Origin of the sequence: Nocardiopsis quinghaiensis (assembly GCF_008638365.1) — a bacterium.
In the GTDB taxonomy this organism is placed as follows: Bacteria; Actinomycetota; Actinomycetes; order Streptosporangiales; family Streptosporangiaceae; genus Nocardiopsis; species Nocardiopsis quinghaiensis.
The window spans coordinates 171,950-228,585 of the sequence record NZ_VWVU01000003.1 but is presented as its reverse complement, the minus strand read 5'-3'; the positions used below and the strand labels follow the sequence as shown (position 1 = coordinate 228,585).

51 protein-coding genes (2 of these 51 running past the window's edge) are annotated in these 56,636 nt (G+C 72.8%); 23 read left to right on the top strand and 28 right to left on the bottom strand.

Going from position 1 to position 56,636, the window contains the following annotated elements:
- Positions 1-329, bottom strand: the beginning of a protein-coding gene (locus FYX01_RS09820; RefSeq protein WP_150239764.1) for an SPFH domain-containing protein. 574 nt of this gene lie to the left of the window's left edge; only the first 329 of its 903 coding nucleotides appear in the window; the start codon lies at positions 327-329; the stop codon falls past the left edge of the window.
- Positions 330-431: 102 nt separating this feature from the next.
- Between FYX01_RS09820 and FYX01_RS09815 the strand changes: the two genes are divergently transcribed.
- Together FYX01_RS09815 and FYX01_RS09810 are read left to right on the top strand one after the other, a co-directional pair.
- On the top strand, positions 432-929 hold the full coding sequence (locus FYX01_RS09815) for a PH domain-containing protein (RefSeq protein ID WP_150239762.1): 498 nt from the start codon (positions 432-434) through the stop codon (positions 927-929).
- Positions 926-2,713: a PH domain-containing protein gene (locus FYX01_RS09810; RefSeq protein ID WP_150239759.1), complete on the top strand. Its 1,788-nt coding sequence runs from the start codon at positions 926-928 to the stop codon at positions 2,711-2,713. The genes FYX01_RS09815 and FYX01_RS09810 overlap by 4 nt, the downstream gene beginning before the upstream one ends.
- 61 nt (positions 2,714-2,774) lie before the next feature.
- On the opposite strand, the gene FYX01_RS09805 is transcribed toward FYX01_RS09810, so the two are convergent.
- Complete coding sequence (locus FYX01_RS09805) at positions 2,775-3,134, bottom strand: STAS domain-containing protein (RefSeq protein WP_150240091.1); 360 nt, start codon at positions 3,132-3,134, stop codon at positions 2,775-2,777.
- 457 nt (positions 3,135-3,591) lie between these two features.
- On the opposite strand from FYX01_RS09805, the gene FYX01_RS09800 reads away from it, so the two are divergent.
- From FYX01_RS09800 to FYX01_RS09790, 3 genes are all read left to right on the top strand, one after another.
- Positions 3,592-4,128 carry an NUDIX hydrolase family protein gene (locus FYX01_RS09800; RefSeq protein WP_150239757.1) on the top strand — a complete coding sequence of 179 codons (537 nt, stop codon included), beginning with the start codon at positions 3,592-3,594 and terminating at the stop codon, positions 4,126-4,128.
- 151 nt (positions 4,129-4,279) lie between these two features.
- Positions 4,280-4,936, top strand: a complete 657-nt coding sequence (locus tag FYX01_RS09795) for a nucleoside/nucleotide kinase family protein (RefSeq protein WP_150239755.1) — start codon at positions 4,280-4,282, stop codon at positions 4,934-4,936.
- A 61-nt stretch (positions 4,937-4,997) separates the two neighbouring features.
- Positions 4,998-5,813 carry an SDR family oxidoreductase gene (locus FYX01_RS09790; RefSeq protein WP_150239753.1) on the top strand — a complete coding sequence of 272 codons (816 nt, stop codon included), beginning with the start codon at positions 4,998-5,000 and terminating at the stop codon, positions 5,811-5,813.
- A gap of 449 nt (positions 5,814-6,262) precedes the next feature.
- On the opposite strand, the gene FYX01_RS09785 is transcribed toward FYX01_RS09790, so the two are convergent.
- The 3 genes from FYX01_RS09785 to FYX01_RS09775 all read right to left on the bottom strand — a co-directional run bounded on the left by FYX01_RS09785 (position 6,263) and on the right by FYX01_RS09775 (position 9,554).
- Entirely contained in the window at positions 6,263-7,477 is a 1,215-nt protein-coding gene (locus FYX01_RS09785) for an NAD(P)/FAD-dependent oxidoreductase (protein ID WP_150239748.1), read from the bottom strand.
- Positions 7,478-7,569: 92 nt separating this feature from the next.
- Positions 7,570-8,508 (bottom strand): 2-hydroxyacid dehydrogenase, encoded by a 939-nt coding sequence (locus tag FYX01_RS09780; protein WP_223830381.1) that lies wholly within the window; start codon positions 8,506-8,508, stop codon positions 7,570-7,572.
- A gap of 74 nt (positions 8,509-8,582) precedes the next feature.
- The gene (locus FYX01_RS09775) at positions 8,583-9,554 is read right to left on the bottom strand and encodes a beta/alpha barrel domain-containing protein (protein WP_150239746.1); all 972 of its coding nucleotides are present in this window, start codon (positions 9,552-9,554) and stop codon (positions 8,583-8,585) included.
- A gap of 412 nt (positions 9,555-9,966) precedes the next feature.
- Between FYX01_RS09775 and FYX01_RS09770 the strand changes: the two genes are divergently transcribed.
- The 3 genes from FYX01_RS09770 to ctaD all read left to right on the top strand — a co-directional run bounded on the left by FYX01_RS09770 (position 9,967) and on the right by ctaD (position 12,759).
- Entirely contained in the window at positions 9,967-10,545 is a 579-nt protein-coding gene (locus FYX01_RS09770) for a pyridoxamine 5'-phosphate oxidase family protein (protein WP_150239744.1), read from the top strand.
- Positions 10,546-10,802: 257 nt separating this feature from the next.
- A complete protein-coding gene (locus tag FYX01_RS09765; RefSeq protein WP_150239741.1) occupies positions 10,803-11,018 on the top strand; it encodes a DUF3040 domain-containing protein in 216 nt (71 codons plus the stop codon).
- 76 nt (positions 11,019-11,094) lie between these two features.
- On the top strand, positions 11,095-12,759 hold the full coding sequence (ctaD, locus tag FYX01_RS09760) for an aa3-type cytochrome oxidase subunit I (RefSeq protein WP_150239738.1): 1,665 nt from the start codon (positions 11,095-11,097) through the stop codon (positions 12,757-12,759).
- 39 nt (positions 12,760-12,798) lie between these two features.
- Here ctaD and FYX01_RS09755 read toward each other — a convergent pair whose 3' ends face one another.
- Positions 12,799-13,347 (bottom strand): ArsR/SmtB family transcription factor, encoded by a 549-nt coding sequence (locus FYX01_RS09755; protein ID WP_150239736.1) that lies wholly within the window; start codon positions 13,345-13,347, stop codon positions 12,799-12,801.
- A gap of 73 nt (positions 13,348-13,420) precedes the next feature.
- Here FYX01_RS09755 and FYX01_RS09750 point away from each other — a divergent pair, with 73 nt between their 5' ends.
- Positions 13,421-14,695, top strand: a complete 1,275-nt coding sequence (locus FYX01_RS09750; RefSeq protein WP_190394253.1) for an MFS transporter — start codon at positions 13,421-13,423, stop codon at positions 14,693-14,695.
- Positions 14,696-14,740: 45 nt separating this feature from the next.
- A complete protein-coding gene (locus FYX01_RS09745; RefSeq protein WP_150239734.1) occupies positions 14,741-15,502 on the top strand; it encodes a phosphotransferase enzyme family protein in 762 nt (253 codons plus the stop codon).
- On the opposite strand, the gene FYX01_RS09740 is transcribed toward FYX01_RS09745, so the two are convergent.
- Positions 15,499-16,200: a class I SAM-dependent DNA methyltransferase gene (locus FYX01_RS09740; protein WP_150239732.1), complete on the bottom strand. Its 702-nt coding sequence runs from the start codon at positions 16,198-16,200 to the stop codon at positions 15,499-15,501. The genes FYX01_RS09745 and FYX01_RS09740 overlap by 4 nt on opposite strands.
- 214 nt (positions 16,201-16,414) lie before the next feature.
- On the opposite strand from FYX01_RS09740, the gene FYX01_RS26080 reads away from it, so the two are divergent.
- Complete coding sequence (locus FYX01_RS26080; protein WP_190394252.1) at positions 16,415-17,035, top strand: hypothetical protein; 621 nt, start codon at positions 16,415-16,417, stop codon at positions 17,033-17,035.
- A gap of 19 nt (positions 17,036-17,054) precedes the next feature.
- Here FYX01_RS26080 and FYX01_RS09730 read toward each other — a convergent pair whose 3' ends face one another.
- The 4 genes from FYX01_RS09730 to treY all read right to left on the bottom strand — a co-directional run bounded on the left by FYX01_RS09730 (position 17,055) and on the right by treY (position 23,264).
- Entirely contained in the window at positions 17,055-17,879 is an 825-nt protein-coding gene (locus tag FYX01_RS09730) for an alpha/beta fold hydrolase (protein ID WP_150239730.1), read from the bottom strand.
- Positions 17,876-19,696, bottom strand: coding sequence for a malto-oligosyltrehalose trehalohydrolase (treZ, locus tag FYX01_RS09725; RefSeq protein WP_150239728.1), 1,821 nt, complete (start codon positions 19,694-19,696; stop codon positions 17,876-17,878). Before treZ ends, FYX01_RS09730 begins: the two co-directional genes overlap by 4 nt.
- A 216-nt stretch (positions 19,697-19,912) precedes the next feature.
- Entirely contained in the window at positions 19,913-20,800 is an 888-nt protein-coding gene (locus FYX01_RS09720) for a putative RNA methyltransferase (RefSeq protein ID WP_150239726.1), read from the bottom strand.
- A gap of 64 nt (positions 20,801-20,864) precedes the next feature.
- On the bottom strand, positions 20,865-23,264 hold the full coding sequence (treY, locus tag FYX01_RS09715; protein ID WP_150239724.1) for a malto-oligosyltrehalose synthase: 2,400 nt from the start codon (positions 23,262-23,264) through the stop codon (positions 20,865-20,867).
- A gap of 220 nt (positions 23,265-23,484) precedes the next feature.
- Here treY and pstS point away from each other — a divergent pair, with 220 nt between their 5' ends.
- A complete protein-coding gene (gene pstS, locus FYX01_RS09710; RefSeq protein WP_150239722.1) occupies positions 23,485-24,630 on the top strand; it encodes a phosphate ABC transporter substrate-binding protein PstS in 1,146 nt (381 codons plus the stop codon).
- A 125-nt stretch (positions 24,631-24,755) separates the two neighbouring features.
- Here pstS and FYX01_RS09705 read toward each other — a convergent pair whose 3' ends face one another.
- The 4 genes from FYX01_RS09705 to FYX01_RS09690 form a co-directional block, all read right to left on the bottom strand.
- Positions 24,756-26,345, bottom strand: coding sequence for a glycosyltransferase family 2 protein (locus tag FYX01_RS09705; RefSeq protein ID WP_150239720.1), 1,590 nt, complete (start codon positions 26,343-26,345; stop codon positions 24,756-24,758).
- A gap of 677 nt (positions 26,346-27,022) precedes the next feature.
- On the bottom strand, positions 27,023-28,015 hold the full coding sequence (locus tag FYX01_RS09700) for a C40 family peptidase (protein WP_150239718.1): 993 nt from the start codon (positions 28,013-28,015) through the stop codon (positions 27,023-27,025).
- A gap of 484 nt (positions 28,016-28,499) precedes the next feature.
- A complete protein-coding gene (locus FYX01_RS09695; RefSeq protein ID WP_150239716.1) occupies positions 28,500-30,398 on the bottom strand; it encodes a S9 family peptidase in 1,899 nt (632 codons plus the stop codon).
- A gap of 280 nt (positions 30,399-30,678) precedes the next feature.
- Positions 30,679-31,179, bottom strand: coding sequence for an Rv3235 family protein (locus FYX01_RS09690; protein ID WP_150239715.1), 501 nt, complete (start codon positions 31,177-31,179; stop codon positions 30,679-30,681).
- A gap of 152 nt (positions 31,180-31,331) precedes the next feature.
- On the opposite strand from FYX01_RS09690, the gene FYX01_RS09685 reads away from it, so the two are divergent.
- From FYX01_RS09685 to FYX01_RS09665, 5 genes are all read left to right on the top strand, one after another.
- A complete protein-coding gene (locus FYX01_RS09685) occupies positions 31,332-32,174 on the top strand; it encodes a glycerophosphodiester phosphodiesterase family protein (protein WP_150239713.1) in 843 nt (280 codons plus the stop codon).
- 7 nt (positions 32,175-32,181) lie between these two features.
- Positions 32,182-33,579, top strand: a complete 1,398-nt coding sequence (locus FYX01_RS09680) for an MFS transporter (protein ID WP_150239711.1) — start codon at positions 32,182-32,184, stop codon at positions 33,577-33,579.
- A 103-nt stretch (positions 33,580-33,682) separates the two neighbouring features.
- A complete protein-coding gene (locus FYX01_RS09675) occupies positions 33,683-36,685 on the top strand; it encodes a DEAD/DEAH box helicase (RefSeq protein ID WP_150240086.1) in 3,003 nt (1,000 codons plus the stop codon).
- Entirely contained in the window at positions 36,682-37,398 is a 717-nt protein-coding gene (locus FYX01_RS09670) for an SWIM zinc finger family protein (RefSeq protein WP_150239709.1), read from the top strand. Before FYX01_RS09675 ends, FYX01_RS09670 begins: the two co-directional genes overlap by 4 nt.
- Positions 37,399-37,537: 139 nt before the next feature.
- Complete coding sequence (locus FYX01_RS09665; RefSeq protein ID WP_150239707.1) at positions 37,538-38,374, top strand: SAM-dependent methyltransferase; 837 nt, start codon at positions 37,538-37,540, stop codon at positions 38,372-38,374.
- 52 nt (positions 38,375-38,426) lie between these two features.
- Here the strand turns inward: FYX01_RS09665 and pcaDC are convergent, their stop codons facing one another.
- The 7 genes from pcaDC to FYX01_RS09630 form a co-directional block, all read right to left on the bottom strand.
- Positions 38,427-39,560: a bifunctional 3-oxoadipate enol-lactonase/4-carboxymuconolactone decarboxylase PcaDC gene (gene pcaDC, locus FYX01_RS09660; protein ID WP_150239705.1), complete on the bottom strand. Its 1,134-nt coding sequence runs from the start codon at positions 39,558-39,560 to the stop codon at positions 38,427-38,429.
- Entirely contained in the window at positions 39,550-40,944 is a 1,395-nt protein-coding gene (pcaB, locus tag FYX01_RS09655; RefSeq protein ID WP_150239703.1) for a 3-carboxy-cis,cis-muconate cycloisomerase, read from the bottom strand. The genes pcaDC and pcaB overlap by 11 nt, the downstream gene beginning before the upstream one ends.
- Before the next feature lie 153 nt (positions 40,945-41,097).
- Positions 41,098-41,661, bottom strand: coding sequence for a protocatechuate 3,4-dioxygenase subunit alpha (gene pcaG, locus FYX01_RS09650; RefSeq protein ID WP_150239701.1), 564 nt, complete (start codon positions 41,659-41,661; stop codon positions 41,098-41,100).
- Entirely contained in the window at positions 41,658-42,422 is a 765-nt protein-coding gene (gene pcaH / locus FYX01_RS09645; protein WP_150239699.1) for a protocatechuate 3,4-dioxygenase subunit beta, read from the bottom strand. The genes pcaG and pcaH overlap by 4 nt, the downstream gene beginning before the upstream one ends.
- Positions 42,423-42,648: 226 nt before the next feature.
- Positions 42,649-43,824, bottom strand: a complete 1,176-nt coding sequence (locus FYX01_RS09640) for a thiolase family protein (protein WP_150239697.1) — start codon at positions 43,822-43,824, stop codon at positions 42,649-42,651.
- Positions 43,825-43,926: 102 nt separating this feature from the next.
- Positions 43,927-44,682 carry a CoA-transferase subunit beta gene (locus FYX01_RS09635; RefSeq protein WP_150239695.1) on the bottom strand — a complete coding sequence of 252 codons (756 nt, stop codon included), beginning with the start codon at positions 44,680-44,682 and terminating at the stop codon, positions 43,927-43,929.
- Positions 44,679-45,500 carry a CoA transferase subunit A gene (locus FYX01_RS09630; protein WP_150239693.1) on the bottom strand — a complete coding sequence of 274 codons (822 nt, stop codon included), beginning with the start codon at positions 45,498-45,500 and terminating at the stop codon, positions 44,679-44,681. The genes FYX01_RS09635 and FYX01_RS09630 overlap by 4 nt, the downstream gene beginning before the upstream one ends.
- A gap of 174 nt (positions 45,501-45,674) precedes the next feature.
- Here FYX01_RS09630 and FYX01_RS09625 point away from each other — a divergent pair, with 174 nt between their 5' ends.
- Both FYX01_RS09625 and FYX01_RS09620 read left to right on the top strand, forming a co-directional pair.
- Positions 45,675-46,478 carry an IclR family transcriptional regulator gene (locus FYX01_RS09625; protein WP_150239691.1) on the top strand — a complete coding sequence of 268 codons (804 nt, stop codon included), beginning with the start codon at positions 45,675-45,677 and terminating at the stop codon, positions 46,476-46,478.
- Between the two features lie 153 nt (positions 46,479-46,631).
- The gene (locus FYX01_RS09620) at positions 46,632-47,513 is read left to right on the top strand and encodes an aldo/keto reductase (protein ID WP_150239689.1); all 882 of its coding nucleotides are present in this window, start codon (positions 46,632-46,634) and stop codon (positions 47,511-47,513) included.
- Positions 47,514-47,885: 372 nt separating this feature from the next.
- Here FYX01_RS09620 and FYX01_RS09610 read toward each other — a convergent pair whose 3' ends face one another.
- The 3 genes from FYX01_RS09610 to FYX01_RS09600 all read right to left on the bottom strand — a co-directional run bounded on the left by FYX01_RS09610 (position 47,886) and on the right by FYX01_RS09600 (position 50,138).
- Entirely contained in the window at positions 47,886-48,407 is a 522-nt protein-coding gene (locus tag FYX01_RS09610; protein WP_150239687.1) for a GNAT family N-acetyltransferase, read from the bottom strand.
- A gap of 169 nt (positions 48,408-48,576) precedes the next feature.
- Entirely contained in the window at positions 48,577-49,722 is a 1,146-nt protein-coding gene (locus FYX01_RS09605; protein WP_150240084.1) for an RNA polymerase sigma factor, read from the bottom strand.
- A gap of 8 nt (positions 49,723-49,730) precedes the next feature.
- Complete coding sequence (locus FYX01_RS09600) at positions 49,731-50,138, bottom strand: YciI family protein (protein ID WP_150239685.1); 408 nt, start codon at positions 50,136-50,138, stop codon at positions 49,731-49,733.
- Positions 50,139-50,898: 760 nt separating this feature from the next.
- Here FYX01_RS09600 and FYX01_RS09595 point away from each other — a divergent pair.
- Positions 50,899-51,687: an SDR family NAD(P)-dependent oxidoreductase gene (locus tag FYX01_RS09595; RefSeq protein WP_150239683.1), complete on the top strand. Its 789-nt coding sequence runs from the start codon at positions 50,899-50,901 to the stop codon at positions 51,685-51,687.
- A gap of 315 nt (positions 51,688-52,002) precedes the next feature.
- A complete protein-coding gene (locus FYX01_RS09590) occupies positions 52,003-52,563 on the top strand; it encodes a HupE/UreJ family protein (RefSeq protein ID WP_223830380.1) in 561 nt (186 codons plus the stop codon).
- Here the strand turns inward: FYX01_RS09590 and FYX01_RS09585 are convergent.
- The gene (locus FYX01_RS09585; protein ID WP_150239681.1) at positions 52,523-53,281 is read right to left on the bottom strand and encodes a thioesterase II family protein; all 759 of its coding nucleotides are present in this window, start codon (positions 53,279-53,281) and stop codon (positions 52,523-52,525) included. The genes FYX01_RS09590 and FYX01_RS09585 overlap by 41 nt on opposite strands.
- 184 nt (positions 53,282-53,465) lie before the next feature.
- On the opposite strand from FYX01_RS09585, the gene FYX01_RS09580 reads away from it, so the two are divergent.
- Positions 53,466-54,605 carry an MFS transporter gene (locus tag FYX01_RS09580; RefSeq protein WP_150239679.1) on the top strand — a complete coding sequence of 380 codons (1,140 nt, stop codon included), beginning with the start codon at positions 53,466-53,468 and terminating at the stop codon, positions 54,603-54,605.
- A 57-nt stretch (positions 54,606-54,662) separates the two neighbouring features.
- On the opposite strand, the gene FYX01_RS09575 is transcribed toward FYX01_RS09580, so the two are convergent.
- On the bottom strand, positions 54,663-54,959 hold the full coding sequence (locus tag FYX01_RS09575; RefSeq protein ID WP_223830379.1) for a hypothetical protein: 297 nt from the start codon (positions 54,957-54,959) through the stop codon (positions 54,663-54,665).
- A 33-nt stretch (positions 54,960-54,992) separates the two neighbouring features.
- Between FYX01_RS09575 and FYX01_RS09570 the strand changes: the two genes are divergently transcribed.
- Complete coding sequence (locus tag FYX01_RS09570; RefSeq protein WP_150240082.1) at positions 54,993-55,628, top strand: C40 family peptidase; 636 nt, start codon at positions 54,993-54,995, stop codon at positions 55,626-55,628.
- 25 nt (positions 55,629-55,653) lie between these two features.
- Here the strand turns inward: FYX01_RS09570 and FYX01_RS09565 are convergent, their stop codons facing one another.
- Positions 55,654-56,636, bottom strand: partial view of a BNR repeat-containing protein gene (locus FYX01_RS09565; protein WP_150239678.1) — the 3' portion only. The gene runs 493 nt beyond the window's last position; 983 of the gene's 1,476 nt are visible here — the last part of the coding sequence; its start codon lies beyond the right edge, outside the window; the stop codon is at positions 55,654-55,656.

Genomic DNA, 56,636 nt, shown 5'->3' with positions numbered 1-56,636 from the left:
CGGGTGGAGACGCCCTTGCGCACGGTGAGGGGGTTGACCCAGCGCAGCCCGTCGGTGCGTACGCTGCCCACGTAGCGGCCGAAGAGCTGGACGACCTTGGCCTCGTTGGGCGCGATCATCTCCAGGCCGACGAAGAGCAGGAACCCGACCGCGGCGAGGAGCACCCCGACGGGCACGAGGGGCACCGGCAGTCCGATGAGGGGGGACAGGGCGACGCCGACGCCGACGAGGAAGAGCAGGATGCCGACCACGGCCATCAGCATGCCGTCGACGCTGGTCGCGGGGTGTTCTCGGTACTGGGGCGCATGGGCCGGGCCGGTAGCGGTCATCTCGTTTCCGTTCTCTTCGTGGTGATGACTGGACAATAGCATTGTGATATCACTTTTAATAGACGTGAGGCCCGCCAGGGCCCCCACCGAGAAGGAGACGCGATGAGCGCCGACACCCCCCGACTGCGCCCGCCCCGGCACCGCGTGGACAAACGCGCCGTGTGGTGGTGGACGACCCGGTCGCTGACCGTGGCCGTCGTCCTCACCGTGATCCCCGTGGTGCCCGCGGTCATCTGGGAACCGCCGCGCTTCTGGCTCCTGCTCGCCGCGGCCGTGGTCGGCGGGCTCGGGCTGCTGATCACCGTGGTCATGCCGCAGTGGCGTTACCGGGTCCACCGCTGGGAGGTCACCGACACCGCCGTCTACACCTCCAGTGGATGGCTCTGGCAGGAGTGGCGCGTGGCCCCGATGTCGCGCGTCCAGACCGTGGACACCGCGCGCGGCCCGCTCCAGCGGGCGTTCGGGCTCTCCAACGTGACCGTGACCACCGCTTCTGCGGCCGGTCCGATCGAGATCGCCGGGCTCGACCACGCGCTGGCCACGCGGGTGGCCGACCAGCTCACCGACACCACGCAGGCGACCCCGGGAGACGCGACATGAGTTCTCCGGACGAACACCGCCCCGCGGCCGAGGAGGACCTCCCGACCGTGCCCTCCGACGCGCGAGGCGAGCGGGAGGGAGCCGCCTCCGGGGAAGGGGGCGCCGCCCCCTCCACCGCTGACTGGCAGCGGCTGCACCCGCTCAGCGTGTGGGCCAGCGCGATCGTCGCGGGCGTCTTCCTCGTTCCCTCCGCGGTCGTGGGCACCGTCGTCCTCGTCTCCGCGGGACAACCCCTGTGGGCCCTGGCCCCGGTCCCGGGCGCTCTGGCGTTCCTGGCGTTCATGACCTATCTCGACATGCTGCGTCTGCGCGCGGTCCGCTACCGCGTCACCGCCGAGCGCATGGAGATGCGTTCGGGCATCATCGCCAAGGCCTACCGGTCCATCCCGCGCGAGCGCGTGCGCAGCGTGGACGTGGCGGCGCCCGTCTACGTGCGGGTCTTCGGCCTGTGCTCGGTCACGGTCGGCACCGGCGAGAAGGTGGGGGCCGGTTCCGAGCAGCTCCAACTGCTCTACGTCACCGCCGAGCAGGGCGAGTGGCTGCGCCGCGACCTGCTGTACCGGGGCACGGCCGGGACCGCCGGGGTTGCCGGGGACTCCGCCGACGGGGACCCCGACGCGGGCGAGGAGGCCGAGACCGAGTTGGCCAGGCTCGACCGCCGCTGGTTCGCCTACGCCCCCGCGACCACCGCCACCCTGGGCGTGGGCCTGGGCGCCATCACCGGCCTGTTGGGGCTCAACGCCCAGACCGGCGGGGTGGGATGGGACTGGCTCTCCGACCAGGCCGACCTGCCCAGCATCGCGGAGATGTCCTCGTTCGTGATGGGGCGGTTCCTGCTCGTGGTACCCCTGGCACTGCTGGGGCTGCTGGTCTCCGGCGTGATCGTCCTGACCGCCGTGGCGGTGGAGACCTGGTGGGACTACCGACTCACCAGGGAGGCCGACGGCACCGTGCGGCTGCGCAGGGGCCTGCTGACCAGCGTGTCGCTGTCGGTGGAGGGACGCCGCCTCAACGGCGTCACCCTGCACGAGCCGTTCGTGCTGCGCTCCGTGGGCGGGGCGGACGTGCGCGCGGTGGCGACCGGCCTGGCCGCCGCGGACGACAAGAAGACCAGCGCCAAGAGCCGCCTGTCCCCGGCCATGCCGCGGAGGCGGGCACGCGAGCTGGCCGCCGGCCTGATGCGTACCCCGGACTCGCCCCTGGACGGCCCGCTGGCCGTGCACCCCCGGGAGGCGCTGCGCCGCCGCTTCACCCGGGCCACCGTCGTCACCGTGCTGGGCGCGGTGCTCGCCGGTGCGCTGGCCTGGCTGCAGACGCTGGTCAGCGCGGCCTGGTGGGAGGTGGTGCACGAGGCGGAGCGGGAGATCATCCCCGTGCCGCTGGCCACGAGCACGGTGGAGGCCGCCCCGAGCTGGGGGTGGGCGGTGCTGGCGGTGCTGATCGCGGCGGTGGCGTTCTGGTACGCGGTGGGATCCTACCGGGGCCTGGGCCACGGGCTGCACCCGCGCCACCTCGTCGTGCGCCAGGGGATGGCGATACGCGACACCGTGACGCTGGAGCGGTCGGCGGTGATCGGCTGGCGGATCACCCGGTCACCGTTCCAGCGCAGGCTCGGCCTGGCGGACGTGGCGGCCACGACGGCCGCGGGGCAGGGTGTGTACGCGGCCAGGGACGTGGGCCTGGGCCAGGGGCTGGCCTGGGCCGGCGAGGCGGTCCCGGAACTGCTGGAACCCTTCCTCGTGCGCGGGGACGGGCGTGGGAGCGACGAACCGTCCCACGACTGAGCGTGGAACCACTCGCGGCCCTGGTGGCCCTGGCGCTCGCCCCGGGGCGGGCACGGGGCCGCTAGGGCCGTTCGGGAACCGTGTTGCGGATGGGGTCTCCGTCGACCCGCAGGCCGCTGGTGTGCGTGAGCGCCATCTCCAGGATGGGGTAGGTCTCGAACACGCGCTCCATACGGAGTGCTTCGAGCACGCGCGCGGCGATGGGCGCGGGCTCGGCGAGGACCACGTGCCGCCCCTCCCGGGTGAGGCTCCTGTAGACCGACACGAGGGCGCCGACCCCGCTGGCGTCGAAGAAGTCGAGCCCGGACATGTCCACCACCAGGCAGTCGCACCGCGAGTCGTGCGCGGCCTGGAGCAGCCGGTCACGCATACGGTCAGCGGTGGCGAGGTCGATCTCACCGTGAACGGGGACCACCGTCACACCCGTACAGGGGAAGCGCTCCTGGGCCGAGAACCGGGCATCCTTCGCCACTCGAGCCACCTCTCACCGAACGTAATCTTTTCACTACGCAACCGCGTACGAGATCGTAACCTCTCCAGAGAGGCCATGGGAGGCTTTCCGTGAGAAAAACCGGCGAAATCTCGCCGATGTGGCCGTGAGGACAGTCCCGTGTCACCTCCCCCGCGGCTGGCGGGCCGCCCCGCGCCCCGGCCCCTCACACCCTGTTCTCGGACACTCCCGGAGCCGTCCCCTCGTCGTGCTTTACGAGCACGTGTGCGGTAGGAACGAGCACGTGTGCGGTAGGAAGCGGCACAGGCGGCACTCCGTGTCCGCGCCCCGCGGGCCCGGTCCCGCGGGCCGATCTCCAGGACAGCTAGAGAAGGGAGGGAGCGGCGGCCTCGCCCGGCCGACGGCCGGGACGCCCGCCGCGTACCCGATGACCGATACCGCCGACACCCAGCCCGGTTGGTTCTCCCCCGAGGAACTGGAGAACATCCGCGGCCGCATGCCCATCCTCTACGTCCAGGCCGTACCCGTACGGGTGGACGAGGTGGGCCAGGTGACCCACGTCGGCCTGCTCATGCGGGCCACCCCCGAAGGCAGTTTCCACCGGTCGGTGGTCTCGGGCCGGGTGCTCTACCACGAGCGGGTACGCGACGCCCTGCTGCGGCACCTGGAGAAGGACCTGGGGCCGGTGGCCCTGCCGCACGTCCCCGCCTCCCCACAGCCGTTCACGATCGCCGAGTACTTCCCCACACCGGGGGTCACCTCCTTCCACGACACGCGCCAGCACGCGGTCGCGATGGCCTACGTCGTCCCGGTCTCGGGCGACTGCCAGCCGCGCCAGGACGCCCTGGACCTCGTGTGGCTCACACCGGAGGAGGCGGTGAGCCCGCAGATGCGTGAGGAGATGACGGGCGGCGAGGACACGCTGCTGCGCCAGGCGCTGGCCCACGTGGGCCACGCTCCCTAGGAACGTGTGGGCGTCCCCCGGCGGTGTGCGCGTGCCACCGCCGGGGGACGTTCGCGCGGTGCCGGTCGAACGCCGGACCCGGGTACGGCGGTGCCCGAAGGCCCCGGCAGCACCAGGCCCGGCCCCGACCCGGGCGCGTAGGCTCGGCCCCATGTCCGAACCGCTTGTCTCCGACGCCGTCGCACTGGCCCGGGAGGCCGCCACCGGTGGGGCCCACCGCGCCGTGCTGGGCCTGACCGGGGCCCCCGGGGCCGGAAAGTCCACGCTCGCCCGCCACCTGGTGGCCGGAGTCGAGCGGGAACTGGGCCCGGGCGCGGCCGGGTACCTGCCCATGGACGGCTTCCACCTGTCCAACGCCCAGCTCGACCGGCTGGGGCGGCGCGACCGCAAGGGCGCCCCGGACACCTTCGACGCGCACGGTTACGTGGCGCTGGTGCGCCGCCTGCTGGACGAGACCGACCACCCCGTCTACGTGCCCGACTACGACCGCCGACTGCACGAACCCGTCGCCGCGCGGCACGTGGTCGCCCCGCACACGCGCCTGGTGGTGACCGAGGGCAACTACCTGGCCGGCGACGAGGAGCCCTGGGTGCGGTTGCGCGGGCTGTTCGCGCAGCTGTGGTACGTGGAGGCCGACGACGAACTGCGCGAGCGCAGGCTGTACCAGCGCCAGGTGTCGGGCGGGTCGACCGACGAGGCCGCCCGCCGGTGGGTGGAGCTCAGCGACCGCCCCAACGGGGAACTGGTCAAGCGCTTCCGGGACGCCTGCACGCGCGTGGTGCGCCCGGGAAGCCTCACGGAGGGCTGAGGGCGCGGAGCCGCCGCCCGGGGTCGCCGTGAATGTCGACGCCGGATGGTTGGGTGGCACCATGAGCGAACAATCGGTTCTCGTCCTGGGAGCCACCGGGACCACAGGACGCCGGGTGGCCGCACTCCTGAACCGGAGGGGGCATCCGGTACGGGCCGCCTCGCGGCGCGGCCGTGTGCCGTTCGACTGGTCGGATCCGGCCACCTGGGAGGGCGCGCTCGACGGCGCGGGCGCGGTGTACCTGATGGCGCCCGACGGCGTGCCCGTGGACCCCGCCTTCGTCCGGCTGGCGGTGGAGCAGGGGGTGCGGCGCCTGGTGCTGCTGTCGAGCCGGGCCGTCGAGGAGATGGGCGACGAGCGCCTGCTGGCGGCGGAGCGCACGGTGCTCGAGAGCGGAGCGGACTGGACCGTGCTGCGCTGCGACTGGTTCGACCAGAACTTCGACGAGGGGTTCTTCAACGAGTCGGTGCGTGCCGGGCGGATCACCCTGCCGCTGGGCGGTGCACGGCAGGCCTTCGTGGACGCCGGCGATATCGCCGCGGTGGCGGCCGAGGCGCTGACCGGGCAGGGGCACGCGGGGCGGGTGTACGAGGTGACGGGGCCGCGCGCGCTGTCCTTCGGCGAGGCCGCCGAGCTGATCGGCCGTGCGGCCGGGTATCCGGTGGCCTACCGGGGCGAGCCCGAGGACTTCGTCCGCGAGCAGGTCGCGGCCGGGCTCTCGGAGGAGGAGGCCAGGGGCGCCGCGTCGGCGTTCGCGGCGCTGACCGAGCTGGGCGACGGCGTGCCCAGCGGGGACGTGCGGAGTGTGACCGGACGTGAGCCCAAGGACTTCGCGGACTACGTAGTGGACGCCGCACCCGCCTGGCGCGACTACTAGAGCGTTTTTCGTGGACGCCGCCTGTCGTGAGCGGCGCCCGGGACGGAACTGTGTCCGTTCGGGTCCGTTCACGGCAGGGCGCCCCGACGACCGTCGGGTATGCGGGTGGCCGCAGGCCTGACCGGCCGGGCGATTACTCCGACGTGCGCTCCGGCCCGCGAACCGTGTGGCCGTCAGCCGGATCACCGCGACGCAGCCCGTCCGGGATCGCGTCGGGCACCGGCCGGTCGTCGTGTTCGCGGGGTGCTCCGTCCTCGCGGTGGTCACGGAGGGGCCTGAGCGGTTCGGTCACCGCCCATACCGCACCGGAGACGTCGGAGGGGTGGCAGGGGCGGGCGTCCCCGCCGGATTCGCATCCGCGCGCACAGCGCGGTCCTGGCGGGGATGTCCTGCTTTCTCACCGGTGGGCCTGGGGATCACCTGACGCAGCTGGACGCCCCGACAGCCGTTCAGGCGGCGAACGCGCGGCGGGGCCGGCCGGTCCGGCGGGCGAAGCGGCGGGCCGCGCCGCGCGTCAGGGACAGGTTGGGGCCCGCCTGTCCCCCGCCTCCGCCGCGCAGCCCTCCGTAGGAGGAGGCCACGACGTACTCCTTGTACCGGGCGGCGACCCGGCCGGTCAGGACGAACCGGCGCGGGCTGTCGTCGGCGTGCACGAACTGGACGAGTCCGTCGCGGCGACCCAGGCTGACGCACTGGAACAGGTAGCCGAACGGGGCGGTGTCGGGCTCACGCCCGGCCAGGCGCGCGGTGATCGCGTCGGCGGCGCTCCACCCCATGGGCAGGCCCATGGCGCACGACATCCGCAGCTCCTGTCCCCGCACCCCGGTCGCATGGGCGGCGTCGCCGACCACGTACACGTCGGGGTGGGAGACCGAGCGCTGGGTGGCGTCCACCATGGCGCGGCCGTCGCCGTCCACGGTGAGTCCTGCGTCGGCGGCCAGGGACGGAACGGTGAAGCCGGCGTTCCACACCACGAGGTCGGCGGGGACGCGGGTGCCGTCCTCCAGCCTGGGCCCGTCGGCGTCCACGGCGGCCACGGCGGTGTCCTCGCGCAGCGCCACGCCCAGTCGGCGCAGAGCTCCGCGCACGTGCGCCCCGCCCCGGGGACCGGTACCGGGGGCGACCCGGCCGCGGGTGAGGAGTCGGACGCGCAGGCCGGGATGGCTCTCGGCGAGTTCGGTGGCCACCTCCAGGCCGGTGAGGCCGCCCCCGACCACGGCCACGCGTTCGGGGCGCTCGTCGGTGACGCGCCGGGCGAGCGCGCGGGCCTGGTCGAGTCCGGCCGCGGTCGCGGTGTACTCGTCGGCCCCCGGCACCCCGCCGGGTCCGGCGCTGCTGCCCAGGGCGAGGACGAGGGTGTCGTAGGGGAGGTGGCGGAGCGTGTCGTCCACGCGCACGGTGACGGCCCCGGCACCGGTGTCCAGGCCCTCCACCCGGCCGACGACGAGGCTGACGCCGTCGTTGAGGGAGTCGGCCAGTGGGTGCACGCCGACGTCCTGGCCTGCGGCGACCTGGTGCAGGCGGACGCGCTCGACGAAGTCGGCGGTGGCGTTGACGAGCGTGACGCGGGCGTCGAGCCGGCCCCGACGGGCGTTGCGGGCGGTGCGCCGGGCCGCGGCGAGCCCCGCGTACCCCGCTCCGAGGACGACGATGTCGTGTGCCATGGGAAGCTCCTACCGTGTCGTGGACCGTCATGGCACATGACGGAGGAGGGGCCCGGGAACGTGACATGCCCGCCCGGTGCCCGGCTCCGGAGTCACACGACGCGGTGGTGCGGCTCCCGGCCCGCCACGAAGGCCGCGACGACGGCCGCCCACTCCTCCCTGCGGCGCTCCTGGCACTCGCGGGTCCTGGCCGCGAAACGGGAGCTGAGCACCAGGTTGTCCAGGCGGGGGTAGGGGTTGCGCTCGCCGACCAGGTCCAGGCCCGCGCCCCGGATGCGTCCCTCGCGAAGGGCGTCCGTCAGGGCGTCGGAGTCGAGGACCCCGTCGGGTGAGATGCTGGCCAGAACCGCAGAGGGCTTCATCAGGGAGAGCTCCCGCGCGCCCAGCAGGCGCCGGGAGTCGGCGTTGAGCGGCAGGGTGAGGAAGACGGCGTCGGACACCGACAGGAGCTTGGTCATCTCCACCGGGGTCGAGCCCTCCACCCGGCGCGGACCGCGGTTGACGTGCAGCACCTCCATGCCCAGGCCGCGCACCATGCGCGCCACTCCCGAACCGATGTGTCCCATGCCGACGATCCCGGCGACCTTGCCGGAGAGTTCCATGCTCTCCCGCCCCGCGCACAGCATGTCGCCGTCGCGGACGCGCTCGTTGATCGGCACGACGTTCTTGGCGACCGCCATCATCAGGGCGACGGCGTGCTCGGCCACCGCGTCGCCGGTGTACCCGGCGATGTTGCACACGGCGACACCGCGCTCGCGGCAGTGGTCCAGGTCCACGTACTCCACGGCCGTGGTGGTGGCGACGACCAGCTCGAGCTCGGGCAGCAGGCGCAGGTTCTCCGCGCCCAGGTCCATGTAGGTGGTGACCAGGATCCGCGTGTCCGGGCGGCGCCGGAACTCCTCCGCCGGGTCCAGGCTCCCGCTGGAGTCCTGCACCCAGTGCGCCTCCACGCTGTCGGACAGGTGGTCCAGGACGTCCGTGGGGACGGGCTGTCGGTCGTTGAGCACGAGGCAGCGCTTGGGCTGGGTCAAACCGTTCCTCCAGTGTGGCGGGGCGGATGCGGACGGGTACCGGTTCCGCGGGGTCGGGCACGCCGATCCGGCGGTCAGACCTTCCCCAGGATCTCGCCGACGTCCTTGTAGCGCCTCCAGTCCAGACCCCGCAGGAACTCCTCGGAGCCCTCACCGTGGGCCTCCCACACGTCGGGGGCCCACTCCTGTTCCAGGTTGCACCGGCCCGTCAGCGGATAGAGGTGCTGGAAGGGCGGAGGCGGGGGCATCTCCGCCGCCATGCGCTCGGCCAGGGAGGCCAGCCGGGGGCGGTCCACCTCACCGACCAGGGCCAGGGCCTCGGCCAGGTCGGTGTTGCCGCCTCCCAGCCCGTAGCCGTTGAGGGAGCCGTCGACGAGGTCGAAGCCCGCCTCCAGCGCGATCCGGGAGTTGGCGACCGCGTGGCCGAGGTTGTCGTGGGCGTGGAATCCCACCATGCCGGACCAGGCCGCCCGCACCCCGGTGAACAGTTCGGCGGCCGCCTCGGGCAGCAGCGCGCCGCGCGAGTCGGCCAGGTAGAGCCATTCGACGACGCCCGAGCGGTCGACGCGCTCGACCGCGGCGACCAGTTCCTCGGGTTCGTAGGCCGTGATGCTGATGAGGTTGAGCGAACAGGTCACCCCGGTGGCGCACACCGCCTCGGCGGCGGCGAGTACGTGGTCCACCCGCTCCACGAAGCAGGTCAACCGCACCACGTCGAGCACCTCCGCGCGCGGCCGCAGCAGGTCGGTGACCTCCTGGGGGCCTCTGCCGTTCACGCCGAGCATGGCGACCACGCGGGCCTGCCCGGTGTCCTCGCCGACCTGTCGCAGCAGGTCGGGCGGGCACTGGAGCGTGGGTTCGAGCGCGGGGTCGTCGCTGATGTAGCCGACCTCCACGTAGGGCACGCCCACCTCGCCGAGGACCTTGGCGTGCTCGCGCACGGTGGCGTCGGTGAATCGCCAGGAGTTGAGGTAGCCGCCGTCGCGCAGGGTGACGTCGAGGATCTGTGGTCGCCGGAGTCCGGTGGCGGTGCGTCGAGCGGGCAAGTGTGCCTCCTGACAAGCGCCGAGGATTCGCTTTCAGTAATGTGGCCACTACACATAGTCGCCAAACATCCGACCTTGGTGGGAACCGACCCCTCCACCACTGGTTTCGGCGTAGGTGGCCCTTGTGTTCCCGCCCGCGCGTCCTGACTCTTTCGCGACCACGCGGGAGAAGTTCCCCTGCCCTGTTCGGAGACCGGCCATACGTGCCGTGCCCGAGAGAACACGAATCCGTGCCGGGAGGCACGAGAGCCCGTGTCCCCGCGTTCCGTTTGAGTCACACGCCCCGTCGGGTAGTCGAGGACGGGAACCTCCGCCGTCCGACGACACGGACGGCCGGGCCACGCCCTCGGGCCCGGCACCAGGAACGACGGCGGGGGAAGAGAGCGGGGGCACTCTTCTCGGAGGGCGTGTCATGGCCAGAAGAACGAGCGGTGGCGGTGCGGCGGGCAGAAGGCGGGAGGACCCGGCCACGGGACCGGTCGCACCGCCGGAGCAGCGGGGAGCGCCCGAGGAGTACGCGGGAACCGACCGCCTCGCCGACGAGCAGGAGCTCCTGGAGGGGGCCGACCCCATCGAGGACGACGAGGGAGCCAGTCTCACCGTCCTGGAACGGCAGACCTGTTTCAACCTGCTGAACACGCGCGACATCGGACGCGTGGCCTTCACGATCGAGGGGGACGCCGCTCCGACGGTCCTGCCGGTGAACTACGCCCTGGTCGACGGGGGCATCGTGTTCCGCTCCACCCTGGCGGGCGCCATCATGCGCCACGCGCGCGGGTACGCCGCCTTCCAGGTCGACAGCCTGGACGAGGAGAGCCGCGAGGGGTGGAGCGTGCTCGCCAGCGGACCCTGCCAGTGGATCCGCGACGCGGACGAGCTGGCCCGCGTCCCCCAGGGCCGCCTCCCCCGGCCCTGGGCCGAGGGCGAGCGCGACCAGGTCCTGAAGATCACCCCGGGCAGGCTGAGCGGAAGGCAGATCAGCAGGCGCTGAGACCGGGGCGGCCCGGCCACCGCGTACGGTCCGGGCCGCCCGACCGCGGTTCCCCGTTCCAGGACCGGCGCCTCCGGCCCGCACTGCAGGTCGCCGTGCCCCGCGCGTCCCACCCCACGCCCCACGGGCCCCTTCCACGCGTCCGTCCGGCAAAGGGCGGATCAAGGGACACGGAGCAATGGACACCGGGGTCAGCACACCATCACTTAGAGTGTTCGCGCGAGGATGTGTCGGCGACAAGGGACCGGGAAGACACCATGTCCATGCCCAACGACGATGACGACGTACGCCTGCGCGCGATCGAGGCGCACCTCGCCGCGGAGGACCCGAACTCCGCCCGGCGGCTGGAGGACTACGCGGCGCGGATCGGCGGCGCGCACCGCTGTGCGGGCTCTCCCCCGAACGGTGCGCTGCTGCTGGTCTGGATGGGCATGATCGCCATCGCCCTCCTGTTCGTCCTCGCCTCCCGGTAACCCCCGCCCTACGGTTCGGCCGCCGTGGCCGGACCGCCACGCCCACACCGTCCACGTACGGACGAACGGAGGTCCGATGACCCGGACGCGAGAAGAAGCCGTGTCCGAGACCGCCGCGGACGAGCTCACGGCCGAGCCCGCGGAGGCCAAGGGCGGGATCGTCACCCGCTGGCTCTCCTCGACCGACCACAAGATCGTCGGCTACCTCTACATCATCACCTCCTTCGGTTTCTTCCTCGCCGGCGGGGTCATGGCGATGCTCATCCGCGCCGAACTGCTCTGGCCGGGGATGCAGGTCGTCACCGCGGAGAGCTACAACGCCCTGTTCACCATGCACGGCACCGTGATGATGCTGTTGTTCGCGACACCGCTGTTCGTCGGTTTCGGCAACGTGATCGTGCCACTGCAGATCGGTGCGCCGGACGTGGCCTTCCCCCGGCTGAACATGCTCGGCTACTGGCTGTTCCTGTTCGGCGGCCTGACGGTGATGGGCGGGTTCCTGACCAACAACGGCGCGGCGAGCTTCGGCTGGTTCGCCTACATCCCGTTGTCGGACCCGGTGCGCTCACCGGGGCTGGGCGGCGACCTGTGGGTGATGGGACTGATCGTGTCGGGCCTGGGCACGATCCTGGCCTCGGTCAACTTCATCACCACGATCGCCATGATGCGCGCTCCGGGGATGACCATGTTCCGGACGCCGATCTTCACCTGGAACATCCTGCTCACCTCGGTGCTGGTGCTGCTGGCCTTCCCGGTGCTCACCGCCGCACTGGTCGCCCTGGGCGCCGACCGCATGGTCGGTACGCACGTCTACGACCCCGGGCACGGCGGGGCGATCCTGTGGCAGCACCTGTTCTGGTTCTTCGGCCACCCCGAGGTCTACATCGTGGCGCTGCCGTTCTTCGGCATCATCACCGAGGTGATCCCGGTCTTCTCGCGCAAGGCGCTGTTCGGCTACAAGGGCATGGTGGCGGCGACCGTGGCGATCACCGGCCTGTCCATGATGGTGTGGGCCCACCACATGTTCGCCACCGGCGCGGTGCTGCTGCCCTTCTTCTCCTTCATGAGCTTCCTCATCGCGGTGCCCACCGGCATCAAGTTCTTCAACTGGATCGGCACGATGTGGCGGGGCCAGCTCGTCTTCCCCAGTCCGATGCTGTTCGCGATCGGGTTCCTGGTGACGTTCCTGTTCGGCGGGCTCACCGGGGTCCTCCTGGCCTCACCGCCGCTGGACTTCCACGTCACCGACTCCTACTTCGTCGTCGGACACTTCCACTACGTGCTGTTCGGCACGGTGGTCTTCGCGATGTTCTCGGGCTTCTACTACTGGTGGCCCAAGTTCACCGGGCGCTTCCTCAACGAGGCTCTCGGCAAGTGGCACTTCTGGACCCTGTTCTTCGGTTTCCACGCGACCTTCGGCATCCAGCACCACCTGGGGGCGCAGGGGATGCCGCGCCGCTACGCCGACTACCTGCCCACCGACGGCTTCACCTGGATGAACATGCTGTCCAGCATCGGTTCGTTCGTCCTGGGGGCCTCGACCCTGGTCTTCCTCTGGAACGTGTGGTACTCCGCCCAGCACGCGGATCCGGTGGAGAACGACGACCCCTGGGGCTACGGCAACTCCCTGGAGTGGGCGACGAGCTGTCCGCCGCCCCGGCACAACTTCACCTCGCTTCCGCGTATCCGCAGTGACCGCCCGGCCTTCGACCTGCACCATCCCCGGGGACGGGAGGCATAGGGCCGGTCGCGGCCTCCGGCGGCCGCCCCGGGCAGGACGTCAGTCGACGGGACGGTGCAGGAGGAACACCCCCGCGTAGGGGGGCTGGTCCGAGCGCTGGTCCTCGGTGGCCACGTACTCGTCCAGGACGGCGAGGATGCGCCGGTCCAGCTCCGCGAGGCCCTCCTCGGACAGGTGCAGCACGAAGCGCGAGTAGATCCGCACCGACTCCGGTCCGGCCTCACCCAGCTCCTGCTGGAAGGCCTCCACGGGGGCGGTGGAACCGGTGTCGGCGTCCGCGAGGGGCCCGTCCAGCCACCAGCTCTCGCCGGTGGAGCGGTAGGGCTTCTCCAGGGCGCCGCTGGCGCCGGTGCGCACGGGGGCGGGCGTGAGCAGGTCCGCGTCCACGAGCTGGCGCACGTGGTACAGGACCGTGCCCGGTGTGGTGTCCAACCGGTCGGCGAGCTCCTTGTTGGTCAGCTCCCGGGACAGGCAGAGCCGCAGGATGCGCACCCGCATCGGGTGGGAGAGGGCCTTGGCCTCCCGGACCGTGGCCGGACGTCGTGTGCGCGGGAGGGGGGCGGCCCCGCCCTGTTCCGGTTCACCCATGGCCCGAGCCTAACAACGATCGAGCTTCCAGAATCGATTGAGGTAAGTCAACCGATCTGTCATCCTCGATCGCATGACGGACGAGACCCCCCGACACGTCGGCTCCACCCCGACGTCCCCCACCACGTCGCTGGGCGCCGCCTTCTGGAACCTGTGGGCCTCCTCGGCTCTGTCCAACCTCGCCGACGGCGTCCTGAAGGTGGTGCTGCCCCTGGCGGCGCTGCGCTTCACCGGCTCCCCCCTCCTCATCGCCGGTGTGACGTTCGCGCTGACCGTCCCCTGGCTGTTCTTCTCGCTTCCGGCCGGGGCCCTGGCCGACCGGCTCGACCGCCGCCGGGTGATGCTCGGCGCCAACCTCGTCCGAGGACTGCTGCTCGGTGCTCTGGCACTGGCGCTGGCCCTGCACCTGGGATCGATCTGGCTGCTCTACGCGGTGGCGCTGTGCGTCGGGATCACCGAGACCCTCTACGACACCTCGGCCCAGTCGGTCCTGCCGCAGGTGGTCGGCCGCGAACGGCTCCCGCGCGCCAACGGGCGGCTGCACACCGCCGAACTGGCCGCCAACCAGTTCCTCGGCCCGCCCCTGGGCGGTCTTCTGGTGGCGCTGGGCGCGGCGGGGGCGTTCGCGGCCCCGGCCGCGCTGTGGCTGGTCGCGGTGGGAGCACTGCTGTTCGTGCGCGGCCGGTTCCGGGTCGAGCGGTCATCGCCCACCACCATGCGCGCCGACATCGCCGAGGGGCTGCGCTTCCTGTGGGGCCACCGGATCCTGCGGTCGTTCGCCACCATGGTGGGGGTGAGCAACTTCGGCACCAACGCCGCCTTCACCGTCCTGGTGCTCTTCGTGGTCGGCCCCGGCTCGCCCATGGGCCTGTCCGAACCCGCCTACGGCCTGCTGATGACCGCCGTCGCCGCGGGCAGCGTGGTCGGCGCCCTGGCCGCCGGGCGGGTCGAGGGGGCGCTGGGCCGGGCCTGGACCCTGCGGGTCTGCGTGCTCACCTTCAGCGTGCTCGTCGGCGTACCGGCGGTGACCGCCGACCCGTACCTGGTCGCGGGCGGCTTCTTCCTGGGCGGACTGGGCATCGCGGGGTGGAACGTCATCACGGTGTCCCTCCGCCAGCGGATCACCCCCGACCGCCTGCTCGGCCGGGTCAACAGCGGGTACCGGCTGCTCGCCTGGGGAACCATGCCGCTGGGCGCCGCGACGGGCGGGATCATCGCCGAGTTCCTCGGCCTGAGGTGGGTGTACGCGACCATGGGGCTGCTGTGCCTGGGGCTGCTCGCCGGACTGGTCCGGATGGACGACGCCCGCCTGGCGGCCGCCGAACGCGAGGCCGACGGCGGCCGGTAGGAAACCGGTGGACTTCTCCGCACGCCCGGCGGACCATGGTGGGCCATGACCGACACCGACGAAGAGGTCCTGGAGGGCGGCAACGTCGCCGACCAGGTGGTACGCGTGGGCCGGACCGTGCGCAAGCCGTGGCGGCGCTCCTCCCCCGCGGTGATGTCCCTGCTGGAGTACCTGCGCCGGTGCGGTTACGAGGCATCGCCTCCCCCGCTCGGCGGGGACGAACAGGGCCGTCAGACGCTCGGATACGTCCCCGGGACGATGGCCGACCGGATGGCGCCCATGGCGGAGGAGGAGCTGCGTCGGCTGGGCGGGACGATCCGCCGCCTCCACGACCTGACCGCCGCCTACCGGCCCCCCGAGGAGCCGGTGTGGGAGGTGCCCGTCCCGCACGAGCGCGGGGAACTGGTCTGCCACAACGACCTGGCGCCGTGGAACCTGGTGCGGGACGGCGACGCCTGGACGTTCATCGACTGGGACTGCGCCGGCCCGGGCACGCGGATGGGCGACCTGGGGTACGCGGCGCACGGTTTCGTACCGTTGCACGAGGGCGGCGATCCCGAGCGCGACGCGCGGCGGCTGCGTGCCCTGGCCGACGGTTACGGGTGCGGCACCGACCAGCGCCGGGAGCTGCCCGGCGCGGTCCTGCAGCGGGTACGCGGCATGTACGACCTGTTGGTGGAGGGGGCACGGACGGGCCGCCGGCCGTGGGCGCGGCTGCACGCGGAGGGGCACGCCGACCACTGGGGACCCGCGTCGGAGTACGTGGAGCGCAACCGCGGGGTGTGGCTGGCGGCGCTGCTGCGTTAGACGGGCGCGGTCCAGACGAAGGCGGCCGAGACGGGATGGCCGCGGAACCTCTCCCACTTGGGCTTGGCCGCCACCCAGGTGTCGTCCACGGTGGCCTCGGACAGCTCGGCGAGGGTCCATCCGGAGGCCGTGGCGGCACGCACGTGATCGCTGATGAGGTGGACGTGGGTGGTGATGGCGACGTCCTCGCCGGAGGCGTCGGTGTAGTGGGTGGGCATCCCCGAGACCATCGAGAACTGCGGATGGTAGGCGACCAGTACGCAGGTACCGCCCGGCCTGACGAGCCGACGCGCCTCGGCGTAGAAGGGCGCCAGGTCGGGCAGGTGCTCGTCGATGAGCGAGGCGATGGCCAGGTCGTAGGAGGCGCCGGGCAGACCGGTGTCGCGCACGTCGCCCCGGGTGAGGCTGTCGTGGGCGCCGCGCTCGTCCGCCAGCGCCAGCATCCCGGAACTGAGGTCGACGCCGTCGACGTGCACGGCCCCCCGGCCGCGCAGCCAGGCGCCGGTGCGGCCGGTGCCGCAGCCCAGGTCGGCGGCGCGGGAGAGGGACCGCCAGTCGGGGGCGGTGAGGCCGTCGAGCAGGGCCAGGTCCATGGCGTCCAGGACGGAGTCCTCGTAGGTACTCGACCAGCCGTCGTAGCCGGTGGCCACGTCGACGGTGCGGTAGTGGCGGGTGTCGAAGTCCGCGAAGTCAGGCATGGGGGCGAGTATGCCGTGGTCGAGGACGTGCGCGCGAACCGTTTTCGACCCGCCATGCGCTGCTGGCGACGGCGGGTTCGGCCGACGCGTCCTCCCGGACGAGGCGCCCGACCCGGGAGTGAATCGGGCGGTTACCGACACATAGTGGAGCCGTGGTGTGTTCCACGTGCTGGGACCCGATGTCGTGCCCGCTTCCGGCGGTTAGCCTGGTCGCATGCGCAGACACATCCCCCTTCTCCTGTCCCTTCCACTCCTCCTCGCCTTCACGGCATGCGGCCCTGAGGGGACGGTGGCCGTTGAGGAACCCGTCTCCACGGACCAGGACCAGGAGAGCCCCTCCGCGACACCGTCCGCGAGCGGGGCCCCCGCCGGGGAACCGTCCGCGGACACCTCCCCCGACGGGGCTCCGAAGGATACGCCGGAGGAGGCGCCGGAGGAGGCGCCGTCCTCCGGCGGAACCCCGGACGGAGCGGCGTTCAGCGAGTCCCACAGCGTCTCGTTCCCAGTCGGCGCCTACGAGCACGAGTACGAGGGAGAGGCCGACGTCGTCTACACCGTCGCCGGCGTCTCCTCCTCCGGGGCCGGACGGGTGGACTTCACCCTGGAGGTGGAGGTGCCGGACCTGGAGCGGGTGCTCGGGTTCGGCAACCTCGAAGCCGTGTGCGGGACCGGGGCCGGGGAGGTCGCCGTCGAGAGCACGGACCCGCCGAGCGAGGCGGAGGCGGGCTCCCACGCGTTCCCGATGTGGTGCGACGTCGCCCCGGGCACCGAGGAACTGCGGATCATCATCCGCCACGGCGGCGAGGAGATGGTGTTCGACGGACCGGTCGGCTGACCGGCCCGGGCTCGCATCCTCAGCCCAGGAAGTCCAGGAGGGCGGCGGTGAGCTCGGCCGGCGCGTCCTCCTGGACGAGGTGCCCGGCCCCGGCGAGCATGTGCAGCCGCGCCCCGGGGATCGCCTCGGCGAGCCGCCGGCCGCGTTCGGGCGGCAGCCAGGTGTCCTCCTGACCCCACACCACCAGCACCGGCAGGTCGAGGGCGGCGTACCCGTCCTCGACCTCGGCGGTGTACCGCTCGTCGGCCTGGGCGATCTGCCGGTAGAACGCGGGCTGGCCGTCCGCGCCGAGCCAGGGCCGCACGAGCGCGTCCAGGGTGTGGGTACGTGGCTCGCGGTGCGCGGCCGAGGAGACGTAGGCGCGCACCAGGGCCTCGTGCAGGTGCGGGGGCAGCGCGGCGAACACGTCGGCGTTGGCGTTGACCAGGCGGAAGAAGTCGCTGCCCCAGGGGCGCACGCTGACCGCGTCGACCAGGGCGAGGCGCTCGTAGGCCACCTTGTCCAGGACGGCCGCGCGCAGGGCGACCGCGCCGCCGAAGTCGTGCGCCACCACGGCGGGGCGCTCCAGTCCCCAGTGGTCCAGGAGCGCGGTGAAGGCGGCCTGTTGGGCGGCCAGGGACACGTCCTGCCCCTCGTACTTGGCCGAGGCCCCGTAGCCGGGCATGTCCCACACGTGGACGGTGTACCTGGCGCTGAGGGCACGGGCGACGTGACGCCAGACGTAGGAGGAGAACGGTGTGCCGTGCATGAGCACGAGCGGGGTTCCCTCCCCGAAGCGGGTCCAGCGCACGGTCCCGTTGTGCGCCTCGAAGCTGTGGTCGAGTGTCCAGGCGTCGTCGGTCATACGCGCAGGATAGCGAAGGACTCTCCGGGCACGTCGACGGTGGTTCCGGCGGTCCTCGGCCGGTCGTTGGCGAGCAGGAGTTCGCGCGGGGCGGCGTCCAGCTCCACCTCGGCGCCGTCGGCGTCCAGGTTGCACACGACCCGCAGGCCGCCCCGGACCAGAACGAGCCGGAGGCCGTCATCACCGGCCGCGACCGCGAAGCGGTCCAGACGCGGGTCGGACAGCTCCTGTTCCCGGCGGCGCAGGGCGATGAGCGCCCGGTAGGTGTCCAGGACCCGTTCGTGTGGTCGGCGCCCGGTCTGGGACCAGTCCAGGACCGCGCCGTCGCGGGTGGCCGGGTCCATGGGGTCGGGGACGTCCTCCTCGTCCCATCCCAGGGCGGCGAACTCGCGGCGGCGGCCGTCGCGTACCCCTTCGACGAGGTGGGGGTCGGTGAAGGAGGCGAAGAAGGGCCAGGGCGTGGTGGCCGCCCACTCCTCCCCCATGAAGATCATGGGGGTGTGGGGCGAGCACAGCACGAGGGCGGCGCCGCACATGAGCAGGCCGGGCGTGACGCGTTCGCCCATGCGGTCGCCCCGGGCGCGGTTCCCGATCTGGTCGTGGTTGCTCAGGTAGGCCAGGAAGCGGCTGCCGGGCACGCGCGCGGTGTCCACGGGCGCGCCGTGGGTGCGGCCGCGGAAGCTGGAGTGGGTGCCCGCGTGCCAGAACACGCGGGTGAGCGCGGTGGGCAGCGCCTCGGGATCGGCGAAGTCGGCGTAGTAGCCGTGGGTCTCGCCGGTGAGGGCGGCGTGCAGGGCGTGGTGGAGGTCGTCCGACCACTGGGCGGTCATGCCCAGGCCGCCCGCCTCGCGGGGCAGCACGGTGCGGGGGTCGTTGCGGTCGGACTCGGCGACGAGGGACAGGGGGCGGCCCAGGGCGGTGGCCAGGGCGTCGACCTCCTCGGAGAGCCCGGCGAGCAGCGGGGTGGCCCGGTCGTCGCGCAGGGCGTGCACGGCGTCCAGGCGCAGCCCGTCCAGGTGGTAGTGGCGCAGCCAGTCCAGGGCGTTGTCGATGACCATGCGGCGGACCGGGTCGGAGTCGGGTCCGTCCAGGTTGAGGGAGGGCCCCCAGTCGTTCTCGCCGGAGAAGTAGGGGCCGAAGCGGGACAGGTAGGCACCGGAGGGGCCGAGGTGGTTGTAGACCACGTCGAGCAGGACGGCCAGGCCGCGGTCGTGGCAGGCGTCGACGAGTGCCTTGAGGGCGTCGGGGCCGCCGTAGGGCTCGTGGACGGCCCCCCACAGGACGCCGTCGTAGCCCCAGCCGTGGGCGCCGTCGAAGGCGTTGACCGGCATGAGTTCGACGTGGGTGACACCGAGGTCGACCAGGTGGTCGAGCCGTTCGGCGACGGCCCGGAGGGTGCCCTCGGGGGTGAAGGTGCCCACGTGGAGTTCGTAGACGACGGCGCCCGCGAGGGGACGGCCGGTCCAGCCGCTGTCGGTCCAGGAGAAGGCGGCGTGGTCGTGGACGCGGCTGGGTCCGTGGACCCCGTGGGGCTGGTGGAGCGAGCGCGGGTCGGGCAGGGCTCGGGGGTCCTCGTCCAGGAGGTAGGCGTACTCGGTGCCGGGTCCTGCCCCGTCGGCCTGCGCGCGCCACCAGCCGTCGTCGTCGCGCCGCATGGAGACGTCGCGCTCCGCGGAGGCGCCGGTGCCGTACAGGCGCAGGCGCACGCGTTCGCGGCGGGGTGCCCAGACGGCGAAGTCGCCGTTGACGCCGAGCCCCGGGACGGTGGGGGCGGCGAGGGAGTCGGACGTGGTCGGGATGGTCTCCGGTTCACTCACGGAGGGTGACCTACCCGGCTCGCGCGCCCACCATCCGCGGCTGTCCCCGATGCACCGCTTGTCCCTCTTGCGGATCTTCACGGTCCGGAGGTCGGCGGGGGCCGTCCACAGGCCGGAGCCCGCTGTGGCGAACGGCGGCGGACATACGGTTCCCTTGGTGTCGGGGGGGTGCTCCGTGCCCGCCCACGTCGGCATACCGCCGCGCGGGGTGGTTCCTCAGGAACGCGATCGGTAGGTGTGCAGGCGCACCGACGCGGTGACCGGCACCGGTGCGGGCAGGGTCGCGATGCGCGAGCGCAGGTCCTGCGGAGCGATGTGGCGGGCGCTCGGGCCCATCCCGACGACGGTCGCGGCGTCGTCGTGGCCCAGCTCCATGGAAAAGCGCAGGTCCTCGGCACCGGCCGGGGTGAAGTGCCCGTGCAGGGAGTCGGCGAGGCGCTCCTCCTTGCGCGGGTCCACGTCCAGCAGGCCCAGCGCCTCACGGAGTTCGGTGAGGTGGTCGGCGGCCGGGACGGCCACCAGCAGCACACCTTCGGCGCGCAGCACCCTGCGGAACTCGGCGGCGTTGCGCGGCGCGAACACGTTGAGCAGGGCGTCCACCGAGGCGTCGCGCAGCGGCAGCCCCCGCCAGGCGTCGGCGGTCACGGCGCCGCCGCGCTCGTGGACCCGGGCCGCCTTGCGGGCGGCGAACTTGGACACGTCGGCGGTCAGTCCCACAGCGTGCGGCAGGGCCTCCAGCACCCGGGCCAGGTGGTGGCCGGTCCCGCCGCCGACGTCGGCGACCAGCGGCGCGGACGCGGTGAGTTCGCGGGCCAGGGCGGCGGCCAGCGCGGCGGAGATCCGGTCGTGGTGCCCCGCCTCCTGGAACCTCAGGCGGTCGGCGACCATCTCCCTGCTGTCGCCGGTCCCGGGCGGTGTGGCCCCGGTGAGCAGGCTGGCGTACCCCTCCCGGGCCACGTTGAAGCTGTGCCCGCCGGCGCAGGTGAGCCCGCGCTCGTCCCGGCCGAGCCCCTCCCCGCAGGCGGGGCAGGCCAGGGCGGCCGCCACGGAGTCGGGCATCCGCAGCCTGGGGCCGGTGTGGTGTGGGGTGTGCGCGCGCGTCATGATCGCGGTCAGCCTACCCGCGCCGACGCCTCGGCGGGGCCGCCCTGCCTCCGCACCGCCCCGCTCACTCCCTGGTCAGGACCGCCACCGGGTAGCGGTCGAACACCTCCCCCAGGTGTGCCAGGGTCAGCCCGTCCGCGCGTTCCGGTGCGACGACACGGCCGGTGAGCCGGTCGGTCCACGTCCCCGGTCCCGAGGGCAGCGCCAGCGCGGTGTCCGACCAGCCTCCGGCCTCGGCCAGGGTCAGCGGCAGCCGTGTGGCGGCCACCACCAGGTCAGGGTGGGCGGCGCCCCGCGAGGTACGCGCGAAGGCCAGGGCGTGGCGGTCGGCCGGCCCCGAGGCCGTGAGCGGCAGGTACCCCTCCGGTCGCAGTTCCCGGCGGGCGCGCAGGCAGGTACGGACCAGGTGGAGCTTGGCCGCGCCGGTGGCGTCCACAGGCGGGCGCCACCCCTCCTCGATACGGGCCAGCAGGTCGGTGCGGGCCTGGTGGTCCACGGGCCTGCGGTTGTCGGGGTCGACCAGGGACAGGTCCCACAGCTCGGTGCCCTGGTAGAGGTCCGGGACGCCCGGACCCAGGAGTTGCAGGGCCTTCTGCCCCAGGGAGTTGCTCCATCCGGCCCCGCGCACCGACTCCACCACCGAGACGACCTCCCCCCGCAGGGCCGTGTCGCCCAGGACCCGGCCGGGCCAGGCGCGGACGCGGTCCTCGAAGTCGGTGTCCGGATCGGTCCAGGAGGTCCCCAGGCGTGCCTCCCGGGCCGCCTTGAGCAGGTACTCGGTCAGGCGCTCCTCCCCGATCGGCCAGGCGCCGACCAGGGTCTGCCAGCCCAGCAGGTTGAGCGCGGGCTCGGGCAGGGCGCACCGCTCGGTCCAGCGGCGCACGGCCTCGCCGAAGGGCTCCGCCACCTCGGAGAGGGCGGCCAGACGGGCGCGCACGTCCTCCGAGCGCTTGGTGTCGTGCGTGGACAGGGTGGTCATGGTGCGCGGCCGGGAGGCCTCACGGCGGGCCGCGCCGTCGTGGAACTCGTCCGGGGTGACGGCGAAGTCGGCGGGATCACCGCCCACCTCGTTGAGGGCGACGAACCGGGTGGCCCGGTAGAACGCGGTGTTCTCGGTGCCCATGGCCACGACCATCCCGCTGGTCTGCTGGATGCGCCGTGCGGCCTCGCCGTGGGGATCGCGGCGCACACGCCGGTCGATGGCCTCCAGGTCGAAGGCCAGGCCGGGGCGGCGTTCGGCGGCGGTCTCCACCGCGCGGGCCCAGTCCTGCTCGCCCTCGGGCAGGTAGGAGCGGTACACGTCGAAGGCGCACAGCAGTTCGGCGACGGCCTCCTCGCGCTGGCGCACCGCTTCGGCGGAGGGCTCCTCGCGCCCCTCGGGCGGCCGGGGCGGCAGCAGGGCGGCGATGCGCAGCACCTCGGCGCGCAGCAGTCCGGTGGCGGCCTGGCGGCGGGCCAGCACGTCGGCCTCGACGACGTCCACCTCCACTCCCTGGTCCAGCGCCAGGGTGGTCAGGTCGGCCTCCCCGGAGGGGTCGACGAACACCCCGCAGACCTCGCGTAGGGCGTCGTATCCGGTGGTCCCGGCGACCGGCCAGGACTGCGGAAGGCTCTCGCCGGGTGCGAGGACCTTCTCCACCACCACCCAGCCGCCGAAGTCCTCGGCGAGCCTGCGCAGGTAGCCGCCGGGGTCGGTGAGCCCGTCCACGTGGTCCACCCGCAGGCCGTCGAGTTGGCCCAGTCGCGCCCAGCGCAGGACCTCGGCGTGGGTCGCGTCGAAGACTCCGGGGTCCTCCACGCGCACGGCGGCCAGTTCGCTGACGTCGAAGAAGCGGCGGTAGGTGAGTTCGCCGTCGCCGCGCCGCCAGGACACCAGCCGGTAGTGCTGGCGCTCGTGTACCCGCTCGACCGGGTCGCCGGGGGCGTGGGTGCCCGGGGCGAGCGGGTAGCGCTTGTCGTGGTAGGCCAGGCAGCCGTCGGCCAGGGTGAGCTCCGCCAGGGCGGCCCGTCCGCCGTCGCCGTCGTCACCCAGCACGGGGATGAGGACCGGTCCGGCGTCGAAGTCGATGTCGAAGCAGCGCGCGTACACCGACTCCCGTCCGCGCGCGAGGACGTCCCACCACCAGGGGTTGGCGTCCGCCCGCACCACGGACATGTGGTTGGGCACGATGTCCACGACCACGCCCAGGCCCAGCTCGTGCGCCTTGACGGCCAGGGCCTCGCGGGCGGTGTCCCCGCCCAGGGCGGACGAGACCCGGGTGGGGTCGACCACGTCGTAGCCGTGCTGGGAACCCGGCGCCGCGGCGAGCACCGGGGACAGGTAGAGCGCGCCGGTCCCGAGCCGGTCCAGGTAGTCGAGCAGACCGGCGGCGTCGTCCAGGGTGAATCCCGGACGCAGCTGCAGGCGGTAGGTTGACGTTGGAGCGGCGGTCGTGGACGTCGTGGACGTGTCGTTCGTGCTCATCACGCAGCTACCCGTGCCCGCCCCGTCCGCGTGTCATGCACTCCGTCACCGGTCCGGGTGAGCGCCATCCCACACAGGTCCGCCTTGGGGGTGGTGGTCCACCGATGGTTAAATTCTTCGGCGGTGCTCCATCATCAGCGACGACGTGCCCGTGCGGGGACGCGCGGCGGTGAACACAGGCCAAGGACCACCGACGCCGACGAAGGGGATAGAAGCAGTCGTGCTCCCGTCCAACAAGCGCACCAAGACCGGCGCCCCGCGCCACCGCGGCGCCTACCGGGGCGCGGCGTCGGCCGCGCTGGCCGGCCTGCTGATGGCCGTCACCGCCTGCGGCAGCGACCAGGCCGTCCCGGACAGCGCCGCGCCCGCGGTTCCCGAGGACCTGGAGTGCTTCTCCGGCAGTCTGTCGGGGGCCGGTTCCAGCGCCCAGGAGAACGCGATGACGACCTGGATCGCCGGTTACCAGTCGGCGTGCGAGGACTCGCGCGTCTACTACAACTCGATCGGTTCGGGGGGCGGGCGCAGCCAGTTCATCGACGGGGCGGTGGCCTTCGCGGGGACCGACGCCGCACTGGACCCTGCGGAGAACGCCGACGCCCGGGAGCGGTGCGGCGGTTCGGACACCCTCAACCTGCCCTCGTACGTGGTGCCGATCGCGCTGGTGTTCAACCTGGAGAGCGTGGACTCGCTGAACCTGCGCCCGGAGACGTTGGCGAAGATCTTCCACCAGGAGATCACCCGCTGGAACGCCCCGGAGATCGCCGAGGACAACCCGGACGCGGATCTGCCGGACATGGCGATCACCCCGGTCAACCGCTCCGACGACTCGGGCACCACCGAGAACTTCACCAACTACCTGAATCAGGCCGCGCCGGAGGCATGGCCGCACGAGGCGGGCGGCCAGTGGCCGATCACCGCGTACGAGTCGGCGCAGGGCAACAGCGGTATCGCCGACACCGTCAAGCGGGCCGAGGGCGCGATCGGCTATGTGGAGATGTCGCACACGCACGGCATGTCCACGGTGGGCCTCGGTGTCGGCGGCGAGTTCGTGGAGGTCTCTCCGGAGGCCGCCGCGAATGTGGTGGCCAAGTCTCCCCAGCGCGAGGAGAACCCCAGCGAGTACGACCTGGCGCTGGACCTGGACTACGGCACGACCGAGTCGGGCACCTACCCGCTGGTCCTGGTCAGCTACGAGGTCGTGTGCCTGGACTACCCCGACGACAGGACGGCGCAGAGGGTCAAGGCGTTCCTGAAGTACGTGGTGAGCCCCGAGGGCCAGCAGGCCGCCTCCGAGGAGACGGGCTCCGCGCCGGTCAGCGACGACCTGCGCGGGAAGCTGCTGGAGTCGATCGACACCATCAGCTGATCCGGGGGCGCACGGTCACTTCGCTGGAGTACAGGCTCGCCGTCGGGCGGGCTGGGAGACGTCGACCACCGGCGGCGCACGGCTTCCGCCGGCTGGGCTCTCCCGCCCTCAGGCAGGGGAGGATGTCAGTCCCGCCCCTTCCTGAGCCGCTGGCGGGCCCTCTCCCATCCCGAGCGCAGCCAGCCGCCGGAACGTGCGCTTCCCCGGCGGTCCGTGTCCTCCCGGGCATCGCGCCTCCCCGGTGGCGGGCACGGCGCGGCGATCTCCACCGGATCCGGCTCGGTACGCGGAGGCGGCGGCACCGACCTGTACAGCGACAGGTCGACCAGCGTCTCCTCCCCCGCGTGGATGCGGTAGCGGCCGTGCAGTTCGGCGACGACGTCTCCCAGGTCCTCGCCTTCGTCGCACACCCGCATGGCCCGGGTCAGCGCGCGGGTGCGCCACAGCCGCACCCCGGCGTCGCGTGTGGGCGAGATGGCGGAGAAGAGTTCGGTGAGCCCGGCGCGGGCGCGCTCGGCGCTGGCCAGCAGCCGGGACACTGCGACCTGGCCCAGCCCCCAGGAGACCGGGACCTGGAGTAGGAACGGCGAGGGAAAGCCGGTGCGGGGCGCGGAGCCGGCGAAGGAGACGCGGGGTTCGCTCAGATAGGTGGCCTGCACCAGGCGCAGGTCCAGACGGGGTCCTCCGACGGCCTGCCGGTCCTGCCCGACACCCTCCCAGTCAGCGACCAGGGTGACGGTCAGGTCGGTCTCGGCGCTGGTCAGCAGCCGGTCCACGCAGGCACGGACCAGGTCGTAGGGAGCACCGGAGACGTCGACGACGGTGTGCACGAGCGGGGTGCGGCGCCGGTGGGCGGGCACACGCTCACGGTAGGCGTGCGGGTGCGGCATGGACTCGGCGAGCACCTTGGTGCGGAAGCGCTCGGAGGGCAGTCGGGTGCGGGCGGGGCCCGCACGGCCCACGTGCCAGCCGGTGGCGGCGGGTTCGGGCAGCATGACGGCGCCCGCCTGCCAGAGCCGGTAGCCGAACTCGGTGTCCTGGCCCAGGTCGAGACTCGGGTCGACTCCCCCGGTGGCCTCGTAGAGGCTTCGCCGCACGGCCGCCGCCGCGCCGAGGTAGGCGTGAAAGCCCAGGTGGTCGGCATCGCGCAGGCCGTCACTCTCCGTGAGGATCCGGTGGATCCACTCGTGGTGCCTGCCGGCGTCCAGGGCACGGTGGAGCGCGCCGGTGCGGGCCAGGGCCGGGACCTCGGCGGGGTCGTCGGGGCCGGTGTCGGCGAAGCGGATCCGGCCGAGGGTGACCGCTTCGGCGTGCACGTGCTGCCAGCGGGCCTGGGCCTCGACGAACTCGGGGCACACGACCATGTCGGCGTCCATCCACAGCAGGATGTCACCGGTGCTGGAGTGGGCGCCGTAGGCGCGGGCGTATCCGGCGCCCCAGCCGCCGTCGGGCGCGGTCAGGAGGCGGCAGTGCGCCGGGCGTAGTGCGGGCAGCCGCAGGGGCGGGGAGGAGCGGTCGGCCACGACCACGACCTCCAGCAGGTCCCCGGGGTAGGTCTGCGCGGCCAGGGAGGCCAGGGCGAGGTCGAGGCGCCGCTGTCCGCCGTGCGCCGGGACGATGACGCTGACGCACAGATCAGGGGTCCAGCGGCCGATTCCGGGCGGTGTCAGCACACTCCAGTCGTTGCGGAAGACGCGGGTGGAGACCCGTTCCACCCGGCCACGGTGAGATACCCCGTCAACATGGGACCCTACGTGCTTGTTCAGTGACACAAAGTCACCATACCCTCGTTTGACTGCACCGTGGAGACCTTCGCACATGTGTCACGAAACGGTCGTGGCGACCCCCGCGCCGGACAAGGAACCCCTGCCGACAGCACCTCCTCCACGGCCTCCGCGCCCCTGATACGACAACCTGGCGGGCCTGGACCTTTCGCGGCAGGCGGTCGACACCCCGGAGTCGAGCGGGCCGCCCTCCCCGCCTCCGGCGCGGGCTCCCATCCGCTGGAAGCGGCCCGACACCGGCCCGCGGTCTCCGATGCCCTGGTCCCCTTGCTCCTCCCGCTCTTCTTCACCGCGCTGTCGGGCGTGGAACTCCCCGCTCCACCTGAGCCGAACACCACGGTCGTGGACTTCACGCCCCTGGTGTCCCCGGCCGCGGGGACGGCCCCGCTGATCCCCGTCCCCGGGAAAGCGCCGGATGCACGCCTGGTCCCGCGCCGGCACACCGCCGAGGCCGGGAACCGTTACCGGCGCCTGGAGGGAGGCCGGAAACGTGGGCGTCGACGACCGCGGCATGTCCGTGTGTCCGTTCACGGTGCTTCCGGCTCCCGGACGGACGCGAGGTGCACGGGCAGCGCCGTCACCCTCCCGTTCGCGACCGTGGGCGGTTCCTAGCCGACGCGGACCGCCACGGTGAAGACGCCGTCCCAGTACGCGGCCAGGGAGATCTCCTCCAGCGGCTTGGACGGGTTGGAGCCGTGGATCATGTTGCCGTTACCGGAGTAGATCCCCACGTGGCTGGGAGAGGACTCGCTGTAGAAGAACAGCAGGTCACCGGGCTGCACCTGGTCGCGGGAGATCCGCGTACCGGCGTTGACCTGGTCGTAGGTGGTACGGGGCAGGTTGACCCCGGCCTGGGCCCATGCGGCCTGGACCAGCCCCGAGCAGTCGTAGCCGTTGGGTCCGGTACCGCCCCAGACGTAGGGCTTGCCGACCTGGGCACGGGCGAAGTCCAGGACGGCCTGGGTGTCGCCGGACACCGCGGCCGTGCCGCCGCCGCCCGAGGATGCCTCGGAGGTGGTCGGATCCTGCCCGCCCATGCTCTCCAGGACCTCGGCCTGCTCCTCCAGCGCGGCCTCGCCCTCCTCCTGTGCCTTCTCGGCCGTGGCCAGCGCCTCGGCCGCGTCCTCCTCGGCCGTGGCGGCCTGGTCGCGCAGCTCCTCGGCGCGTTCCACCTCCACGACGTAGTCGGCCAGGACGTCGTCCTGGCCCTCGGAGAGGAAGTTCAGGTCGGCGACGTTCTGCAGGGACGCGTCCGGGTCGCCCTCGAACAGGATCGTGAAGAAGCTGTGGGTGGACCCGGTGTAGGCGGTCTGGGCGATCCCGGAGACCTTGTCCGACTTGGCGTCCAGTCTCTCCTGGGCCGTACCGAGGCGCTCCTCGATGTCCTCCAACTCCGTCTCGGAGGCCTCGTGGTCCTCCTCAGCCTGGTTGTAGGCCTCGTTGAGCTCCGAGAGCTCCTCCTGGAGCTGCCCGTGGCGTTCCCGGGCCTCCTCCTGGGTGGGTTCGGCGAGGGCGACGCCCGAGGACAGGACGACTGCGCCCAGGGTGGCGCAACCGGCCGTCGCGATACGGCGCATGCCGGGTTCGTGGTTGCGGGTCAAGGGATCGACTGCCTTCCTCCCCATCACCCGTCTACCGACGCAGGACATCCCCGAGGCACGCCTGGGACAGGCGTGTGGGGATGCTGGTGGGAGGGGGATCCCGGCTGGCGGCGTGCGAGAGGGGCCGCGGAGGTGCGCCGGTGTTTCTGCGGCGGCCTCTGCTCCTGGGAAAGGACCGTTGACGAGCAGAGTGCGACGGAAACCGGACGCCGTCACCCTTGTGGTGACTAACGGGGCGTTCCGACCTGAGGGAACACTAATCCACCACCGGGGTCTGACGCGACCCTTTCGTTACCTTTTCTTGGGCAACCCTCTGAGCTGTGGTTCCATGACAAGAGACCCGAAACGCCGACCACTGCGCCAGAACGGGCACTCATCCTCCCCGATCGACCCACCCCAAAACAGGGTCAAATCCTCAGAAAAAGTGGTATGCATCACACGAGATGGGGGAAGGGGGTGGGACGCCCCCGCCCCCCGGCACGTCTCACAGGTGGCGCTGCCACCAGTCCAGGATCGCCTCGAACCGTGCGACCCGGTGGCTGGGCAGCCCGGAGCGCGACAACTCGTGCCCCTCACCGGGGAAGAGCACCATCTCCGTCTCGTGGCCGCGCAGTTTCAGCGCCACGAACAGGCGCTGCGCCTGCTCCAGGGGGCACCGCCAGTCCTCCTCGGAGTGGATGATCAGGAACGGGAGGTCGATCTGGTCGGCGTAGGAGAGCGGGCTCTCCTTGGCCCACGTCTCCGGCGGGCCGTACAGCGGCTCGGGGAAGAAGGAGCCGATGTCGGAGGAGCCCTGGAAGCTCCCGATCGCGTTGACCGCGCGCTCGCTGATCGCCGCCCGGAAGCGGTCGCCGTGGTGGGCGGCGATCCAGGTGGTCATGAACCCGCCGTGCGAGCCGCCCATGGCACCCACCCGGGAGGAGTCGAGCCGTTCGTCCCTGAGCGCCTCGTCCAGGAAGGCCAGGACGTCGGTGGCGGTGGTCCGCCCCACCGATCCGATGACGGCCCGGCCGTGTTCGTGCCCGTAGCCGGAGGATCCGCGCGGGTTGCACAGGACCACCGCGTACCCGGCTGCCGCGTGGACCTGGGTCTCGTCGAAGAACTGGTGGCCGTACTGGGCGAACGGACCGCCGTGGATCATCAGCACCACCGGGTGCGGACCCTCGCCCTCGGGGACCGCGACCCATCCGTGCACGGGATAGCCGTCGGCCGTGTGCGCCGTCAGCTCCGTCGTCGGTAGCGGGTCCAGGGCACCGGCGAACTCCGTGAGCGCCCGAGTGCCGGTGTCGGTGACCAGGACCAGTTCACCGCTGCCGCGCTCGTCGGCGACCACCGCGACGGTGACCCCGCCCACGCTGTCGAAGGACTGGACCTGCACCTTGCCGCCGATGACGGTCTCGGGCCCGCCGCCCCCGAAGGGCACCAGGACCAGGTCCACCGCTCCCCTGTTCTCCGCCAGGCCGAGCAGCCCCCGGGCGGTGGCCTTCGGCCCCCCGGACATCCTGGGGTCCTGGGCGGGGGTCAGCCGGGCGGGTGCGGCCGAGGCGTCGGTGGGAACCGACCACAGGGCGGTGGTCCGCCCCACGAAGTCGTCCAGGCCGGGGCCGAGGTCGTCGCCGCGGAAGTAGACGGTGGCGCCGTCCTCGGAGAAGTCGCTCTCCCCGGCGTCCAGGGTCCCGGCGGTGACCCGGCGCGGCTCGGCGCCCTCCTCCGGCGCGCACGCCCACAGGTCGGTGACCAGATCGGTGTCGCGGGTCGCGTGCCGCCTGGCGGAGAAGACCAGCTCGCCGCCGTCGGGGCGCCAGACCACGGCCTGGTGCTCGAAGTCGCCCCGGGTCACCTGGACCGGCTTCCCCACCTCACCGGAGGGGTCGACGGGCGCAGAGACGAACACGTGCGAGCGCCGGTCGTTGGTGAACCCGAGTCCGTCCGTCCGGTACTTGAGCCGGGTGACGCGCCGGGGCGGCTCCTTGCCCGGTTCGACGTCCACGTACCGGTCGGGTTCGGGGATCCGCGCGGTGTAGGCGATCCGGGCGGAGTCGGGACTCCAGCTCGGGGCGCCCGCGCCCAGCGGGTGGAAGGTGGTCTGCCAGGGCTCGCCGCCGTCGGCGGGCAGGACGTGGATCTGGGGGCGCTTGTCCTCGTCGGGGCGCAGGAAGGCGATCCACCGCCCGTCGGGGGAGAAGACCGGACCGCTGTCCCTGGTCCCCCGGGTGAGCCGGGAGGGCGGGGCCGATCCGTCGGTGGGGACCGACCACAGGGAGCCGAGGTAGGCGTCCTCCTCCAGGTCCGGCCGGCTCAGGGCGAAGACCGCACGGCCGCCGTCGGGCGACAGGGTCGGCGCGCCGAGGCTGTGCAGATGGACGATGTCAGCAGGTTTCATACACAGTGGCCGTCCCGGCGCAGGGAGCGCCGTGACCGCCCTCTCCTTTTCCCTCGGCGGTGGAACCGTCGTTCGGGGCCACCGCGTGCCAGGCACGGCGGGGCCAGGTCGGGTGCCGCCGTTCGAACGCGGGGCGCGTCCGGTCCGGAGTGCGCCCCAGACGGACCCTATCCAGGCCTCTTATCGGAAATCCAGGTACTTTTCCGGCGGATGAAAACGGCTCCGACGGAGGAACACGGGCCGGCCCGGTGTCGCCCGACGCCGGGCCGGCCCCGCTGGGTCACCGCGTCGGTTCGACCGGAAGGCCGCGGCGGCGACCGACACCGTCGGTCTCCAGGTGGGTGCACACCCAGCGCCCCTCCTCGCGCCGGGCCCGGAAGGCGAACACCCGCGAGCGCCGGTCGCAGCGGATCACGGCGCTGGCCTCCACCCCCTCGGCGTCGGGGCGCTGGTGGAACACCCGTGTCAGCCGGGGGGCGAGCTCGCAGGAGACCGTGCCGCGCACGCCGCGCAACTCCTCGCGGACCGCAACGGTCACGTGGTCGCGCAGCACCTCGATGGCGCGGCGGCCCACCAGGACCTCCGCCATGCGCTGGGCCAGCAGGTGCACGTCGCCGGGGGTCCGGTGACCCGCCAGCAGAGGAGGGCCGCACCGGCGCACGGGGGTGTGGTGCGGAGGCAGGGGAGTCCGCCCGGGGGTGCGGACCGGCCGGTGGCGCGCGGACGCGCCGCGGGCGCAGAGGGGGCGGGGGCAGGAGTGACGGGTCAGGGGATGCGACATGAACAGGTCCCTTCCGGGAGGATGACGGCCGCCTTCACCCTGCACAGAGGCCGCGATCCCTCTCCGTGCCACCTGGCATTCCAGGTTTTCCGGCATCCGTCCGCGCACATATCGACGGGCGCACCGCGTCCCATAACCGGCATACTGCAGACGTGACTGACGCCTACCTCTCCTCTCCCGTACCCGTGGCCCTCGCCCACCGAGGCGGGTGGCTCATCGACGACCAGGGCGAGCGCCGCACCGAACTGGAGAACACGGCCACCGCCTTCCAGTACGCCATCGACCTCGGCTACACGTACCTGGAGACGGACGCCCACGCCACCAGCGACGGCGTCCTCATGGCCTTCCACGACCACGACCTGGACCGCGCCACCGACATGGTCGGCGCCATCGGCGACCTGCCCCACCGGGAGGTCGCCCGCGCCCGCGTGGCCGGGCGCGAGCCGGTGCCGCTGCTGGAGGACCTGCTCGGTTCCTGGCCCCACGCGCGCTTCAACATCGACGTGAAGGCCGACGCGGCCGTCCAGCCGCTGGTGGAGGTACTGCGCCGCACCAACGCCTGGAACCGTGTGTGCGTGGGCTCCTTCGACCAGTCCCGCCTGGACCGGGCACGGCGGCTCTTCGACCGCCCCGTCGCCACCTCCTGCGGCCCCCTGGACGTGCTCCGGCTGCGTGCGGCCTCCCTGTCGCCGCTACTGCGCGCCCTGGCCAGCGAGGTCCCGGTGTGCGCCCAGATCCCGCTGTGGCACGGCTCCTTCCCCGTACTCAGCCGGGACCTGATCCACACCGCGCACCGGCTGGGCCTGCAGGTGCACGTGTGGACCATCAACGAGCTCCCGGTGATGGAGCGCCTGCTCGACGCGGGCGTGGACGGCATCGTCACCGACAACACCGTCGCGCTCAAGCGGCTCCTGGTACGACGCGGCCGCTGGACGGGCCGCACCTCACCCGCCCGGGCCACCGGTCCCGGCGACGACCTCCTCCAGGACGGATGACTCCCCCATGACCGCTCCCACGGAGGCGGGTGCCCCCTCCACCGATCCCGACCAGCGCAGACGCGAACAGCGCGGGTGGTACGTCTACGACTGGGCCAACTCGGTGTTCATCACCTCGGTGGTGACCGTGCTCATCGGCCCGTACCTGAGCAACCTGGCGTGCGTGTCGGCCGGGGCCGAGAGCGCCGAGGCCTGCCTGGACCCGTCGCTGGCCCTCACTCCGCTCGGACTGGACTTCCTCGCCCTCCACCCCAACGCGCTCTACCCGGCGCTGACCACGGTGGCGATCCTGCTGCAGATCCTGCTCCTGCCCACCGTGGGGGCGATGGTCGACCACTCCCGGTACAAGAAGCGGTGGCTGTTCTGGCTGGCCCTCAGCGGGTCGCTGTGCACCGCCGGGCTGTACTTCACCACCGACGGCTACCTGGTGGCGTCGCTGCTGTTCGTGCTGGCCAACCTGCTGTACGGACTGTCGATCGTGGTCTACAACGCGTTCCTGCCCGAGATCGCCACCGCCGACGAACGCGACCGGGTCTCGGTCACCGGCTGGGGTATCGGCTACCTGGGCGGCGCCCTGCTGCTGGCCGTCCACCTGGGCCTGGTGGTCAACGCGGACGCGCTGGGCGTCGGCACGGACGGGGCCGCGCGGATCGCGTTCGCCTCCGTCGGCATCTGGTGGGCCGGTTTCACCGTCATGGCGATCAGGCCGCTGCGCAACCGCTACGGCGCCCTGGCCGCGCGCGTGCGGGGCCGTCCGAGGGTGGGAGAGTCGCTGCGCCAGTTCGGGCACACGCTCAAGGACATGCGCCGGTACCCCAATACCGTCCTCTTCCTCCTGGCGTTCATCTTCTTCAACGACGGCGTGCAGGCGGCCATCCGCTACGCGGCGCCCTTCGCCACCCAGGACCTGGGTCTAGAAGAGGAAGCGCTGATCATCACCATCCTCATCATCCAGTTCGTGGCCTTCGGCGGCGCCTTCCTGGCGGGCCGGGTGGCCCGTCGCCTGGGCTCGAAGAACACCGTGATGGCCACGCTCGTGGTGTGGGGGGCGCTGGTGGCGGCGGCCTACTTCCTCCCGGCCGGGAACGTGCCGCTGTTCATCACCATGGGCGTGGGCATCGGCCTGGTGCTGGGCGGCACCCAGTCCCTGGCCCGGTCGCTGTACTCCCAGCTCATCCCCAAAGGCCGGGAGGCGGAGTACTTCAGCCTGTTCCAGATCTCGGACAAGGGGTCGACCTTCCTGGGGTCGCTGACCGTGACCGTCGCGGTCTCCCTGACCGGCGGCTACCGGGTGGCGATCCTGTCGCTGCTCGCGTTCTTCGTCGTCGGCGGGCTGCTGCTGTGGCGCACGCGCATGCGCGAGGGCATCGTCGCCGTGGGCAACGAGGTGCCGCGCAACCTCTAGCGCGCTGGACGTGGGGGTTCAGCGCGGTGTGCCCGCCCGTGACGGGCTGTCGTCGGTTCCGGCCATACTGGGGCCGATGATCAGCGAGGACACGGGGGGTGCGGTGCGGGTTCTGCACGGTGTGTGGACCGGGGACGCGCTGGCGGTGTGGGCCGAGGCGCCCCCCTCCCCCGCTCCCCAGGCGAAGGACGCGGACGGCCGGGTGCGCCCGCACCCGTTCGCACTGGACGCCCGCGGTCTGCGCGCCCTCCTACGGGCCTCGGACGCCGGACGGGTCGCGGCGCCCCGGGCCGGGCACGTGGACCTGACCCTGCCCGGCGAGGTCCACGCACCGTTCGCCTCCACCGGGGCCCCCGGGTCCTCCCCCGCGGCCCTGCATCCCTGGAGCGTGTCCGCGCTGCGGCTGGACGCCGCCTCCGCGGAGGCCCTCCTGGCCTCCGCCCCTCCCCCGGGGGTCCGGCTCGGCCCCTCCCTGGCCCATCTGCGGGCGGTCCGCGACTTCGCCGAGCGGCTGGCCGCCTCCGGGTGCGTGCTGCCCGACCTGGTGGGCGATCCGCCCCGGGCGCGTTGGCGGCCCGCGCCCCTGGACTGGGCCGAGGAGCACCTGTCCGCGCTCACCGCCGCCCTACCGCCCTCCGCGCGCGCCCACCTGCCCGGGGAGTCCCCGGACGCGGTCGCCCGCGCCTGCGTGCTCGCGCCCCTGGAGCTGCTCACCGACGTGGTGGCCCGCCGCCTGGCCCGCGACCCCCGTCGCGACGCGGCCCCGGACCCCGACAGAACCGAGGAGGCCGCCCCCGGACAGCGGCTGGCCGCCGCGCTCACCGGCGACCGTTCCCGGGTCGACGCCGACACCGCCGCCCGGCTGCGCGGTCCGCTGCGCGAGTGGCGCTCGCGGGTGCGCGGCGCGGGACGGGCGGCGCTGCTGTTCCTGCTGCGCGAACCCGGCCGCGACGGGCCCTGGACGGTCGAGTTCTGGGTGCGCTCGGTCACCGACCCCGGGCTGCGCCTGCCCCTGGAACAGGTGTGGCAGGGCGAGGGCACCGCCTGGCTGCCCGCCGACGTGGGCACCACCGCCCTGGCCGACCTGCGCCGGGCCGCCCGCCACCACCCGCCGCTGCACCGGGCGCTGCGCGACCTGGCCCCGACCCGGATGCTGCTCAGTACCGAGGACGCCCAGGAGTTCGTGGCCGAGGCGGCGCCCCGGCTGAGCGGGGCGGGTTTCGCGGTGGTCCTGCCCGAGTGGCGGTCCCGACCGGCCCTGGGCCTGCGCGTGACGGTCGAGGAGGCGCCCCGCAGGCGCGGAAGCGGCGGCGTGGGCCCCTCGGACCTGGTCAACGTGTCCTTCGAGGCACTCCTCCAGGGCGGGGAGGGCGGGTCCGCGGAGCCGCTCACCGAGGACGAACTGGCCGAGCTCGCCGAACTGGCCCGCCTCAAGCGCTCCCTGGTGCGGGTGCGCGGCCGGTGGATGGAGGTGGATCCCGGCCGGGTCGGCGCCACCCTGGACCTGCTCAAACGGCGCGGCGGCCACTGGATGCGCACCGACGAGGCGCTGCGCACGGCCATCGGCGCGCAGGACACCGCTCCCCTGCCCGTCACCGACGTGGTCGCCTCCGGTCCGCTGGGCGCGCTGCTGGACGGGGGCGCCAAGGCCGAGCCGCGCCCCTTGGGGAGCCCGCCGGGCTTCCGGGGCGCGCTGCGCCCCTACCAGGACCGGGGCGCGGCGTGGCTGCGCTTCCTTGGCGAACTGGGTCTGGGCGCGGTGCTGGCCGACGACATGGGGCTGGGCAAGACCGTGCAGCTGCTGGCCCTGCTCACCGGGGAGCGCTCCGGGGACGCCCCGCCGGGGCCGACCCTGCTGGTGTGCCCGGTCTCGCTGGTGGGCAACTGGCGGCGCGAGGCCGAGAGGTTCGCGCCCTCGTTGAGGGTGCACGTCCAGCACGGCCCGGGCCGGCCCTCCGGCAACGCGCTGGCCCGCCTGGTGGGGGCGTGCGACCTGGTGGTCACCACCTACGGGGTGGTCGCCCGCGACGCCGAGGAGCTGTCGGGCATGCCCTGGCACCGGGTGGTGTGCGACGAGGCGCAGGCGCTCAAGAACCACGGCACGCGCCAGGCGCGGGCGGTGCGGTCCCTGCCCGCGGCCACCCGGATCGCGCTCACCGGCACACCGGTGGAGAACAACCTGGGCGAGCTGTGGTCGATCATGGAGTTCGCCAACCCGGGGCTTCTGGGGACGGCTGCGGCCTTCGAGCAGGCGGTCAGCGGCGAGGAGGGGCCCGACACCGACCTCGTACGCCGCATGACCGGGCCGTTCGTGCTGCGCCGCCTCAAGACCGACCGGTCGATCATCGCCGACCTGCCCGAGAAGCTGGAGATGCGCACCTGGTGCACGCTCACCCCCGAGCAGGCCTCGCTGTACAAGGCGGTGGTGGACGACATGGGCGAACGCATGGCCGAGGCCACCGAGAAGGAGCGCAAGGGGCTGGTGCTGGCGACGATGACGCGGCTCAAGCAGATCTGCAACCACCCGGCCCAGTTCCTGGGGGACGGCTCGGCGCTGTCGGGGCGCTCGGGCAAGCTGGAACGGCTGGAGGCGATCCTGGGCGAGGCCGTCGCCGAGGGGGACAAGGCCCTGTGCTTCACCCAGTACGCGCGCTTCGGCGAGCGGCTGGCCCCCTACCTGCGCTCGCGGCTGGGGGTGCCGGTGCTGTGGCTGCACGGGGGCACCTCGCGGGCGGAGCGGGAGGAGATGACCCAGCGCTTCCAGGCCCTGGACGGCCCCGCGGTGTTCCTGCTCTCGCTCAAGGCCGCCGGGACGGGGCTGAACCTGACCGCGGCCAACCACGTGGTGCACGTGGACCGCTGGTGGAACCCGGCGGTGGAGAACCAGGCCACCGACCGGGCCTTCCGGATCGGCCAGCGGCGGGATGTGCAGGTGCGCAAGATGGTGTGCGTGGGCACGGTCGAGGAACGGGTGGACGAGATGATCGAACGCAAGAGCGCGCTGGCCGACAGCGCCGTGGCCACCGGCGAGACGTGGCTGACCGGGTTGTCGGTGGAGGACCTGCGCGAGGTCGTGCGGCTGTCCCCGGAGGCGGTGGCCGGATGAGTACGTGGTCCTCCCTGATCGCCGGGGCCCTGGGGGAGCCCGGACGGCCCCCGGGGGCCGTCCGGGTCGAACGGCTGACCGTGCGCCCGGGCGAGGTCGCGGGGCGGGTGCGCGGCCCGGGCGTGCACGAGGTGAGCCTGATCCGCGCGGTCGTCCCCGAAGCCGAGTGGGAGCGCCTGTGCGCGGCGCTGGCCTCGCAACCGGTGTTCCGCGCCCGGGTGCTGGCCGGTGAGCTGCCGGTGGCGGCCGCCCGTGTGTTCTCGCTGCTGGGGTGGGGACTGGTGCCGCGCGGGTGGGACGACCTGGTGGCGACGTGCTCCTGCGACCGGTGGGACGCCAAGTGCGCGCACCTGGCGGCGGCGGTGGCGGAGTTGGGCGCCGAGGCGGACCGCGACCCGTTCACGCTGACCCGTTGGCTGGGTCGGGAACGCCGTGCGCTCATGGCGCAGGTCAGAGCACTTTCCACGACCGTCGCAAAAGGACCTTCGGGTGAGGAGGCGACATTCGAGGAAAGCGGTGACGCCTCGGTATTCGGAACCGGCACCGCCTCCCCTTCTCCACCCGACACGGCGGTCCCGTCCTCGGCCGCCGCGTTCTGGTCGGCGCCGCCCCCTCCCGCGCCGCCGAGTCCGCCCGACGGAGCCGGGGAACGCGTCAGGGCCGCGGCCCCCGGGGCTGTGGCCGATGCCCTGCCCGGTTTCGGACACCCGTGACCAGGACTCTAATGTGAACATGCGGCAACCGAATACGCACTTTGGACTTTGTCACCGAAAACTCCGGTAAGAACACGTGAACACGGTTACCATTCGGCCAGAGAAAGCTCCTCGCTCCTTCTTTGGATGGGTACCCTCTATGACCGATCACTTTCCTCCCAACATCGACATGGAAACCCCCAGCATCGCACGCATGTACGACTTTCTGTTGGGGGGCAAGGACAACTTCGAGGTGGACCGCAAGGCCTGTGAGGCGCTCGCGGACGGCATACCCGAACTGGTCGCCTTCGCCAACGACAACCGCGCCTACCTCTCGCGCGCGGTCGAGCACGTCGCCGCCCAGGGGGTGGAGCAGTTCCTCGACCTGGGGGCCGGCCTGCCCACCGCCAACAACACCCACCACGCGGCCCAGCGGGCCAACCCCCGCGCCCGGGTCCTCTACGTCGACCACGACCCCATCGTGCTCGCGCACGGGCGTGCGCTGCTCAGCGACAGCGCCGGGACCGCCTTCCTGCTGGCCGACATCCGCGACACCGACCGCATCCTCGGGGCCCCCGAGACCACCAGGCTCATCGACACGGACCAGCCCGTGTGCGTGATGCTGGTGTCGCTCCTGCACTGCCTGCCCGACGAGAGCGACCCGTTCGGCATGGTGCGCTCGCTCATGGACCGCCTCGCACCGGGCTCGTGCGTCATCTTCTCCCACATCGTCTCCGACGAGCCGGCCTCCGCCGCCTGGATGACCGACAAGATCCTGTCCTTCGGTACCTCCTGGGGACGGGCGCGCAGCCCCGAGGAGGCATCGATGGTCTTCGAGGGCCTGGAGCTGGCCAGCCCTTGGCTCGACGGTCGCGACGAGGGTCCCTTCACGGTGGACTGCGCCACCTGGCGTATGCCCGGAACCGAGCCCCGGTTCCGCCCGGAGGACCCCAAGGTGAAGCTGTGGGAGCTGTCGGGCGTCGCGTTCAAGCGCTGACCCGACGGTTCCGGGGTGCCCGGCCCGAGAGACCGGCCGGGCACCGGGGTCCTCAACCCTGCTCGGCGAAGACCTCCTGGGCGATGCCGAACGCCCTGTTCGCCGCGGGCACCCCGCAGTAGATCGCGGCCTGCAGGAACACCTCGCCGATCTCGTCCCGGCTCAGCCCGTTGCGCAGCGCCGCGCGCACGTGCATGGCCAGCTCGGCCCAGTGGCCGTGCGCGACCAGCGCGGTGAGCACCATGCAGCTGCGGGTGCGCCGGTCCAGACCCGGGCGGGTCCAGATCTCACCCCAGGCGTAGCGGGTGATGAGGTCCTGGAACGGCTCGGTGAAGGCGCTCTTGCGCGCTTCCGCCCGGTCCACGTGCTCGTCGCCCAGCACGGCGCGGCGCACCCGCATCCCCGAGGCGTGGCGGTCGGCGGACGCGAAGTGCTGGGTGAGCAGCGTGTTCACCTTCGCGCTCCGCTGCCAGGACAGCAGGTGCGCGGCGTCCTCCAGTACCGCCAGGCGCGCTCCGGGAACGCGCTCGGCGATCAGCTCGGCGTTGCCGGCGGGCGGTGTGGCCGGGTCGTCGGCTCCGGCGATCACCAGCGTGGGCGCCGTGATCCGGTGCAGGTCCTCGCGCACGTCGTAGGTCTCGATGGCCCCGCAGCAGCCCGCGTACCCCTCCGACGCCGTGGAGGCGATCTGCTCGCGCAGCAGGGAGACATCGTGGGGGTGGTCCTCGGCGAAGCCCGGGGTGAACCAGCGCTCCACCACCGAGTCCGCCACGGCACCGGTGCCCTCGGCGCGCACCAGGGCGGCGCGGTCCCGCCAGTTCCGGGCCGGGCCCATGTACGGACCGGTGGCGAGGAGGGCCAGGTGGTCGATGCGCTCGGGGTGGTGGACGGCGAGCCACTGGCCGACCATGCCGCCGATGGACAACCCCGCGTAGTGGGCGCGCTCGATGCCCAGCCGGTCCATCAGCGCGATGACGTCGCCGCCCAGGTCGGCCATGGTGTAGGGCCCGTCCGGGACGGGCGAATCCCCGTGTCCGCGGTGATCGAAGCGGATCACCCGGAAGACGGTCGAGAGCGCCTCGACCTGCGGTTCCCACATCCGCGTGGTGGTACCGAGGGAGCCTCCGAGCAGCAGGGGCGGCGCGTCGGCCGGTCCGCTCTCGGTGTGGTGGAGGTCAACGCTCATCGGGTGTCCGTACTCCTTCTTCGCTGTCGGTGTGTTCCGCGCGGCCGGTCCTACCCGTTTTCGCCCCGGTGACCCGGTCGGTGAAGGCCGGGGCCGAGCCCAGGTATCCCGCCGGGTCGAGCAGGTCACGGATCCGCTCACGGGTGCGGACGCCGTCGAGGCGTTCGGCGAGGACCTCGACCAGGTTCCGTCCGGAACCGACGGCCTCCCGGCAGGCGTCGGTGACCAGGCGGTGGGCGTCCATGCGGCCGAGCTCGGGGGCCAGGTCGGTGGTGACGCGCTCGGACAGGGCCAGGCCGCCGGTGGCGTCCAGGTTGGCCCGCATCCGCTCGGTGTCGACGTGCAGCCGGGCCGCGCTGGTGCGCAGCCAGGCCACGGCGGCGCCGGTACGGCGCAGCAGGTCGGTCAGGGGCAGCCACTCGGCGTGCCAGCTCCCGGCGGCCCGCTGGTGCTCCTGGATCTGGGCGGCGAACAGGTTCGCGACGAGTCCGGGGGCCTGGCGTGCGCAGGCCAGGGCGCTGACGGCGGCGACGGGGTTGCGCTTGTGCGGCATGGTGGAGGAGCCGCCGACACCGGGTCCGCCCTCCTCGGCCAGTTCGCCGACCTCGGTCTGGGCCAGCAGCACGATGTCCTGGGCGGCGGTGCCGACGGCGCCGCAGATCCGTCCCAGGGCGGCGGCCAGTTCGGCGATCCGGCCGCGTTCGGTGTGCCAGGGCAGGACGGGCTCGGCCAGGCGCAGGCGCGCGGCCAGGGCCGCGGTGACGGCGGGGCCGTCCTGGCCGAGGGAGGCCAGGGTGCCGACGGCGCCGCCGAGCTGGACGGCCAGATGTCGGCTCAGCACGTGGTCGAGCTGGTCGGCGGCCTCCGACAGGCCGTTGGCCCACCCGGCGGCGACCGCGCCGAAGGTGGTGGGAAGCGCCTGCTGGAGCAGGGTGCGGCCGGGCATGGGGGTGGTGCGGTGCGTCCCGGCCAGGTCGCGCAGGTGGTCGGCGAGCACGCGCAGGTCCGACCGCAGGGCGCCGCCCGCGCGCTGGGCCAGCAGCATGGCGCCGGTGTCCATGACGTCCTGGCTGGTGGCGCCCCGGTGCACGTGGCGGGCCGCGTCGGGGTCGGTCTCGCGTACCCGCGCGGTGAGTTCCCCGACCAGGGGGATGACCGGGTTGCCGCCGCCCGCCGCGGCCCGGCCCAGGTCGGTCGGGTCGTAGAGGTCGGCGGCGCAGGCGGCGGCGATGGACTCGGCCCGCTCCGCTGACAGGGACCCCGTGTCGGCGAGGGCGCGGGCCAGTGCGGCCTCCACGTCGAGCAGGGCCTGGAGCCAGGCGGTGCCGTCGGTGAGTCCGGCTACGGGGCCGTGGTCGAAGACACCGTCGAACAGGCCGGTCATGGGTTCCCCTCCGGGTCGTGGACCGCCGGGCCGGTCCATTCCAGCGTGATCTTGTACTCACAGCGAGGTCGGACCTTCGAGACGCGTTGCGAGTACGAGATCCTTACGAAGGAAGCCTCCTGGTTCGCACCGGCGAAGCTTCCGGCCAGTCCACTAGATGTCGAAGAAGACGGTCTCCCCCTCGCCCTGGAGGCGGACGTCGAAACGGTATCCCTCCCCCTCGCGGCGGGCGACGAGGGTGGCGCGGGCCTGCGGGTCCTCGATGCCGGCCAGTACCGGGTCGGCGGCGTTGGCGGCCTCCTCCTCGGGGAAGTACAGGCGGGTGACGACCCGGTTCAGCATGCCGCGCGCGAACACCGAGACGTCGATGTGCGGAGCCTGGTCGCCGTGCGGGCCCGGAACGGCGCCGGGCTTGAGGGTGAGGATCCCGTAACCGCCGTCGGCGTCGGTGGGGCAGCGGCCGAAGGCGCGAAAGCCCGGGTAGCTCCTGGCTCCGCGCGGGTCGTCGGGGTGGTCGAAGCGGCCGTCGGGGTCGGCCTGCCAGGTCTCGATGACGGCGTCGGGGACGACCTCGCCCGCGCCGTCGTAGACGGTGCCGCGGATCCACACCGCGCCCGGCGTGCCCTCGGCCACGGCGTAGGGGCCGTCGGGCCAGGGCAGACCGATGTGCAGGTAGGGGCCGACCGTCTGGGCCGGGGTGGTGGGGTGCGTGCTCACTCGTCGTCCTCCAGGATCTCTTCCTCGGACTCGAACGGGGTCTGTTCGCGTCCGCGCAGCACGATGTCCCAGCGGTAGGCCAGCGCCCACGAGGGTTCGGTGGTGTCGTGGTCGTAGCTGGACAGCATGCGCTCGCGGGCCTTGGGGTCGGGCACCGAGTTCCACATGGGGTCCTGGAAGAACAGCGGATCGTCGGGGAAGTACATCTGGGTGACGAGCCGCTGGGTGAAGGCCCTCCCGAACAGGGAGAAGTGGATGTGCGCGGGCCGCCAGGCGTTCTGGTGGTTGCCCCAGGGGTAGGCGCCCGGGCGGATGGTGACGAACCGGTAGTGCCCCTCGGCGTCGGTCATGGTGCGGCCGACCCCGGTGAAGTGGGGGTCGAGCGGGGCGGGCCAGTTGTCGCTGGCGTGGCGGTAGCGCCCGCCCGCGTTGGCCTGCCAGATCTCCACCAGGGTGCGGGGGACGGGCTTGCCGTCGCTGTCGCGGACCTGGCCGTGCACGATGATGCGCTGTCCCTGGGGCTCCTCCGCGTGCTGGCGGGTGAGGTCGTGGTCGAGCTCGCCGACCCGGTCCTGGCCCAGGACCGGCGAGGTGACCTCGGTGAGCATGTGCGGGAGCAGGGTGAGCGGGCGCTTGGGGTGGCGCAGGGCCGTGCTCTTGTACCCGGGGAAGTCCAGCGGGGGATGGGTGTCGTGGTCACGGACGTAGCCGGGCACGTACAGACCGGGCTGCGTGTGCGCCGCGTCGGGTGGAGTGGACATGACGGTGTTCCTTCGCTCGTGCGGTACCGACTCCCGGTGGCCTACGAGGCGGTCCGGGCTCGTGCGGCCCCTGGGTCCGGCGACCCGTCGGATCCTGCCGGACGGGGAGGCGGGCGGTGCTGGCACGCTCCCGCCTCCCCTGGGCCCTGGGTTCTGTTGTGTGACGGGCCCGTCCACGGACCCCGGTCCGGGCGCCGCCGCGAGGCCCCGTCCGGCCCTCCGGCCCTCAGGCCTGCAGGACGACGGCCAGGCCCTGGCCGACCCCGATGCACAGCGCGGCCAGTCCCCAGCCCCCGCCGCGTCGGCGCAGCTCGTGGGCGAGTGAACCGAGGATACGGGCACCGGAGGCGCCCAGCGGGTGACCGATGGCGATGGCGCCGCCGTTGGGGTTGACGATGTCGGGGTCCAACCCCTTCCAACTGCGGACGCAGGCCAGGGACTGGGCGGCGAAGGCCTCGTTGAGCTCGACGGCGGACAGGTCGCCCCAGCCGATCCCGGCGCGTTCGAGGGCGATCTCGGCGGCGCGGACGGGACCGATGCCGAACACGTCGGGGTCGACTCCGGCGGCGCCGCGTCCGGCGATGCGGGCGATGGGCTCCAGGCCGACTGCCTCGGCGGCGGCGCGGTCGCCCAGCAGCAGGGCGGCGGCGCCGTCGTTGAGGGGAGAGGCGTTCCCGGCGGTGATGGTGCCCTCGGCGCGGAACGCGGGCTTGAGCCCGGCGAGCTTGTCGGCGGAGGGCTCGCGGATGGACTCGTCGCGCTCCAGGTACGCGTCGGGGACCTGGACGATCTCGTCGTCGAAGGCTCCCCTCGCCCAGGCCTCGGCGGCCTTGGTGTGGCTGGCCAGGGCGAAGGCGTCCTGGTCGGCACGGGTGATCCCGTGCTGCTCGGCCAGTCCCTCGGTGCCCTCCCCCAGGGAGACGGTCCACCTCCCGGGCATGCGGGGGTTGACCATGCGCCAGCCCAGGGTGGTGGAGTGCAGGGTGGCGTCGGTGGCGGGGAAGCCCTTGGCCGGTTTGGGCATCACCCAGGGAGCGCGGCTCATGGACTCCACTCCCCCGGCCACGGCCAGGGAGGCGTCGCCGACCTGGATGGCGCGGCTGACCTGGATGGCGGCCTCCATGCCGGAGCCGCAGAGCCGGTTGACGGTGACACCGGGTACCGAGGTGGGCAGCCCGGCCAGCAGGGTGGCCATCCGGGCGACGTTGCGGTTCTCCTCGCCCGCGCCGTTGGCGTTGCCGAGGGCGACCTCGTCGACGGCGGCGGGGTCCAGGCCGGGCGCGCGCTCGACGAGGGCGCCGACGACGTGGGCGGCCAGGTCGTCGGGGCGGACCTTGGACAGGCCGCCGCCGTACTTGCCGAAGGGTGTGCGGACGGCGTCGAGGATGTGGACGTCGGTCACCGTGGGCCTCCTGGATGTGGTGCGGCCGGGGCGGGCCCGGCCGGGGACGGACTGAAACCTAACACTGTTAGGTAACTGTAGGGCGCGGCTCACACCACGCCCTCAGGAGCCCCCGGTCAGGGAGCGCACCACCGACAGCTCGGCGTCGGTGGGCTCGGGGGTGACGGCGAGGTCCTCGGCCACCGCGAGGTCCCAGCCGGTCGCCTCCCGGACCGCGTCCGCCTCCACCCCCGGGTGCACGCCGGTCAGGACGAGCTCGCGGGTGAGGGGGTCGGGTTCGAGCACGCCGAGGTCGGTGATCACCCGCATCGGACCGGCACCGCGCAGCCCCAGGCGCTCGCGGTCGCCGGAACCCGAGCCGTGGCCGAACGAGGTGACGAAGTCGACCCGGTCGACGAAGGCGCGGCTGCTGTGCCGCATGATCACGGTGACCTCGCGGCAGGAGGCGGCGATCTCGGGCGCGCCCCCCGCCCCGGGCAGACGCACCTTGGGGTTGGTGTAGTCGCCGATGACGGTGGTGTTGATGTTGGCGTACCGGTCGATCTGGGCGGCGCCGAGGAAGCCGACGTCGATCCGCCCCGCCTGGAGCCAGTAGTTGAAGACCTCGGGGACCGAGACCACGGTGTCGGCGGTCTCGGCGAGGATCCCGTCGCCGATGGACAGCGGCAGGTGGTCCGGAACGGTACCCAGGGTGCCGGACTCGTAGATCATCCACAGCCCCGGCGCGTGCGTGCGGCGGGCCACGTTGGCGGCGGTGCTGGGCAGTCCGATACCGACGAAGCACGACATCCGGTCCCGCAGCGAGCGGGCCGCGGTGACGGTCATGATCTCGTCGGAGGTCCAGGGCACGGTGGTCACAGGCCCCTCCCAGCGGGCTCGGGGGCGGCGATGAGCTCCTCCAGCCAGGCTGCGAAGGCCTCACGGTCGCGGCCGACGGCGTCCCAGGCGCGGTAGGCCTCGTTGTCGCGCTCGTAGTAGCCGTGGGCGTAGGAGGGCGCCGCGCCGCCGGGGACGACGCTGACCCGGTTCACGACACGCGAGGGCAGGATCACCTGGCCGGGGACGGGGTCGAGCGCGTCCACGACCTCCTCGACGGTGACCAGGGTGCGCTCGGCGGCCAGGACCGCCTCCTTCTGGATGCCGGTGATGCCCCACAGCTGCACGTTGCCGTCGCGGTCGGCGCGCTGGGCGTGCACGATGGTGACGTCGGGGTTGAGCGCGGGCACGGCGGCCAGTTCCTGTCCGCTGAAGGGACAGGTGACGGACTTGATGTTGGGGTTGTTGTCGACCAGGTCGGTGCCGCTGTAACCGCGCAGGATGGCGAAGGGCAGGCCGGAGGCGCCAGCGACGTACCGGTTGGCCATCCCGGCGTGGCTGTGCTCCTCGATCTCCAGGGGTACGGGCCAGGAGGAGGTGACGGCGTCGCGGAAGCGGTGCAGCGAACCGACGCCCGGGTTGCCGCCCCAGGAGAAGACGAGCTTGCTGGCGCACCCGGCGCCGATGAGCTGGTCGTAGACGATGTCGGGCGTCATGCGCACCAGTGTGAGGCCGCGCAGGCCCTGACGGATGATCTCGTGCCCCGCCGCCACGGGGATGAGATGGGTGAACCCCTCCAGGGCGACGGTGTCTCCGTCGTGGACGAGTTCTCGTACCGCCTCGTCCAGGGGCACGATCATGGGGTACTCCCGTTCGGATAGCGAATGCTTGTTCTCACAGCGAACATCTTGGGTATGACGTTAGCGCCGATCACAGACAGGGTCAAGAGACCGCATGTGCGACCACCTCTGTTCGGTATGAGAACATCCCTGGGAGTTCTGGCACCGCCCCCGCACCCGAACCAGGAAGGCCCCATGCCCACCGAAGAAGAAACGGCACGCGGCGCCCACTTCGTGCAGTCCCTGGAGCGCGGCCTGACGGTCATCCGCGCCTTCTCCGCGGAACGGCGTTCCATGACGCTGAGCGAGGTCGCGCGCGAGACCGACCTCACCCGCGCCGCGGCCCGCCGCTTCCTGCTCACCCTGGTCGACCTGGGATACGTGCGCACCGACGGCCGGCTGTTCTCGCTCACCCCGCGCGTACTGGAGCTGGGCTACGCCTACGTCGCCTCCGCCGGACTGCCGGACGTGGCCCAGCCCCACCTGGAGGACCTGTCCGCGCAGGTGCACGAGTCCGCCTCGGTGTCGGTGCTGGAGGGCGACGACGTACTCTACGTGGCGCGCGTGGCGACCTCGCGGATCATGGCGGTGGCCATCAGCGTGGGGACGCGCTTCCCCGCCTCGGCCACCTCGATGGGCCGCGTACTGCTGGCCTGGCGCGACGACCGCGACATCGACGCCTATCTGGAACGGGTGGAGCTCACACCGCTGACCAGGTTCACCATCACCGATCCGGCCGAGCTGCGCGCCGAGCTGGCGCGGGTCCGCGAACAGGGATACGCCATCGTCGACCAGGAACTGGAGGAGGGGCTGCGCTCACTGGCCGCCCCCGTCCGCGACGGGTCTGGCAAGGTGATCGCGGCCGCGAACGTGTCCGCGCACGCCAACCGGTCCTCGATAGAGAACGTGCGCCGCGACCTGCTGCCCGCCCTGCTGGAGACCACCGCGCGCATCGAGGCCGACCTCGCCTCCGTCGCACACCGCGACTCGGGCGCGTGAGGCCCGTGGCGCCTTGCGAGCGCCCGCGCCTCCTGAGATCCTGCCCGCGACACCGCCGCGTGCGCGGATCCGCGCACGCGGGGACCGCGCGGTGGACCTCCTCCACCCGCACGTTCTGAGTATGCGGCTCCAGCGCCGTCCGGAAGGGACACCGTGACCGACCTACACGCCACACCACGCGTCGCCGAACTGTCGGGGACCTTCTCCATCGGCGGCGACCTGCCGGTCCACCGCCTGGGCTTCGGTGCGATGCGCATCGTCGGCGAGGGGGTGTGGGGCCCGCCCCGCGACCGGGACGAGGCGCTGGCGGTGCTGCGGCGCGCGGTCGAACTGGGCGTGACCTTCATCGACACCGCCGACTCCTACGGGCCTCAGATCAGCGAGCAGCTGATCCGGGAGGCGCTCTACCCCTACACCGACGACCTGGTCATCGGCACCAAGGCGGGCTTCGCGCGCACCGGCCCGGCCCAGTGGCACAAGCTGGGCCGCCCCGAGTACCTCAAGCAGCAGGTGGAGCTGAGCCTGCGCAACCTGGGGCTGGAGCGGATCGACCTGCTCCAGCTGCACCGCATCGACCCGGCGGTGCCGCTGGCCGACCAGCTCGGTGCCCTGGTGGAGCTGCGCGAGCAGGGCAAGGTCCGGCACATCGGTCTGAGCGAGGTGACGGTGGACGAGTTGTCCGCCGCCCGCGCGATCACCCCGGTGGCGTCGGTGCAGAACCAGTACGCGCCCTCCTTCCGCCAGTCCGAGGACGTGCTGGAGCAGTGCGAGCGGGACGGGATCGCGTTCCTGCCGTGGGCGCCGGTCGGACGCGGTGAGATGGCGGGCCCGGACTCGCCGCTGGCCGCGATGGCCGCCGAGCACGGGGTCACCCCGGTGCAGCTGTCCCTGGCGTGGCTGCTGCACCGCTCGCCGGTGATGCTGCCGATCCCGGGCACGTCCCGGGTGGCGCACCTGGAGGAGAACACGGCCGCCGCGGCGGTGCGCCTGTCGGAGGAGGAGACCGAGCGCATCAGCCAGTTCCTCGGCACCTGAGGCCGAGGGGCCCTCCTCGGCGCCGCGGCCCGGCACGGCGGCCGTCGCCAGGGGCGGGGCCCGCGGCCTCCTCCCCCGTCGGAGCACCGGGTTCACGAGAGTCCCCGTGTCGTATCCGGTAGGCACCGGCCCGACCGGCCGCACGGTGGCCCGGGTCGCGATCAACTGGCTGTTGCGGCGGCCCACCGTCGCCACGGTGACCGTCGGCGCGCGCGACGAGGCGCGGTCGCGCGAGAACCTGGGCGCGGTGAGCCGCCGGGAGGCGCCCCTTACCCGCACTTCCCGTACCACCGGCAGGAGGGGTTCGCCCGGGTCGACCCGCCGCTGTGCGCGGCTGGTCGGGCCCCGGACCCCGGCGCGCGGACGGGTCGGTCAGGCCGGACGCATGCGAAAGACCTGTAGGCGCATGTCGTAGTACTTCTCGGTCTCGCCGACCCACTCCATGCCCAGCCTGCGTGCCACGGCGATCGCCCGCTTGTTGTGGGGGCGCGCGACCGCGAAGACCTCCTCGATCCCCTGTTTGAACGCCCAGTCGATGACGGCCTGGCTCGCCTCGGTGGCGTACCCCTGGCCCCACACGTCCGGGCGCAGCGCCCAGGTCAGCTCGAAGTCCTCCTCGAAGGGCGGGAGCAGCTTCAGCGACAGCCCTCCCACCAGCTCTTCGTCCTCCTTGCGGACGATGGCCCAGCGGCCCGCGGGAGGAATGAGGTTGGGTCCGGCCTCGATCCAGGCGTGCAACACCGAGCGCATCGCGTCGGTGTCGTTCACCGGACGCCACTCCGGCGTCAGCCAGTGCGCGACCTCGTCGGCCCCGTAGATCTTCAGGGCCGCCTCGGCGTCGTCCAGCTTCCACTCCCGGATGAGGAGTCGATCGGTTGGCAACTCAAGGCTCATCTCCCCACGGTAACCCGGGACAAATCGCCTGGACAGGGGGGAAGGTCAACAGTCTGACCGCCCTGCGTAACAGACGCTCCGACCCCATCCGAAACGCGTGTCGGCGCGCACGGACCGCTCCGGCCACGGGACCGCGCCGAGTGCCGTGGGAGGACCCGGGCGCGACCCGTCAGCGACACCGGCGGGCGTTGAGCCGGGCGGCCTGGCGCGTCAGGTGGTCGCGCTCGGCGAGGTTGGGTGCCTTCTGGGCCGCCTCGGCGTACAGCCGTGCCGCCGTCGTCGGATCGCCGTCGCGCTCGTGGAGGTACGCCGCCACCGCGGCGTGGCGTGGCAGTGAGTCGTCCAGCGCCACGAGCGCCGCCAGGCCGGCGCGCGGTCCGTCGGCCTCGCCGACGGCCACCGCGCGGTTGAGCCGGACGACCGGGCTGTCGGTCAGGCGCGCGAGCTCGTCGTACCACTCGACGATCTGCACCCAGTCGGTCTCCTCTGTGGTGGGCGCGTCGGCGTGGAGTGCCGCGATGGCGGCCTGGGCCTGGAACTCGCCCAGCCGGTCGCGGGCGAGGGCCGCCTGCAGGATCCCGACGCCCTCGGCGATCGACTCGGTGTCCCACCGGCCGCGGTCCTGCTCTGCGAGCGGCACCAGGCTGCCGTCGGGTGCGGTACGGGCGGCGCGTCGGGCGTGGTGGAGCAGCATGAGTGCGAGCAGCCCCGCCGCCTCGGGGTGGTCGATCGCGGCCGCGAGCTGCCGGGTGAGCCGGATGGCCTGGGCGGAGAGGTCGACGTCGCCGGAGTAGCCCTCGTTGAAGACCAGGTAGAGGACGTGCAGCACGGTGGCGACGTCGCCGGGCTGGTCGAACCGCACGCCGGAGACGGTGCGCTTGGCCCGGCTGATGCGCTGCGCCATGGTCGCCTCGGGCACCAGGTAGGCCTGGGCGATCTGGCGGGTGGTCAGCCCGCCGACGGCGCGCAGCGTGAGCGCGACCGCGGACGACGGCGTCAGCGACGGGTGGGCGCACAGGAAGTAGAGCTGGAGCGTGTCGTCCACCGCGGGCCCGTGGCCTGGCGCCGGTTCCTCATCGACGAGGTCCTCACGCCGACGGCGGGCGGAGTCCGACCGGGTCGCGTCGAGGAACCGGCGCCAGGCCACGGTGACCAGCCAACCCTTCGGATCCCGCGGCGGGTCGGCCGGCCAGACGCGGACCGCCTCGACCAGCGCGTCCTGCACGGCGTCCTCGGCCGCCGCGAAGTCGGCTCCGCGGCGGACGAGGATCCCGAGCACGCTCGGCGTGAGGCTCCGGAGCAGGACCTCGTTCACCTCGGAGGTCACTCCGTGATGGTGGCCGGCGCGGCCAGGAACGGGCGCACCTCAAGCCACTCGTGGATCGGCTCCCCGCCCGCTCCAGGGGCGGCCGACAGCTCCCCGGCCAGTTCGACGGCGCGCTCGTAGCTGTCGACGTCGATCACCATCCAGCCGGCGATGAGGTCCTTGGTCTCGGCGAACGGGCCGTCGGTGACCGGCGGGCGGCCCTCGCCGTCGTACCGGACGAACGTCCCCTCGGGGGCGAGCGCCTGACCGTCGACGAACTCGCCGGTCCCCTCCAGCCGGACCGCGAAGTCGTGCATGTACTGCACGTGGGCCGAGATCTCCTCCGGCTTCCACTGGTCCATGGGCACGTCGTTGACCGGAGCCGGGGCGCCGCGGTAGTGCTTGAGCAGCAGGTACTTGGCCATCGTGTTTCTCCTCGGTGCTGATGCGACCCATTGTGGTCGCGTTCACTGCGGGGACGGAACCGGTCACGGGTTCTCGACACCGCCGTCCGAGTTTTTTCGGCTCTCGTCGACCTGGTGGCCGCAAGGCCGCCGAGGATCCTTGAGCCGTTCCGCACCTGCCCGCTCCCCGAGGCCGCCGAGCCGGGCGAGCCGTCCACCGTTGCCGGTGTGATGGCCTGGTGCCGGTGCCCACCGCCCTCATTCCGCCTCCGCTGCGCACCGGGGCCGATCGCCGCCTCCGCCTCGCGGAGGCCGTTCTCCACAGACCCGAAGGTTCGCTCCCCGGGTGGGATCGCTGAACCTGGACCATACGAATGCGTCACGGAACCTTTGCACCGGGTATTCGAACCGCTATGGTTTCCACCACGGATGGGAGCGCTCCCAGCCTCCGTGTGAGGGGGTTGTCCCCCCTGGTCCGAAGGTCCGCGTCCGGGCACGCGGTCCCCGGTCGTGGGGCTGACGGCCGCATCGGCCTCGGGGACCGGCGACGAGGTCCCCGCCCCGGCCGAGGGGCCGCCCCACACGGCCGGGACCCCAGGGCCGGGCTGGTGGAGAAGGATTCGCGGCGCCCGACTCCCGTCGCGATACCGACCAGCCCGGACCGGGCCCCGCCGCGTGTACGGCGGGGCCCGGTCACGCGTTCGGAACATCGGCCTGAGAAGGTGCGGTACATGCGCACGGACTCGCCGCTGCCCGGAGGGCCAGGGACAAGGGGGGTCTCTTGACCGACTCCGCCAGCCGACACAGGACCTATCTGGAGGAGCTGTTCGGGATCACCGGCCGTCGCGCGGTCGTGACGGGAGGAAGCTCGGGCATCGGCCGCGCTATCGCGGAGGCCCTCGGCCGCGCCGGAGCGAGCGTCCACCTGGTGGCCCGCGACGCCGGACGTCTGGCCGGGACCGCCGAGGCGTTCGCCGCGCGGGGCATCGTGGTCGGCACCACCTCGACCGACGTGGCCGACCGTGACGCGCTCGATGAGCTCTGTGCGAGCGGACCGGTGCTCGACGCGGACATCCTGGTGACCGCCGCCGGGGTCAACCACCGTCCGCCGTTCGGTGAGACGTCGGAGGAGGTCTGGTCCGAGACGCTGACGGTCAACCTCACCGCGCCGTACCTGCTGGGCCAGGCGTGCGGGCCACGGATGGCCGGGCGGGGCTGGGGACGGATCCTCAACGTCGGTTCTCAGCAGTCGTGGAGCGCGTTCGGCGACTCCGGGGCGTACGGCGTCAGCAAGGCCGCCGTCGGCGGGCTCTCCCGCTCCCAGGCCGAGGCGTGGTCGCCCCGCGGCGTCACCGCCAACACCATCGTGCCCGGCTTCGTGGTCACGCCGATGACACTGCCCACGGTCGCGGTGCCCGGCCGCGAGGAGGAGCTCGCGGCCCGCACCATGGTCGGCCGCAACGGCCTGCCCCGCGACTTCGCCGGGCTGGCGGTCTTCCTCGCCTCGGACGCCAGCGGCTTCGTCACCGGGCAGATGCTGGCCGTCGACGGCGGGTTCAGTGTGCACTGAACAGCGACCGCGGGGAGCCGCAGCGCGGTGCGCGGTCACACTGCCGAAGGCGCACGAGCGGTCGCGTTCCCCCACGGCGATCCGAGACCCGGCCCCCGGGTAGGAGCTTCCACCTGGTCCCGGTGTGCGGCACGGACAGGACGCCCCACAGCGCCTTGCGGTCGTCCAGCCGCTTGCGCCCCGGTCGAACCGGTGGATGCCCACGGTGGTACGGCGGATGGCTCCGCCGCGAGGAACCCCCTGTCTCGCGTACGAGGGGGAGGGATGGTGTCGGCACCCCACGGCCACCCCTGACGGGGCGGTTCGACGCTGGCCTTGGCGGCCACGGGGGTGGTCGACCTGCCCTCCCGGCCGGTGGAGACGCTGATCGCCCTGTCGATCGCGGTGTCGGCGGTCCACGCGATCCGGCCGCTGGTCGCACGCGGGGAGGTCCTCATCGCGGGCGGGTTCGGGCTCGTCCACGGGCTGGCCTTCGCCTCGCTCATCGGCGAGCTCGGCCTGGACCGCGGATCCCTGGTCACCACGCTGCTGGGGTTCAACCTGGGCATCGAGGTGACCCAGCTGCTCGTGGTCGTGCTGATGATGCCGTCGCTGATCGTCCTGGCGCGCACACCCGTCTACGCCGTGTTCCGGGTCGGCGTGGCCGCCGTGGCGCTGGTGTTCTCGGTGTCGTGGATGCTGGAGCGCTCCACGCTCACGTCCGTCGACCCGTTCGAGGGCGCGCAGACGTGGCTGGTCGAGCACCCGTGGGTAGTCGTACTGTCGGTCGCCGCGCTCGCCGTCACCGCTTACGCGTTCACCCTGGGGCGGGGAGCCTCCGTCACGCCGGGGCCGGTTACGCGTCCCGTGACAGGACGGCGTGGACGTCCTTGGTGATGCGGGTGGCCACGTCGCCGGTCCGGCCGACGAAGTAGAAGTGCCCACCGGGCAGCAGGTGTCGCTCGACCGGCCCCTCGGCGTGGTCCTCCCACGCGGCGAGGCGCTCCGGCGGGAAGCCGGGGTCGTCCCGCCCGCCGAAGACCGACAGCGGCACCCGCAGCGGCGGGGCGGCGGGATCCGGGCGCCAGGTGTCGACCAGCCCCAGGTCCGCGCGGAACAGCGGCTCCACGGTGCGCCACTGGTCGGGGTCGGCCAGCGAGCTGGCGGGGACCCCGCCCATCCGGGCGACGCCCGCGCGCAGGCGTTCCGAGGACAGCAGGTGGCGGGGCTCGTCCCGTTCGGACCCGGGCGCCGGGCTCCACGCCGACGCCCCGAGCCAGGCGGGCCGGGCCGGGCCGTCGGCGGCCAGCAGGTTGGTCAGCTCATAAGCCAGGAGGGCGCCCATGCTGTGGCCGAAGAACCCGAAGGGTCGGTCCAGTTCGGGGGCGAGGCCCTCGCGCAGGTGGCGGGCCAGTGCACGGGCCTCGTGAAAGGGCTCGGACCGCCTCGGACGCCCCCGTCCGGGCGCCTCCACCAGGCACACCTCCCAGTCGGACGGGAAGTGGCGCACCCACGGGCGGTAGCCCCGGGACGACCCGCCCGCGTGATGCAGCAGGAAGAGCCGGAAACGGGCGTGGGGGACGGGTCGGGGCCGGGTGAGGACGCCCTCGTGCACTGCTCTCTTCCTCGCTGCCTAAATCCGGTGGGGCCGTGGGGCCATCAGGTCAGGGCAAACTTACCAGTCGGTACTACCAGCGGGTAACAACGGTCTCCGGCCCGGTCCCGCACCGGGAAAACCATTCGCCGCACCGGCGGCGCCCCGGCACACTGGAGGCGTTCCACCCCCGGAGGAGGCCCCGATCGGTCCGCGTGCCCTACCCCCATCTCTACGTCACCGGGGGTACCGGTTCCTCCTCGGCGGCAGGGGCGCCGGCGAACTCGGCTCGGAGATGCTCCCCGTCGCCATGGTGGGCCTGGTCCTGGTCGAGCACGGACCCCTCGTCCTCGGCCTGGTCCTGGGCACGCGCGGTGCCGCGGGTTCCCTGTTCGCCCTGTTCTCGGGCGCCCTGCTCAGCAAGGTCCGCAAGTCCACCGCGCTGGCCGCCGACGGCCTGGTCCAGGTCTCGGTCATGCTCGGCTTCGCCCTCGGCCCCGACGCGGCCGCCTGGCTCCTCGGCCTGGCGCTGCTCAGCGGCGCCGCCGGCTCCGTGAGCGAACCCGCCGCCGGGTCGGCCATACCGCTGCTGGTCCCCGGTGAGCACCTCCAGGAGGCCAACGCGCTGCGCAACATCATGGGACGCACCATGGGTGTCACCGGTCCCGCGGCGGCCGGGGTACTGCTCGCCGCCCTGGACGCGCGGACGGTCTTCCTGATCGTCGCGGGCGCCTTCGCCGCCGGCGCCGCCGCGATGCTGTGCGTCCGCGAGGAGGCGCCCGGCCCCGACCGGGTCTCGGAACCGGTGACCGCGAACTTCCGCGCCGGACTCCGCGAGGTGGTGCGGCGCCCCTGGGTGCTGGCGATCATCGCGGTGGCCACCGTGCAGACCCCGGCCACGCTCGCCCCCGGGTTCACCCTGCTGCCGGTCGTGGTCGCCGCCCGCTGGAACCCCGCGCGCCCAGGCCTGGTGTCCCTGGCGGGGGTGCTGGCCTATCCGCTGGTCCTGCTGGGGCTGGCCGCGGCCGTGCCCGCCTGGCTGCTGCTGGCCGGTTACACCGTCACGGGCGTGGGCTTCATGCTCTTCGGCGTGTACTGGTACACCGCCCTGCAACGGGCCGTCCCCCAGGACCGGCTCAGCGTGGTGATCAGCGTCGACCAGGTGGGCAGCTTCGGGCTCGAACCGGTCGGCTACGCGGTGGCCGGCGCCCTGGCCGAGACGGTCGGCCCGCGCCCCGTACTGGTCGGCGCCGCCGTGGTCGGGCTCCTCACCACGCTCGTCCCGTTGGCCGTGCCGGGGGTGCCCCGCCTGGCCGACTCCCCCGCCGAGGCGTCAGCGCGCTGACCCCCGCGCCGGGCCCGGTGCCCAACCGAACGCGGCCGGGGCGCTCCGCGGCAGCCCTCAGGCCGAGTGGTCGACGCGGCCGCGCAGCCACCCCAGTGCGGCCGCCGCGGAGTCTCTCACTCCCCCGGCCGCACCGCGCAGGCGGCGGCGCCACGCGGGCACCGCGGGATCGTCCTCCACCTCCGTCGGCAGCGCCGCTCCCGAGGCCTCGGCCAGGGCGACGCGCTCGCGCAGACGCTCCCTGACCTGCTCGGGCGTGTAGGCACGGCGCTGCCGCTGGTCCCGGACGATCACCGCACCGGTCGCCGCGACACCCACGAAAGCGGCCACTCCAAGGGCCTTCCACCAACGCATGTGCCTAGGCTATGTGCTGTGGCAGAAACGAGCATGTCCCTGAGCGAGGCGCTGGACCTCACCCGGACCGGCGACCTCTGGGTCTTTCGAGGCACCAGCGCGGCGGACCGCGCCATCCAGATCACCACCAACAGCCCCGTCAACCACGTCGGCATGTCCATCGTGGTCGACGACCTGCCGCCGCTCATGTGGCACGCCGAACTCGGCCGGTCCCTGCCCGACGTGTGGGCCGGAAGGCACCAGCGCGGTGTGCAGCTGCACGACCTGCGCGACGCCGTCATGGTCTGGGGCCGCAGGTACGGTCAGCGCGGCTGGCTGCGCCAGCTCGACCCCGAGGCGGACGCGCCGATGGAGGACGCGGCGCTGCGCACCGTCGCACGGCTCGACGGCACCTCCTTCCCCTCCACCGCCCAGCTGGCCGCCCGCTGGGCGCGCGGACGCCTGCCCCTGCGGCGCCTGCCCTTCGGGTCCCGTTCGCGCGAGCGCGCCCTGGAGACCACCTACTGCGCGGAGGTCATCGCCCTGACCTACGAGGCGATGGGTCTGCTGCCCGGCGGGAACCGCCCCGGATACTACGACCCGGGGCGGTTCTGGAGCGGCGACGACCTGCGTCTGGAGGGCGGGGCGTCCCTGGGCGGGGAGATCCGCGTGGACCTGCCCGCCGAGTGAGCGACGCCCCTCCACCACGCGCCGGTCAGCCGAGCTGGAAGTCGGCCACCCGGATCGGTGTGGAGGGACCCGTTCCGGCCTCCTGGTAGAAGACGGACAGCACCCCTTCCGAAACCACCCGGGACTCGTCCACCAGCACCTCGCCGAAGGCGTCGATGTCCGAGCCGTCGTGGACCATGGTCCACTCGCTCCATCCGGTGTCGGCCCCGGCGGCCAGGATCCGGCCGAAGGGCATGACCACGTAGGCCGTGTCGTCGGCGGTGAACACCAGCCGGGAGCGGCCGAAGGCGCTCAACGGCTCGGGCAGTTCCACCTTGTGCCACGTCCCCGCGTCGTCCTGGTGCAGGTGGAAGGTACGGCCCTGCTGCCTGCGGTCCTCGACGAAGTCGGTCGAGCAGTGCCCGAACCGGCCCGGCCGGTAGCTGATGACCACGTGCGGATTGCCCGCCGAGTCGATCGCCTGGGACTCCTGGTTCATGAGCGCGTAGTTCAGCGGCAGGAGGTCGACGACGTGGTCGCGGGTGCCCACGGACACGCGGTGCGGGGTCCCGGTCACCGCGGCCACGGCACTGTCGTCGGTGCGCCAGGTGCGTCCCTCGTCGTCGCTGTAGACGTATCCGGTGTCGTGGTTGGACAGGCCGCCGGGGTGGCAGAGGATGTTCCCGCCGGCCGCGGTCTCGCGCCAGGTGAAGGAGGCGTGCAGCCGCCCGTCGTCGCCGTATCCGATCCCGTGCAGGTACATGTTGCGGCTGTCGCTCACCGCCCCGTTGGCCTCGTAGGTCCCCTCCGGCGAGGACCAGGCGCCCAGATGGGTCCACTCCCCGCCGGAGTACTCGGCGAGTTCCTGCGTCCCGTCACCCGAGCCGCCGGTGCGGTAGGCGAGCTGGAGCCCGCCCTCCGGCGTGGGGACGAAGCGGGGGTAGGTGACCGAGCCGATGTCCAGTCCGGCCAGGTCTCGCTGGATCGGCTCGAAGGAGTCGATGTTCCAGGACGCCTCGCCCGTGGCCA

Bases quoted from the DNA above. Each gene is read 5' to 3' on its own strand.
- FYX01_RS09575 (WP_223830379.1), bottom strand. From the start codon at position 54,959: ATGCGTTGGTGGAAGGCCCTTGGAGTGGCCGCTTTCGTGGGTGTCGCG.
- FYX01_RS26080 (WP_190394252.1), top strand. From the start codon at position 16,415: ATGCGCAGACACATCCCCCTTCTCCTGTCCCTTCCACTCCTCCTCGCC.
- FYX01_RS09790 (WP_150239753.1), top strand. From the start codon at position 4,998: ATGAGCGAACAATCGGTTCTCGTCCTGGGAGCCACCGGGACCACAGGA.
- FYX01_RS09610 (WP_150239687.1), bottom strand. From the start codon at position 48,407: ATGAGCCTTGAGTTGCCAACCGATCGACTCCTCATCCGGGAGTGGAAG.
- FYX01_RS09755 (WP_150239736.1), bottom strand. From the start codon at position 13,347: ATGGGTGAACCGGAACAGGGCGGGGCCGCCCCCCTCCCGCGCACACGA.
- pcaH (WP_150239699.1), bottom strand. From the start codon at position 42,422: ATGTCCACTCCACCCGACGCGGCGCACACGCAGCCCGGTCTGTACGTG.
- FYX01_RS09770 (WP_150239744.1), top strand. From the start codon at position 9,967: ATGGCCAGAAGAACGAGCGGTGGCGGTGCGGCGGGCAGAAGGCGGGAG.
- FYX01_RS09630 (WP_150239693.1), bottom strand. From the start codon at position 45,500: ATGATCGTGCCCCTGGACGAGGCGGTACGAGAACTCGTCCACGACGGA.
- FYX01_RS09665 (WP_150239707.1), top strand. From the start codon at position 37,538: ATGACCGATCACTTTCCTCCCAACATCGACATGGAAACCCCCAGCATC.
- FYX01_RS09740 (WP_150239732.1), bottom strand. From the start codon at position 16,200: ATGCCTGACTTCGCGGACTTCGACACCCGCCACTACCGCACCGTCGAC.
- FYX01_RS09785 (WP_150239748.1), bottom strand. From the start codon at position 7,477: ATGGCACACGACATCGTCGTCCTCGGAGCGGGGTACGCGGGGCTCGCC.
- FYX01_RS09670 (WP_150239709.1), top strand. From the start codon at position 36,682: ATGAGTACGTGGTCCTCCCTGATCGCCGGGGCCCTGGGGGAGCCCGGA.
- pcaB (WP_150239703.1), bottom strand. From the start codon at position 40,944: ATGACCGGCCTGTTCGACGGTGTCTTCGACCACGGCCCCGTAGCCGGA.
- FYX01_RS09690 (WP_150239715.1), bottom strand. From the start codon at position 31,179: ATGTCGCATCCCCTGACCCGTCACTCCTGCCCCCGCCCCCTCTGCGCC.
- FYX01_RS09680 (WP_150239711.1), top strand. From the start codon at position 32,182: ATGACCGCTCCCACGGAGGCGGGTGCCCCCTCCACCGATCCCGACCAG.
- FYX01_RS09625 (WP_150239691.1), top strand. From the start codon at position 45,675: ATGCCCACCGAAGAAGAAACGGCACGCGGCGCCCACTTCGTGCAGTCC.
- pcaDC (WP_150239705.1), bottom strand. From the start codon at position 39,560: ATGAGCGTTGACCTCCACCACACCGAGAGCGGACCGGCCGACGCGCCG.
- FYX01_RS09765 (WP_150239741.1), top strand. From the start codon at position 10,803: ATGTCCATGCCCAACGACGATGACGACGTACGCCTGCGCGCGATCGAG.
- FYX01_RS09695 (WP_150239716.1), bottom strand. From the start codon at position 30,398: ATGAAACCTGCTGACATCGTCCATCTGCACAGCCTCGGCGCGCCGACC.
- ctaD (WP_150239738.1), top strand. From the start codon at position 11,095: ATGACCCGGACGCGAGAAGAAGCCGTGTCCGAGACCGCCGCGGACGAG.
- FYX01_RS09720 (WP_150239726.1), bottom strand. From the start codon at position 20,800: ATGACGCGCGCGCACACCCCACACCACACCGGCCCCAGGCTGCGGATG.
- treY (WP_150239724.1), bottom strand. From the start codon at position 23,264: ATGAGCACGAACGACACGTCCACGACGTCCACGACCGCCGCTCCAACG.
- FYX01_RS09800 (WP_150239757.1), top strand. From the start codon at position 3,592: ATGACCGATACCGCCGACACCCAGCCCGGTTGGTTCTCCCCCGAGGAA.
- FYX01_RS09570 (WP_150240082.1), top strand. From the start codon at position 54,993: ATGTCCCTGAGCGAGGCGCTGGACCTCACCCGGACCGGCGACCTCTGG.
- FYX01_RS09815 (WP_150239762.1), top strand. From the start codon at position 432: ATGAGCGCCGACACCCCCCGACTGCGCCCGCCCCGGCACCGCGTGGAC.
- FYX01_RS09600 (WP_150239685.1), bottom strand. From the start codon at position 50,138: ATGGCCAAGTACCTGCTGCTCAAGCACTACCGCGGCGCCCCGGCTCCG.
- FYX01_RS09810 (WP_150239759.1), top strand. From the start codon at position 926: ATGAGTTCTCCGGACGAACACCGCCCCGCGGCCGAGGAGGACCTCCCG.
- FYX01_RS09795 (WP_150239755.1), top strand. From the start codon at position 4,280: ATGTCCGAACCGCTTGTCTCCGACGCCGTCGCACTGGCCCGGGAGGCC.
- FYX01_RS09730 (WP_150239730.1), bottom strand. From the start codon at position 17,879: ATGACCGACGACGCCTGGACACTCGACCACAGCTTCGAGGCGCACAAC.
- FYX01_RS09745 (WP_150239734.1), top strand. From the start codon at position 14,741: ATGACCGACACCGACGAAGAGGTCCTGGAGGGCGGCAACGTCGCCGAC.
- FYX01_RS09750 (WP_190394253.1), top strand. From the start codon at position 13,421: ATGACGGACGAGACCCCCCGACACGTCGGCTCCACCCCGACGTCCCCC.